The sequence below is a fragment of the Rhodococcus sp. P4_B6 genome, from assembly GCF_056402215.1.
The window spans coordinates 1-46851 of sequence record NZ_JBFUHV010000062.1 but is presented as its reverse complement, the minus strand read 5'-3'; the positions used below and the strand labels follow the sequence as shown (position 1 = coordinate 46851).

Sequence of the window (46851 nt, the reverse complement as noted above, 5' to 3'; positions counted from 1 at the left end):
GGTGTCGACCGTCTGACCGCCTTGAAGCAGCTCGGTGAGCTGCACGAGCAGGGGGTTCTCACCGACGACGAGTTCAACACCGAGAAGGCCAAGATCCTGGCCTCCTGACCGGAGAATCACCGAGTGGACGGAACACCCACCATGGACAGTTTCTTGGAGTTCTTCTGGTTCATCTTCGTCTTCTACTTGTTCGTGGCCTACCTGAGAGTGTTGCTCGCGATCATCACCGACCTGTTCCGGGACCACCAGATGTCCGGGTGGCTCAAGGCGCTGTGGCTGCTGTTCTTGTTCCTGATCCCCTTCCTGTCGGCGCTGATCTACCTGATCGTGCGCAACCAGGGCATGACCGAACGGTCCGCGGCGGCCTTCGGGCAGGTCAAACAGGCCCAGGACACCCACATCCGGGAGGTCGCGGGCAAGTCCCCGGCCCAGCAGATCGCCGACGCCAAGGCGCTGCTCGATTCGGGAGCGATCACACCGCAGGAGTTCGAGACGCTCAAGAGCACAGCACTGACCTAGCCGCCGCGACGCGGGGCGCGGGCGTACCCCAGTGCCTGGCGTCCGCCGCCTCGTGGCGGCCGGGTCAGACGCCCGCCGCAACGCCACGGAAAGCGGACGAAGCAGGGCCCTCTCCGGCCTGCACCGATCGGGTCCTCTGATCACGATGCGGCACACACCCTCCCGGAACGGCACTCCGGACCGTCTGCGGGACAGAGACTTCCGGAACCGACAACGGTGATCCTCGCTGGGCCGATCGCACCCCGGTGGGTGATGAGGGGTGCGATGATGAGATATGCGCCGCCATCGTTGGCCGGCCATCGCGCCGCCTGCAGACCGGGGCCTTCGCGTGCACGCACCGATGCCGATCGCGGCCGAGAAAGACCTCACCCTGGAACTGTCCACGGTCACCGCGTTCGCGTCCGGGCTGCTGCTGCAACTGGCAATGAAGGTCACCGGGATCCGCGGCGACTTCGCCCGCTACGAAACCCGCACCCTGACCGACCCGCACGACTGGTCGGCGCGGTGGTCCTATCTGACGGTGCTGGTCCGCGTCGACGACCTCGACGGCCCCGCCGACCCGCTCTTCCGGAGCGAACCCCCCACCAGGGAATCCGGTCCGTATCGGACGACGCCGCTGTACTGGATCGGCGCCTACCCGCGGACCGGGTCGCTGACAGTCACCACCAGCTGGAGCCAGATCGGACTCCATCCCACCTCGATCATCGTCGCTCTCGGCCCCAGCCCGTTCCCCACCGCCTCCGAATCCGGTGCAGGAAGGTAGCGGTCCGCCACTGCCTCAGACCCGGCCGCATCACCGAGCCGCCACCGGGAACCACCAACTCGTTCAGCGGCGCAAGTGCATTGAATGCCTCGGTCCGAGCATCCATAGTCGATCCCTATCACCCGGCCATGTACCGAGAGTGCGGTCCCCGCCGTGGAACCCCAGGTAATGGGACCCGAAACGTGTTCCTACCAGCCCGGCCGGGCGGACAATAGATGGCATGGACGACCGCGAAGAACATGAGATAGATGGCGTCCGAACTCGACTGATCGAGCGCTATCCCGACCTCGACCCGGTGGTGGTCGAGGACCTGATCGAGGCCGCGCTCGGACGGCTCGACGGATGCCGCGTCCGGGACTTCGTCCCGCTTCTGGTCGAACGGGCGGCCACGCGCACACTCGATGCCACGCCCAGCCGTCCACTAACGCCTGCGGCACCGGTGCTCACCCCCGAAGTTCCCGCCCCTCAGGTCACGATCAGCATCCGGGGAGCGCGGCGGCGGATTTTCGCCCGTCGCTCACCACGCCTGTCGTAACCGGTGACACGAGATGGCGAGGCCCGGGAGGAAGCCCGGGGACGGCGGCCCGTCCACCACGCCCGAATGACGGTGTTTCTCATCGTGGGAGAAGACCGGAGGGCCTGACTACGGCGGTGGGGGACATGTCGTCGCCCGGACCGGTTGTCCGCGGTCGGCGTCGAGGAGTTCGTGTCCGAGCCGGCACGCCGGACCACCATTCGTTCTGCAGCGGCGATGATTCTGTCCGCTGATTCCTGGTGCTTGCTCAGGGCCACGGTGCGGGAATCCGGGTTCTCCCGCGAATACAGCACGCTGCGGCGGACAATCGTCGTACCGATACATCGAAGCTTCGGGGAGGACCGGCCATGTCCGATCGCAGCGTTGGGGAGGGCCCCGTGAGGTCCGAGTATCCATCGGGCAAACAGAGGTTTGCGGCCGGCACGTCCATGTTCGCGGCCATCATCATGGTCACCGTCGGCATCATCCAGTTCTGCCAGGGCATCGCCGCGGTCGCCAAAGACGAAGTGTTCGTGCTCGGCATCGAATACGTCTACAAGTTCGACCTCACCACCTGGGGCTGGATCCACCTCGTCCTCGGTGCCCTCGTCGCGATCGTCGGCCTCGCCCTGTTCACCGGCGCCGGATGGGCCCGGGTCTCGGCGATCATTGTCGCTGCGATCTCGATCCTGGCGAACTTCCTGTGGCTGCCCTACTACCCGGCGTGGTCACTGCTGATCATCGCCCTCGACGTCGTCGTCATCTGGGCTGTCTCGACATGGAATCCGGAAAGGATCTGAGAGACGGGAACTTCCGCAGCACCGGCACTCCCACACGGTAACCCCGGCCTGGATCACCTGCAGGGTCCCGCGCCCGGGACGGCACGGCGGTCGGCGATCTCTCGCATGATCGGCATAACGGTCGGACCGGACCGTCACGAAGAGCGACTTCCGGGCGGATCGCCCAGCGGTTCGGAAGTCAGTTGTCGAGACACCAGGATGACGTCTATGCGGATCAAGTTTCACGAACAGCTCGACAACCTGACCAATCAACTGGCGCTGATGTGCCACCTGGCTGGTGAAGCCATCGAGTCGGCCACCGACGCCCTCGTCCGGGCCGATCTTCCGCGGGCCGAGTGGGTCTTCGACCTCACCGAGCAGATCGAGCGGTTACACGCTCCGTGCGAGGAGCAGGCGATGGCGTTGCTGGCGTTGCAGGCCCCGGTCGCCCGGGACCTGCGCCAGGTCGTCACCGGGGTGCATCTGGTGTCGGATCTGAGCCGGATGGGCGGGCTGGCGCAGCATGTGGCCGAGAGTGTGCGCCGCCGGCACCCGAACCACGTCACCTCCGGGGAGACGGAAGAAATCCTGAACCGGATGGGGCGAGCGGCGACCGCGTTGGCCGGCCTCGCCGAACAAGTCCTGCGCACCCATGATCCCGAGCTGGCCGCCGAACTCGGCAGACACGACGACGAACTCGACGACCTGCACCGGCAACTGCTCACCCTGATCGAGGACCCGGCCTGGCCCGGCACCATCCCGGCCGCGGTCGATGTCACCTTGTTGGGCCGTTTCTACGAACGCTTCGGCGACCACACCGTCGTGGTCGGGCGCCGGGTGATCTTCCTCGTCACCGGCGAACAGCTGAACCAGTAGGAACCAGTAGGCGGGCACACTCGGGAGACTCGGCCTCGAGGGACACCCGAGATGTCCGACCCGCGCTTTCGCCACACCCTCGTCGACAGCACTTGTGACCAGCCGATACGCGGTATTGCGGTGCGCCGCGGGCGCGCGTAGATCAAGATTCGCGGATCGAGAGAGTAATCGGTAACGGTGAAACTCGAGAAGCAGAGATCCGGCCGAGAATGTGAAAGCGTTCCCGGCCGAACCCCGGTCTGGGGTCTCCCCTCAGTTTCCGGTCAGTGCCCGCGGATTTGCGCCACCCTTCCGCACAATGACCCGCCGCACATGCAACTTCGGTTGGCGCGTCTCCTTGTCAAGGTAATGAGAATGGACGCATTCGGGTCCGGCACTGCTCGTCAAGGCCGAAACCTATTCTTCCCCTGGCACTTCGGGGAGGGGTGCGTTCCAGGTCAGTCGGGTCCCGCCGGTGTCGTGGGTGGTGAGGGTGCAGGTGCCGCCGGCCTGTTGGGCGCGGGTGGTGAGGTTGTGCAGGCCGCTGCGCGTCACGACCGGGGGCATGCCGATGCCGTCGTCGGTGACGCAGATGGTGAGGTCGTCGTCGACGGAGACGGTGACATCCACGTGGTGGGCGTGGGCGTGGTGTACGACGTTGCTGAGCGCTTCCCGTAGCACCGCTTCGGCGTGGTCGGCGAGGGGGCCGGTGACCACGTTCAGCGGGCCGGTCATGCGCACGGTGGTGCGCAGTCCGCTCTCGCCGGTTTGTTCGGTGATGATCGCGGTCAGCGCCGGGCGCAGCGCGAACCCGTCGTCCTCTCCGCCGTGCAGGTCGAAGATCGCGGTGCGAACATCGGTGATGATGTCCTGGACGTCGTCGATCATCTCCGACAAACGGCGCTGGGCCTCGGGGACGCGGCTGCGGCCGTGGGCGCTTTGCAGGTGCAGGCCGTGTGCGAACAGTCGTTGGATGACGTGGTCGTGCAGATCCCGGGCGATCCGGTCCCGCTCGGCGATCAGCGACAACGCCGTCAGTTGGCGTTGATCGTCGGCCAGCTTCAACGCGAGGGCGGCCTGGTCGGCGAAGGCGGCGGCCAGGGGCAGTTGGTGGTCGTCGAACGGTGCCCGCCCGCGGATGCGGATCACGGCGAGGACCCCGGTCACCGAGTCCGCGGACACCCGCAGCGGCAGCAGCACCGCCGAACCGCCGGGTGGGCCGGCGTCGCGTATCTCCGGGACCCGGATCAGTGTCCCGGTGCGGTAGACCCGGCCGATGGCGGTGTCGTCGACGCCGATCCGCATACCGGGCATGCTCGGGTCGGTTCCGGCGTACGCGGTGATGATGAGGGTGGTGACGTCGGCGGAGGCTTGGTCGAGGTCGTCGGGTCGGGCGATCAGGACGTGGTCGGCGCCGGCCAGGTGGCGGGCCCGGCGGGCGATCAGGTCGAGCACCTCGCTGGGGTCGATGGCGGCGAGCAGTTCACCGCGGATGTCGCTGGCCGCTTGCTGCCACTGCTGGCGTTGTCGTGCTTGTTCGAAGAGGTGGGCGTTGTCGATGGCAATCCCGGCGGCGGCGGCGAGGGCCTGGATGAGGATTTCGTCGTCCTCGGTGAAGGACTGGCCTGCGGCTTTGTCGGTGAGGTAGAGGTTGCCGTAGACCTGCCCGCGGATGCGGATCGGCACGCCGAGGAAGGTGCGCATCGGCGGGTGATGTGCGGGGAACCCCACCGAAGCGGCGTGCCCGGCGATGTTGCCTAGGCGGATCGATGCGGGGTGGTCGATGAGCTCACCGAGCAGCCCGTGCCCGGTGGGCAACTCTCCGATCAGGAGCCGGGTGTGTTCGTCGATGCCCGAGTAGACGAAATCCTGCAACCCGTCTCCGCTGTCGTTGAGCACCCCGAGGGCCCCATAGTGGCAGTCGACCAGCCTGATGGCCGCGTCCACGATCCGCCGCAGTGTCGCTGCCAGGTCGAGGCCGGAGGAGACGGTGAGCATCGCCTCGAGCAGTCCGTCGAAGTGTTCCCGGGAGGCGGTCATCTGCTCGATGCGGTCCTGCATCTCGGTCAGCATCTGCCGCAGCCGCAGCTGCGAGAGCGTGTCGAGCAGGAGTGATTCGTCGTCTCCTGGCATCGTCACCAGCTTTCTGCGCCGCTTCCTCATGGGCCCACCGTTGAGAACGCGGACGCTGCCGGGCGGTGGCGCGTGCACCCCGAGAATATCCCCTTGTCGTCGAGGTCAAACCCGGTCACGGGTGGCCGCTGCGGCACTGGTGACGCCGAGCGACCGGGGCAACGACTTAGGACTCTAACCCTGCTGGGACGACAGGCTCATGCTGAAGGAGGTAGGCGCACGCACCCGACCGCCGCGTCTGGAAAGAAGACCGCAGCGTGATGCGCACCTCCGACCGTGACGGCACCCTGACCCCGACCGAATGCGTCCACGCGTTGCGGTCGGTGCCCACGGGTCGCCTGCTCTACACCGAGGACGCCCTGCCCGCGGTCCGGCTGGTGACCTTCGCCGCCCCCCGCGCCGAGATCGTCATCGCGACCGACAACGAGTCCTGGTTCGCCCGCTTCGATCGGACGTTCGTGGCGTTCGAGGCCGGCCACGTCGAGGCGGGAACCCGGGACGGATGGAGTGTGGTCGTGCTCGGTCACGCCCGCACCGCCACCGGCACCGAGTATCTGTCCGGGTTCGACCACACCGGCCCCTCGCCGTGGACGATCCGCCCCTCCGACGGTTACCTCGTCCTCGACATCGAGTACGTCACCGGACACCGGCTGACCCTGCCCCGGCTGGCAGGCGACCAGCGATAGGGCTCCCACTGCTTGATGACCGTGGTCGGACATGGCCTCGGTAGCGGCGTGATCACCACCGACTTCTCCGGCACTGGCCGGAGACGGCGCGCGACGAGCAAGCGCATGACCAGATCCCGTCTCGGTGCACCGGATGCCACTCACACCGGCACACCTTCGCGGCGTGCAGCCTGACGGAGTAATCGACGCCCCGCACACCCGAATCCGTTCGCGGCGAGAATCTGTCGCCGTCACCGTTCAGACACTCGACTCTTCGGCTGCGCCGGCGAGTGCCGCCAACCGTCAGATCGGTTCGACCTTCGTGTCGGGCACACCGGGCCAGCCCGGAAACTCGGGGCACGCTCGGCTCATCGCATCGGACGGGGCGGACGGGCCGGCAGGTGCCACCGTCGTCGTGTGGGTGACGATGCTTCCGCTCGGCGCGGTCACAGCGAGCGCAGTTCCAGGGCCGAAGGGCACTCGTCCGGGGTCCTTGGCGGCCGGTGCCGCGTGCCGGGCCGCCGTCCACGCACGCCCCGTGAAACGCCGCTGGGAAGGTGCTCTCTCTGTCGCTTCTGCCGATGACCTTGTGCTCTACACCGCGCGATGACCTTGTGCTCTACGCCGCGCGCCCTGGGTGCGGAAGACTCGGATTGCGCAAGGATGGCCGAGGAGGCACGGGATGAATGTCCATCAGTCATCCGCATCACGCTGGTGGAGACTGACTCCGTGGAGCCGAAATCCCCTCATGCGGGCCAGGGACCGTCTCGATGCCGTCGTCGCGGCCGTTGTGATCACCTTCGTCCTGATCATGGTCCCGTTCGCGGCGGCGTTCGGAACGGTGACCAACACCCGCCTGAACGATCAGTCTCGCGCCGACCTGCAGAGCGGACATGCACAATCTGCGGTTCTCATCGACGATCCGCATCAAGTCCTCGTGGGGGGTGCGCCCAGTGACGCCCCGGACACCGAAGACCATGCGACGGCTCAGTGGACTGCACCCGATGGCAACCTCGAGTCCACCGACGTGGAAACCCGACCCGGCGCCCACCGCGGCGACACCGTCTCGGTGTGGATCGATCCTGACGGCCACGTGGTCGACGAGCCCCGATCGGGCCCGGAGAACGCGGCGATCGCCGTCGGCGCCGCTCTGTCGGTGTGGGCCACCGCCGCGGTTGGCTCCTTCCTGTTGCTCTGCGGGGTCCGGTGGGTGAATACGCGAAGCCGGATGCGCCAGTGGGATCGAGAATGGAACGATGTCGGCCGCACACCGGGATGGCCGGTCAGCTGACGATCTCCGCCGTCGAGGGACCACCGGGCACGCCCACCGCAGCAGGGTCGTCGTGCCCGCGATGCCGTGCGTCAGCCAGCCCCAGCAGCCCTTCCCGACTTCCTCCGATTCCGATGCGGGAAAGATGAAGGATCCCCGTGGCCTCGCGGACGCATCACGGGACATCAGAACCAGGCACGCGGCGCGCGGTATGTTCGGCGGCTTTCATCGGCCCATCAGCAGCGTCCTCGCCAGATTTGACCGGAGCGGCTCACGAGTGCGGGCGCGTGTTGTCGGTTTCAGCTGGCGGCCGGGATTCGTGTGGCCCGGCGGCGAGGATGCGGGAGATCGCCGGTCAGGTGCGGCCGCGGATGTTGCTCGCGCACGTGCGGGCTTCGACCGGGACACCGGGGCAGCGCAGCAACTGTCACCCCTTCCGGCATGGGCAGTGGTTGTGGGTGCACAACGGCGCACTGCGCGGGTTTCACGAGCTCACGGTTAACCGCCCGGCGGGACGGGCAGTCTGGATCCATGAGCACGGTGCAGCAGGAGCGGGAAGACAAGTACGACGTCGGCGCCGACTTCGCGGTACCGGACCTGGACGACCTGGTCCCGCCGGGCGGTCGGCTCGACGAAGACACCGTCACCCTCGACAGCGACTACTTCGACACCACGGACCGGGACCTGCTCGGCCAGCACGTCACGTTGCGGCGCCGATCCGGCGACACCGACGGAGGCTGGCAGCTGAAGGTGCCCGACCGCAAGGCGCGCACCGAAATCCGGGTGCCGCTCACCGCGGACGACACGGTGCCGGGCGAGCTGGCCACCCTGATCTCGGGCGTGGCCCTGGGCAAACCGGTGCACCCGGTGGCGACGATCTCGACCGTCCGCCGCCGCCGCCGGATGCTCGACCCGGACGGGAACCTGCTCACCGAGGTCGCCGACGACACGGTCCGGGCCACCGCGGCCGCCGCCGCGGCCGGGGACGGTGCGGTCGCCAGCGACTGGCGCGAGGTGGAGGTCGAACTGGGCGAGAGCGGCGACGGGAAACTACTCCGGAAGATCGGCAAACGGCTGACCCGGGACGACGCCCGCCCGTCCCGGTATCCGTCGAAACTGTCCCGGGCACTGCACCCGAACGGTCCGGGCCCCGCCGACGACGACTCCGGCGCGGAGGTGGTCCGGGAGCTGTTGACCGGCTACCTCGACACCCAGGTCCAGGCGATCGTCGCCGGGGACGTGTGGCTGCGCCGCGGGTTGGACCCGGTCCATGCCACCCGGGTCGGCATCCGACGGTTCCGCAGCACCCTGCGGGTGTTCAAGAAAATGCTGGACCCCGCCGCCCAGGCGCGGCTCGACGAGGAACTGTCCTGGTACGCCGGGATGCTGGGTGAGGTGCGGGACCGGCAGGTCCAACGCGCCCGGTTCGCCGCCGCGGTCACCGACCTACCCGACGAGCTGGTGCTCGGTCCGATCGCCGCCCGGATCGAGAACGATCTGCTCGCCGAACAACTCCGGTACCGGGCCGAGGTCATGGAAACCGTCGACGGCGACCGGTACCGGAACCTGCTCGCCGCGCTGGCGCGGTGGCGCACCGCACCGCCGCTGACCGAGGACGCCACCGCCGGGGCCCGGGTGCTGAAGAAGGCCGCCCGCAAGGCCCGCCGCAAGGCCGACAAGAGGTTGGCGGCCGCCCTCGACGACGGCGACGACGAGGCCCTGCACCGCGCCCGGAAGGCCGCGAAGCGGGCCCGCTACGCCGCCGAGCTCACCCGCGGGCTGGTCGGGAAGAAGAAAGGCAAGAAGCGGGTCGCCGCATACAAGAAGATCCAGAAGGTTCTCGGGGACCACCAGGACAGCGTGGTGGCCCTGGGCACCCTCCGCACCCTCGGGGCCCGCGCCGGGTCCACCGACGGCGAGAACGGGTTCACCTTCGGGCTGCTCTACGGGCTTGAGCTGCAGGCCGCCCAACGTGCCCGCGACGATGCTGCCCGGCTCGCCACCTGACCCTTCGAGGACAGCGGGTTGGGCATGTCGGACAACAGTGGCGAGCGGACGGACAACGAGTGGAACTACCGGCTTCGACACCCGCCAGCCCGACAACCATGCGGCCCGCGCGATCGTCACCCGCTACGGGGCCGCCCTCCGACCCACCTGACGACCGTCCACCGCGCCTGTTCACCCCCTGTTCGTTTGCACCCTGATTCGACCTCTGTCAATATCGACGTATGTCGAAACAAGAGGTGTCGGAGAGCGGTGCCTGCTGCTCACCCCTGGCACGCGAACCCCTGACCGAGGACTGGGCCGGGGATCTGGCCCGGATGTTCAAGGCACTCGGTGACCCGGTCCGCCTGCGCCTGCTGTCGCTGATCGCCTCCCACGCCGGTGGCGAGGCCTGCGTGTGCGACATCTCCGCCACGATCGACCTGTCCCAGCCGACGATCTCCCATCACCTGAAGGTGCTGCGTCAGGCCGGGCTGCTGGACTGCGAGCGCCGCGGCACCTGGGTCTACTACTGGGTGATCCCCTCCGCGCTGCAGCAGCTGTCCGCTGTCCTCCTCGTCGAAGGCACCCCGCCGCTGACCGCGGGCGCGGCCTGCACCTCCACGGAGGTTCCGGCATGAGCGAGGCCACCACGACCGATCACCCCGCCGTTGTCGGGAAACTCTCGACCCTCGACCGGTTCCTGCCGGTGTGGATCGGCGTCGCCATGGTCGCCGGTCTGCTCCTCGGCCGGATGATCCCCGGGCTCGGCGACGCGCTGTCCGCCGTCGAGATCGACGGCATCTCGCTGCCGATCGCCCTCGGCCTGCTGATCATGATGTACCCGGTGCTGGCGAAGGTCCGCTACGACCGGCTCGACACCGTCACCGGGGACCGCACACTGCTCATCGGCTCACTGATGCTGAACTGGGTCCTCGGTCCGGCGCTGATGTTCGCCCTGGCCTGGCTGCTGCTGCCGGATCTGCCCGAGTACCGCACCGGCCTGATCATCGTCGGCCTGGCCCGCTGCATCGCCATGGTGATCATCTGGAACGACCTCGCCTGCGGTGATCGCGAGGCCGCGGCCGTGCTGGTCGCGATCAACTCGGTGTTCCAGGTGATCATGTTCGCCGTGCTCGGCTGGTTCTACCTCTCGGTTCTGCCCGGCTGGTTGGGCCTGGAGCAGACCACCATCGACACCTCGCCGTGGCAGATCGCGAAGTCGGTGCTGATCTTCCTGGGCATCCCGCTGCTCGCCGGCTACCTGACCCGCCGCTTCGGCGAAAAGGCCAGGGGCCGCACCTGGTACGAGACGAAGTTCATCCCCCGGATCGGGCCGTGGGCGCTGTACGGGTTGCTGTTCACGATCGTGATCCTCTTCGCCCTGCAGGGTGAGCAGATCACCTCCCAGCCGTGGGACGTCGTCCGCATCGCGATCCCGTTGCTGGCGTACTTCGCGGTCATGTGGGGCGGTGGCTACGCTCTCGGCGCGGCGATGGGACTGGGTTACGAGCGGACCACCACGTTGGCGTTCACCGCCGCGGGCAACAACTTCGAACTCGCCATCGCCGTGGCCATCGCCACCTACGGCGCCACCTCCGGGCAGGCGTTGGCCGGTGTCGTCGGTCCGCTGATCGAGGTCCCCGTCCTCGTCGGCCTGGTCTATGTCTCGCTTGCGCTGCGTAAACGGTTCGCCGACCAGGCACCGCACGCCGCGCCCGCCGCGGAGCCGGACCGCGTCTGATCCTGACCCCCACTCTTTCTCTGCTTTCTCTGCCAAAACTTGTGAAAGGTTGACTCTCATGGCTTCTCGCCCCAGCGTGCTGTTCGTCTGTGTCCACAACGCCGGCCGCTCCCAGATGGCCGCCGGATTCCTCGCCCACCTCGCCGGCGATCGGATCGAGGTTCGCTCCGCCGGATCCGCCCCGGCCGATCAGGTGAACCCGGCCGCCGTCGAAGCGATGGCCGAACTGGGCATCGACATCAGCGCCGAGTCCCCGAAGATCCTCACCGTCGACGCGGTGCAGGCCTCCGACGTGGTGATCACCATGGGCTGCGGCGACACCTGCCCGGTCTTCCCCGGCAAGAGCTACCGGGACTGGGTCCTCGAGGACCCGGCGGGCCAGGGCATCGAGTCGGTGCGCCCGATCCGCGACGAGATCAAGGCCAAGGTCGAGGCCCTCATCGCCGAGCTCACCGCCCAGCCCGCCACCAGCTGACCGCAACGTCTGCCACTGGCAGAAAGGATCTGATCCTCGTGACTTCCCCGACCACGGCGCGTGACCTGATCATCGTCGGCTCCGGACCCGCCGGATACACCGCCGCCGTCTACGCCGCCCGCGCCGAACTCGAGCCCCTGCTGTTCGAGGGAACCCAGTTCGGTGGCGCTCTCATGACCACCACCGAGGTCGAGAACTTCCCCGGATTCCGCGACGGCATCATGGGCCCCGAGCTCATGGACGAGATGCGCGAGCAGGCCAAGCGGTTCGGTGCCGACATCCGCACCGAGGACGTCGAGGCGATCGACCTCACCGGCCCGATCAAGAAGGTCGTCGTGAACGGCGAGACCTACCAGGCGCACGCCGTGATCCTGGCGATGGGCGCGGCCGCCCGCTACCTCGGCATCCCGGGCGAGGAGCGCCTCCTCGGCCGCGGTGTCAGCGCCTGCGCCACCTGTGACGGCTTCTTCTTCAAGGACCAGGACATCGTCGTGGTCGGCGGCGGCGACTCCGCGATGGAGGAGGCCACCTTCCTCACCCGCTTCGCTAACAGCGTCACCCTCGTGCACCGCCGCGAGGAGTTCCGCGCATCCCGCATCATGCTCGAGCGCGCCAAGGCGAACGCGAAGATCCGGTTCGTCACCAACGCCGAACCCGTCGAGGTTCTGGGCGAGAGCAGCGTCACCGGCCTCGTGATCCGCGACACCGTCACCGGTGAGACGTCCACGCTGGACGTCACCGGCATGTTCGTCGCCATCGGTCACGATCCGCGCAGCGAACTGGTCAAGGGTCAGGTCGACCTCGACGAGGCCGGCTACGTGCGGGTGGCCTCGCCCTCGACGGCCACCTCGCTGGACGGTGTCTTCGCCGCCGGCGACCTGGTGGATCACATCTACCAGCAGGCGATCACCGCCGCCGGCACCGGATGTTCCGCCGCGATGGATGCCGAGCGCTGGCTGGCCGAGCGCGGCGACATCACCGCCAACACCGTCGATGCCGCCACAGCCACCGCTGCGGCCGGGAACTGAGGAGGATCGCATGACGAGTAAACCCTCCGTGTTGTTCGTGTGTGTGAAGAACGGCGGCAAGTCCCAGATGGCTGCGGGGTTGATGCGCCGCGCCGCCGGGGATGCGGTCGAGGTGTTTTCGGCGGGAACGAAACCCGGTTCCGCCGTCAACGCCCTCTCCGCCGAATCCCTGCTGGAGGTGGGGGTGGACATCACCGGGCAGACCCCGACGCTGATCGACCCGCAGCTGGTCCGGGACGTCGACCTGGTGGTCACCCTGGGCCGGGAGGCCCGCGTCGACCCGGTGGACGGGACCCGGTTCGAGAACTGGGACACCGATGAGCCGTCCGAGCGCGGCATCGAGGGCATCGAGCGGATGCGCCTGGTCCGCGACGACATCGCCGCCCGCGTCACCCAGCTCGCCGATCAGCTGACCACAACCGAATCCTGAACCGCCCGAGGAGCAACCGTGTCCACCATTGAAGTTTTCGAACCCGCCCTGTGCTGCAACACCGGCGTCTGCGGTGACGACGTCGACCAGGCGTTGGTCACCTTCTCCGCCGACCTGGACTGGGTCCGCTCCCAGGGCGGAGACATCGCCCGATTCAACCTGGCCAGCGAACCGCTCGCGTTCGCCGAGCGCGAACCGGTCACGGCGTTCCTGCAGGTCGCCGGCTCCGAAGGCCTCCCGCTGGTGTTGGTGGATGGGGTGACCGTGCAGACCGGCCGCTACCCGGACCGCACCCAGCTCGCCAAGTGGGCCGGACTTACCGAGGCCCCGGCCACAGTCGCACCGGCCGGGATCCAGATGCTCGGGCTCACCGACACCACCGACGCCGGGTCCTGCTGCGCCCCCACCGACACCAGCGGCACCAGCTGCTGCTGAAAAGGCTCTGAACCGCTCATGAAGTTCCTCGACACTCCGCCCCGCTTCCTGTTCTTCACCGGTAAGGGCGGGGTCGGGAAGACCTCCATCGCCTGCGCCACCGCCATCTCCCTGGCGCGCGCGGGTAAGCGGGTGCTGCTGGTGAGCACCGACCCCGCCTCCAACGTCGGGCAGGTGTTCGGGCTGACCATCGGCAACACCGTCACCCCGGTCGCGGCCGTCCCGGGCCTGTCGGCCTTGGAGATCGACCCCGAGCAGGCCGCCGACGCCTACCGGGAACGGATCATCGGACCGGTGCGGGGGCTGTTGCCGGAGAAGGAACTGGCGTCGATCACCGAGCAGCTGTCCGGGTCGTGCACGACCGAGATCGCCTCGTTCAACGAGTTCACCGCCCTGCTCACCGACCACGATTCGGTGGCCGGGTTCGATCACGTGCTCTTCGACACCGCCCCCACCGGGCACACCATCCGGCTGCTGCAGTTGCCAGGGTCGTGGACCGACTTCCTCAATGACGGCAAGGGCGACGCCTCCTGCCTGGGCCCGCTGTCCGGGCTCGAGAAGCAGCGCAGCATCTACGCCGACGCGGTCACCGCCCTCGCCGACCCCCAGCGCACCCGGCTGGTGCTGGTCGCCCGCGCGCAGCGGTCCCCGCTCGCCGAGATCGCCCGCACCCACACCGAACTCGTCGACATCGGGCTCACCCGCCAACACGTGGTGATCAACGGTGTCCTGCCCACCCCCACCGGCGGGGACGAGCTGGCCGGCGCCATCTACCAGCGGGAGCAGGCCGCGCTCGCCGACCTGCCCACGCAGCTCGCCGGGCTGCCGCTCGACCTGGTCGAGCTCAAGGCCACCAACATGGTCGGCATCGCCGCACTCGACACCCTGCTCACCCCGAACACCGCAGCCGCACCGACGGTTCCGGCTCCCGAGGTGACCGTACCGGCGGCGCCGCTGTCCGCGCTGGTCGACGAACTCGCCGAGAGCGGGCACGGGTTGATCATGTGCATGGGCAAAGGTGGGGTCGGCAAGACCACCCTCGCCGCCGCGATCGCCGTCGCCCTCGCCCAGCGCGGGCACCAGGTGCACCTGACCACCACCGACCCGGCTCCGCCCACCTGACCGACACCCTCGACGGAAACCTCGCGGGCCTGCAGGTCTCGCGCATCGACCCCGCCGAGGCCACCGATGCGTACCGGCAGCGGGTCCTCACGACCAAGGGCGCCGCCCTCGACGAGCAGGGCCGCGCCACCCTGGCCGAGGACCTGGCTTCCCCGTGCACCGAGGAGGTCGCCGTCTTCCAGGCGTTCTCCCGGATCATCCACGAATCGCGGCGCCGGTTCGTCGTCGTCGACACCGCCCCCACCGGGCACACCCTGCTCCTCCTCGATGCCACCGGGTCGTATCACCGGGAGATCGCCCGCCAGATGGGTGACAACAGCAATTTCACCACCCCGTTGATGCGGTTGCAGAATCCGGAGGAGACGAAGGTTCTGCTGGTCACCCTCGCCGAAACCACCCCCCGCCTCGAGGCCGAAGGCCTGCAAGCGGACCTGCAGCGCGCCGGAATCGAGCCGTGGGCGTGGCTGGTGAACAATTCCCTCGCCGCGGCGGCACCGACGTCGCCGTTGCTGCGGCAGCGGGCCGCGACCGAACTTCCGGAGATCGGTGCCGTCACCGCCGCGCATCACCGGTTCGCGGTGGTGCCGAAACTGGCCACCGACCCGGTCGGGGTCGAGGCGCTCACGGCGATGGTCGGGGCGGCGGAGACGATGCCGGTGAACTGAGCACCCGCGTACCCGCCGCATGGGCCGGGGTGGTTCATCAACTCTTCACTTGCCAGGGTGAATAGACGCCCGCCAATGTAGAGAGGTGGCACACCGGTTACGCCCCGCGGCGGGGGCCGACGCATGCTCTTCGCCCCTGGTCCGCGAACCCCTCGACGTGGACTCGGCGCTGGATCTGGCCCGCAAATTCAAGGCCCTCGGCGATCCGGTGCGGCTGCGGATGCTGAGCCTGGTGGCCGGCCACGAGGGCGGACAGGCCTGCGTCTGTGACATCGCCGGATCTTTCGACCTGACCCAACCCACCATCTCCCACCACCTCAAGGTGCTGCGCGAGGCCGGACTGCTGGACTGCCAGCGCCGCGGCACCTGGGTGTACTACTGGGTGGTCCCGGCGGCGCTGCACCAACTCTCGGCCGTACTCGGCGCCGGCGCCGAGGTCGGGGTGATGGCGGGGTCCGGGTGACCGGCAGGCCGCGAACACCGCCGCTGGTGCGGCGGCTGCTCGCCGAATTCTTGGGCACCGCGCTGCTGGTGATGGTGGTGGTCGGGTCCGGGATCGCCGCACAGCAGCTGTCCCCGGACGATATCGGGCTGCAGTTGCTGGAGAACTCGACCGCGACCGTGTTCGGTCTCGGGGTGCTGATCCTGATGCTCGGCCCGGTCTCCGGCGCCCACTTCAACCCGGTGGTCTCCGCCGCCGACTGGCTGCTCGGTCGCCGCGCCGGCACCGGCATGGCCGGATCGACGGTGGGGCTGTATGCGTTCGCCCAGATCGCCGGCGGGATCGCCGGTGCGGTGCTGGCGAACGTGATGTTCGACCTTGCCGCCTTCCAGGTCTCCACCAAGGAGCGGATCACCTCCGGGCACGTGCTCGGTGAGGTCGTCGCCACCGGCGGGCTGGTACTGCTGATCTTCGCCCTCGCGCGCACCGGCCGGGCGGCGCTGTCGGCCGCCGCGGTCGGCGCCTACATCGGGGCGGCGTACTGGTTCACCAGCTCCACCTCGTTCGCCAACCCGGCGGTGACCATCGGCCGGGTCTTCTCCGATACCTTCGCCGGCATCGCCCCCGCCTCGATGCCGCCGTTCGTGGCCGCGCAACTGGTCGGCGGCCTGGTCGGGCTCGCCCTGGTGGTGGTGCTGTATCCCGATGCCACGGCCACCGCCGACAACGCCGTCGTCCCCCATGGCGGTGCCCCCGCCGATGAGATCCGCCGCCCCACTGACGGGCCCGCCGGCCCACCCTGACTCTGCGCGATCGCCGCCGTCGCTCGTCCGCTTCAGGTGGTGCAGGTGCATCGGGCTGCCCACCGACACCCATCGGGTGTCAGTTGTTGACCTTCTTGTTCAGCTCGTCGAGTCCGGTCAGCGCCGCTTTCAGCTGGTCGTCGGTGAGCGGAATGAAGCCCGCCGCGTCCACGATCTTCGCGTTGGACCGGAGGTAGAAGTCCGCGAAGGAAACGACCTGTGGTTTCGCGAGAGCGGCGTCCGAGACGTAGATGAACAGCTCACGCGTGAGCGGCGTATAACGTCCGTCCCGGGCACTTTCGGCCGACGGCGCCACGCACCCGTTGCCGCTGTCGATCGCGACCGCCTGTCCGGGTACGGTGCGCTGCCGACACTGCGGGGCATGCCGGCAAAGACTGGTCATCATCGGAGGTTCCTTCGGGTGCCTCCTCTGACATCGACTCCCCAGACGAACGACCCAGGATTGAGACGCATAGCCCATCGACTAATCCAACCGTTCGGTGTTCACTCGAATCATCGACGGCACGCGAAGGCGGGGCCCGAGCGGTGGACACCCATCGCGGCGCATGTCATCGAGGTTGGGGAGGACGGCCCGAATGAAACCGGAAACAGCGGAAGCTCGGATGTTGCTGTCGGTGATCGAGCATGCCCAGAACCTGGTCGCAATCGCGGACTACGACACCGGACGCCTGCGCTATCTCAACCCCGCCGGGATGCAGCTGATGGGATTGACCGACGAGGCCGCCGTCGCGGCCCGCTGGGCGCCGGAGTTCTTCACCGATGTCGGGTTTGTGCAGGCCCCCGACATGGAATCGGCCCTGCTCGATCAGGGCCGGTGGGAGGGGCGGTCGGAGTTTCGGCATTTCCTGACCGGTGAACCGATCCCGGTGACCTTGTCCGCCTTCGTGGTCGAACGCAGTCCGGAGGACCGCCCTACGGTGATCGCCTGCATCGCCCAGGACCTGCGCACGGCGCAGGAGCACGAACAACGCCTGCACACCGCGTTGGAGGCGGCCGCGTACCGGGCCCGCGAACAACACGCCCTCGCCGACTTGAGCCAACTCGCCGTCGACGGCGACCTCGACCACCTTCTCGCGGCCGCGGCGGACGCCGCTGCCGCATTGATGGGCGTCAACTGCACCTCGGTGGCCCGGGCCGAGGAACCGGGCGGCACGTTGCGGGTGCTCGCCTACCGTGGTCAACCACCCATCCCGGACACCTTCGCCCCCGGCGCCGATTCCCAACCCGGCTACGCGGCAGCCACCGACGAGATCATCATCTGCCCCGACCGGTACGGCGAGCACCGGTTCGCCACCGAAGCCATGAACGCCCGGGGGCTACGGAGCGGGGTCTGCGTTCCCATCGGCGCCACATCGGTGTGGGGTGTGTTGACCGCGCACAGTGCCCGCCCCCGCGACTACTCCGACCGGGAGGTGCTGTTCCTGCGGTCGGTGACCGCGGTGCTGACGGCGGCGATCCGGCGCATCGAGGCAGAGGAGGCGCTGCGGCATCTGAGCCTGCACGACCCGCTGACCGGGCTACCGAACCGTGCTGTGGCGCATCAGGAGATCGACGCCGCCCTGGACGGGGCTCGCGAAAGCGGGCGCACGGTTGCGGTGTTGCTGATCGATCTCGACGAGTTCAAGACCCTCAACGACCGGCTCGGCCACGCCGTGGGAGATGACGCCCTCATCCGGTTGGCCGAACAACTGCAGTCGGTCGTGCACCCCACCGACACCGTGGCCCGGATCGGTGGCGACGAATTCCTCATCGTGTGCCCCGACGTCATCTCGGTCGAGGAGGCCATCACCCTCGCCATCGCGATCACCGAACTGCACATCGGGCCCGACTCACACGAACTTCGCTACACCTCCAGCGTCGGCATCGCACTCGCCGGACCGGAGGAAACCCGCGACACACTCATCCGACGCGCCGACGCTGCCATGTACCACGCCAAGGCCACCGGAAGCGGATACGCCCTCGCCCCCCTGACGTGAACCCCGCGCACCACCCGAACAGATCACCACCGACATCCGGTGACAAACCCGGTCAGACCGGAAACCGTCCTGGGACGAGCTCAGCGACACAGACAAGCGGGCTCCGTGAGGGCGAGAGCCGAGCGGCGACGGGACACCCACCACTCCTCCGACTTGTCGAGAATCGTTCGTCGGCGAGGTCTCCGACGAGGATCGGCCCGTTGTTGCACAGTGCACAGTCGGCAGGTGAAATATTCTGGTTTGGTTGACATTTCGTGCAGTGGCGGACGTCAATGATCTCGCCGGGCCGGGTCGGGTCCGCTTCGAGCCAACTGATGGTTAGGTCCTGGCGTTGTGACCACAGGCTGCTGGCATCGGCGGGTTCGTTGCCGCAGGTCGGGGTTCCGGTAGTAATCGCCGAGAAACCAACGGATATGGCGTAGTCGCTGGTTATCGATCGGTCCCGGTTGGGTCGGAAACGATCGTCTATGACCCAATTCCGGGCACCCGGGCGTCCTCCGTGAATCCCTAGGTTCGGTCGGGAGATGGTTTGGGACAGAACCCGTGTGTGTTATCTACGGGACAGAACAGGACGTGTCAGCCCTTTGTGGGACAGTTCGGGCATGGCTTGGTTCGGATACGCCAGCTGAGGTACTGCGCCACCAGCCGCAGATGCTCGGTACGTGTCTGCGCCCGCCTGCCGTACGAACGGATCTGGTCCGCATCAACTTTCAATTGCTCAGCCAGCCGCGCCACCGCCACCGGCGGCGCGGAGGCCACCCTGTCTGGCACGAACCCCAGCCACGGCAACGTGCACAACGTCACCGCCACTCCCAGCCGGTCCGCAGGACCGCGGCCCCGGCCAGGATCGACGAACGCGACATCAGCCGGGGTCAGGGTGAAGTACCGGAACAACTCCTCGCGACTGATCTCCGGGAACTCCCGCAGACGCGCCAACTCCCCGTCCGCGAACACCCGCGTCGCCACGAACCCCAACCTCCGCCATGTCGACCAACATCATCGGCAGCCAAGCCAAGCACCAACCACCCCACCCCGCCCCGCACCCCGAACCCGAATCATCCCCGACAGGGTGTGGTCCATATCCGTTGCTTTTTCGGCGATTGCTACCGGGACCCGGATTTGGCCGGGTGTAGGGGGCGCTCGGCAGGCTTTCGGGAACGGCCGCAGCCTCGACCGCTTCCAGTCGGGACGGCGCCGGTCAACGAGCGCCGTCCCGGGTAGGTTCAGCTGGTGACCGGGGTGCTCGGGCTGGAAGCGTTCGGGGCGAGCTTGGGGAAGAACATTGCCATGGAGTTCTGCAGAACCTCGATGACATGTTCCGCTGGGATCTCGGCGTCCGGATCGTCGGGGACGCCTTCGATCGTGAGCCCGTGCTCGTGTGCGTAACCGCGCAACCCGTCGAGGAAGTTCTTGCCGAGCACCGAGACGACCGTTCCGAGGGCGAGGGCATCCATCGTGAACTTGGGGACCGGGCGCGGTGTGGGATCCGGCCACGTGTTCGGGTCGCGCGGCGTGTCGAGGGTGAACGCATGGGAGAAGGTGCGGGCCGCCGCATCTCGTTGCGTGAATGGGTYACCGAGTTTCCATTGCTCGCGCAGCGTGGCGATGAGTGAGGTGTGGCGGTGCTCCTCGTTGAACACCTCGCCTTCCGCCACCCACGGCGACACGATGATGGCGGGGACCCGATAGCCGGAACGGTCGAACGTGAATCCGTGCTGGCCGGCCGGCGCCGAGGGATCGGGCGGCGGTACGGCGGGGGGCGGGACGTGGTCGTAGGTACCACCTGGTTCGTCCCAGCCGATGAGCAAGGTCGTGTTCCAGACGTTCGCGCCCGTCGGGGACTGCATGTTCTTGTAGACGTCGTAGATCCGCGACAGGAACGCTTCGCCGCCCAGGATCGACGATGGCGGATCGAAGCTGGGGATCGCGATGCCGTGTCCCATGGCTCGCCCGCAGGCCGGGTGGTAGTCGGCGTGGCCCAGGGTGAGGCAGGGCTCGATGAAGGCGAAGTCCGGCAGGGTCCCGTTGGCGGCGTCGCTCTCGAATTCGCTGAACGGCACGATGTTCGTGGCGGCGCGGTCCTTCAGGCGTTGGAAATGGGCCAAGGCGGTCCCCGAGAGCCGTTGTGGTTCGGCGACGTAGATCTTCCAGGTCTTGCGGTGATCGTCGAGCCGGTTGAAGATCGTCTCGGCGGTGTTGTCGAGGGCGAAGTTCTTCACCGGCGCGTTCACACTGAACCCCGACGAGGTCGCCGCCGTCCAGAACGAACGGTTCGGCAGCGTCTGGGACGGCACCTCGCAGAACCAGTGATCGAACACACCGAAGGCCCGTGCCAGTCCGTTCAACACGGGGATCTGCTCAGGCGTGTAGCCCGTCATGATCTGCGCGTACTCCTCGTACGTCGGCTGCCGGCCCTCCTCGGCGGTGAAGCAGCTGATGTAGGACGTGACGTAGCCGTCCATCGTCGGGGTCTGCCCGGGCTCGGGTGCGTTGAACGGCGCGGTGATGTCGTCGCCGAGCTTGAAGCGGTTGTGCTCGTTCTGGATGTTGAACAGCTGGGTGTTGGTGTGCGGGTATTCCTCCCCGGAGTCGGGGTTGGGCAGGTCCATGTCCGTGGCGACGGTGTACGGCACGACCTTGCGCTCGGCGCCGTGCTCGGCCCAGTCGGGGATCGGGTTGGACAGGTCCTTGCCGATCACACCGTCGAAGATCTTGCCGTCCTCGGGGCTATAAAGGTGGCCGAGCACGTTGTCCAACGATCGGTTCTCGAACAAGACCACGATCATGTGATCCATTGCATTCGCACGAGTCTCAGACATGAGGATTCCTCTGCGTCTGTCGAGAATTCTGGAGACGGTCTCTTGCGGACCGTACGCCAGGATCCGGCCCGTCGGTACCGTTCGCCCCGAACAGACATGACGAATGGATCGAGGCGCGCAACCTCGGAGTCGACGTATCGGCCCGTGACGACCACCGGTTGGGCGCGTTAAACGGTGCAGAAAGCTGTGGGTTGGTTGCCTCCCGGCCGACGAGAATCGGAATTCGCTAGCAACTCGCGGATTGCACACGTAACTCATGGAATCCAACAGTTACGAGTGAAATCATGCGCGAGCCCCAATGTCCGGAGCCCAACGTCATGACCAGCTGAAATCGGCAGATACCTCGCACAGCAACCTGAACGAACCTGCACACACTCCGGTATGTGGTCATTCCTCCAGTGCTTACGACGCCGAAAAGTGYAGGTCATCGGCGTACCTCGGCGGGTTCCCTCCGAGTCGAGGCATCAGCAACGTTACACCTTATTCGAAAGTATGTTCGACTACACTGGTGGGTGGATCGGATCGGGTTAGGGATGTGTGAAGGCGGCGAGTATGAGCGAACTGCCCATTGCGCCTGCCTCGAACGGGCTCACTCTTCCCGACTGCCGGGTGCGGCGTCCGAAACGCCGACGATCGTGCTTCGGAGCGGTCCGGAGCCGCTTTCCTCGCAAGGGAAAGCCCTCCACTCGCGCTCAACTCCCTTTCCGTATCGGACACTCCGTCGGTGCCGGAGATCAGCCCACCGCGGTTTCCGGCCCGGTCGACGTCGCCGAGTCTTCGATCGTCTCGATCGAGACCGGTGAGAGCTGCTTGTCGACGTAGCGCGTGACGTTCTTGTCTCGACGGATGGCCTTCCACGACCCGGCCCGGTAGATCGCCAAGACCTCGGTGTTCTTGAAGATTGTCAGCACGCCGTCCACCGTCGAGGCGTCGTTGCCCTCGGGGATCAGGTCGACGCCGTCGTCATTCTCCAGGTGAACGATGTACCCCGTCGGCAATCTATTGTCCATGTTCCGAGCCTTTCGCCCAGCGGGCTGTCGTACCGGATCGACATGAAAAGGCCGCCCGTCACATCGAATCCGAGCGAGCCGTTCACGATGGCACCGGTCGCCGGCTCGCCCGCCTTGATCTGGCCGTCGACAGCGCCGAGTGCAGCCTTGCATGTTGTGCCGTCGCCCGCGCGAGCCGAGAACCACAAGGGGTTGACGTTTGCGCTGCTCTTGACGCCAGGCATCGTGGCGGTCACCTGGTAGAGCTTACTCGGGAGGGGGTATCCCGTACTGCGAGCGCGACGAGGCCGCCTGAGCACCGGGACCCGGAGTCCGGCGGCCGTCCACCGTGCCCGGGCGGCCCCTGAATTCCTCACGCGTGCTCAGGGCCACGATGCCAGGTGACCAGAAGAGAGCGTGCCCCGCTCGCGAACGACAGCAGGGATGAACGCACCGACCCCGCCTGCCCGATCCCGCTCCTACCGGCGGCGGATGAGCGATCTGAGCGCAGCGGCAACGCGTGCGACGCGGATCGATGCACTTCGAAGTCGAGATCGGCCGGCCATGGCCTCCGACAGGCCGGACATCAGGGGTATCTCGCCGTCCACCCCGGGACGATAATGGGGTCCACCACCGGATGAGGCGCTCTAGGCGCCCGCTCGGCGAGGACAGTCACGACTCCCACACGGGTGTCGGCTGGAATGGAATCGAGAGTGACCACCCATGACAACAATCACCAGGCGTGCGGTCATCGCAGCGGCCGCCATCGCCTTGTTCACGGCTCCGGGCGTCGCCACGGCCGCCCCGAACATGCACGGCGATCCGAACACACCAGGGACGCAGGTTCAGTTCCACAACGACCAGGGCGATTCCAACAGCTACACGTGCGGCGCAGTCGGAGTCGGCGGGGCAGGAGTCGGATCGAACCCCGGCGGTGGAACCGGCCAGGTCAACGGCACCTTCGGGCCGGGACCCGTCCAGGGAGGATGTGTAGGCAGCGACGGAACGGTCTACTTCCCCACCGGCAACGCCGAGTGACCCCGACGGGCCGGGGCACGTGCTCGAGCCCTCACGACATCAGTCCGTACGCGGAGGGTAGCTAGGCGCCTACTCGTCTCGTCTCCGCTTATCCGCATTTCCTGTTCGAGGCGCGACTGGTCGGGGAAGCGCGCGGCCGAACCAGCGGTGCCGGACCCTGGTGGTGGCGTCGAGCCGCGCCATTGCCTCGTCCGTGTTGGTGGGGTGTCCCCTCGTCTGCCCGCGACAATGCGAGGAAGTGCCGCGCGCGTACCCGGCCGCCCTCGATTCCGAGGGCTACAGCTAGGCGCCGTTGTGCCCTACACACTCATCGGTACCGGATCCAGTGGGGCCGCCCGGCCCACTGCGCACCCGACCCACCTGATGGAGGAGGTGGGTCGAGATCGCCTTCGTGAAACCCGGTGACCATGACGGCTGTCAACGGACACGAGGAAGTCCGGGCCCTGCGATGTGATCGCACCGGATACTGCCCATGTCGCTTTCACCGGACGATCGTCAGGTCCGAGGGCCGAGAAAGGCGGACCAGGACACGACCTCGGGATTCTGTTTGAGCAGTGCCCGACGCTGACGTTCCGTCATGCCGCCCCACACCCCGAACTCGACACGCTTGTCGAGCGCATACGCACCGCACTCCATCAGCACCGGGCAGTGCCGACACAGGAGCGCGGCCTTGTGTTGGGCTGCACCCCGTACGAAAAGTTGGTCGAAGTTACCATTCCGACACAACGCCCGTGTTCTCCAGTTCAATCCGTCGACGTCGTATTCGATGCGGGTATGCCTGGTGGCGTCGCTCATGCGAGTCGTTCCCCCCTCGAAGACCGAACGGAATCGGGCCTGGCGAACAGTGGAAACACCGCCAGGCCACGCAGCCGCGCCGCCCAGCCCAGCCCAGGAGCCGAACCGGGACCGGCGCCGCCGTTACACCAGCGACTTGGACTTGATCGCTTGAAACTCCGGCTCGGTGATCGCGCCGGAGTCGAGCAGCGCCTTCGCATCCGCGATCTGCTGAGCCGGAGACTGCCCGGCCACCTCCCGGATGTAGCTGTCCTGAGCCCGCTTGACCTGGTGGAAGGCCGCCGCGGACCGCTCGGTCATGCCCTCGTTCCGCACGATCAGGTAGATCAGCGCCGACAGGAACGGGATCAGGAACAAGAACACGAGCCATAGGGCCTTGAGCCACCCGGACATCTGGTGGTCCCGGAACAGGTCGGTGATGATCTGAAACAGCACCATCAGGTATGCCACGAACAGGAAAGTGACGGTGACGAACCAGAAGAAATCCCAGAAGCCGTCCATTAGCGTTGCTCCATCCACTCGATAGTGCGGTTAGGAGGCCAGGATTCCGGCCTTCTCGGTGTTGAACTCCTCGTCGGTCAGCACCCCGTGATCGCGGAGTTCGCCGAGTTGTTTCAGAGCGGAGATCCGGTCGACCCCCGCCGCCGGTGGGGCCGCCGGCTGCGGCGGGAACTGCTGCGCCGGTGCTGATTGATACTGTGCCGCAGGCTGTTCGGCAGCCCACCGTTGACCCTGGCGGCGCGAGACCCGATTGGACACGGCGGTCGCGGTACCGGCCACCACGGCGGTGCGGGCAACTCCGCGGAGAAGTCCTGGCATTCTCACTCCTGTGATAGTCAACTGACGGAGTCGGCGGCGTCGAGTGCGGCGAGAATTCCCTGGACCGGGATCCGACCCGAGGCGACGAGCTGGGCACCCTCCCTCCGCAGCGCCGAGGCGAAGGGTGCGGCCCAGCAGTTCTCGTAGACGAGGATGGCTCCGGAACAACCGGGTTCGAGAACCTCCGCGGCCTGCTCGAGATCGGTCGGGTGGAGCAGGTTCGACGCCGCCTCCGCGAACAGCGCCACGTCGAATTCACCTGCGAAGCCGACCGCATCGATCGCGATTCCCTCCACCGTCGCGTCGRTTCCCTTGCGGACGAAGACGAGGTCGAGGACCCGAATGACGTTGTTCTCGACGAGGTCCCGCAGCAGCGGCAGCGCCGATCCATCCGGTTGTCGGTCGGCGGGGAACTCCACGACCAGGTAGTCGATGGGTCCGGTGTGGTCGAAGTCGGTCGTATTCACTGCAGGACCTCGCTTCTGAAGACAGCAGTGGGAAGAGCAGATCGGGCGACTCTCAAATACAGCCCCTGAGGACCTCCCCAGCGGCTCCTCGCTTGTCCAGCCTTGAGCTCGTTCTCGACAACCTGATGTGGACCAGACCCCGCATCTGCCGGGACGGACCGGTGAGAGGCCCCACGCGACAAACCGTGATCGAGGGACCGATCGCCGGCCACCCGACCCTTTTCGAGCCTAGGGCTTGGTGCCGGCGCGGTGTCTCACCCGTTGCGGGTGAGATACGCCTCGTCCGAGGCGTCGGACAATAGCTGCTGCGCGCGACGACCTGCCCGGCACGCCGCCTTCGCCGCGCATCATCAGGGGCTCGGCTCTGACCCTGTTCGAGTGCATCGGGCAACCGGCCTCGGCAACCCGCGACCCTCCTCATCACCATTGTTCTGCCCCAGCTACTCCCGGGGACGGCGCTCGCAGAGGACGGGGTGTTCGTCGACGATGTCGTCCCCCGCACGACCGCGACGTCGCCGTTCCGGTCTACTCACCAGAGGGTCAGGGGCAGCCCGGCCGCTTCGGCACACCTGATCCGTTCCTCGATCCTGTCGGTGGCTTCGCCGCAGGCGAGTCCGGTGCGGATGGCGGCGGCGATCCGCGGATCCGTCCGGCCGGGCCGCGGACATCGGCAAGCGGGCTGGCGAGGTTGCGGCGGGCGTAGGTGGTATTCGGTGCGGTTGACGGCGTTGGTCCCCAACCACATGTGTGTGGGGTTGGTGCAGCCGGCGAAGTCACACTGGTGACACACCACCGCGTCGTCGGCGCCGGACCACCCGAGTCGCCGGATAATTCCGTGTGGTCAAGTCCCAGGACGTGGTGTACGAGGTGTCGCGTGACTCCTCGTGGGGTTATGCGGTGAGCTCCGGGTGTCACCTCCAGCTTGGGTTCGGTAGTGGCGGCATTGTCGCCGCGGGAACGGGCGAGGACGTCGAGACCGAGACAGCGGCGCCCGTCGATCCACTCGTCGTGTTGCTCGGCCGTCATGACTGGTCTCCCTGCGTCGGCAACGGCGGGGTCTGACGGTGCCATGCCAGTTCGCGGAGCCGGACCCAGTCGACGGTGGGTTCGGCGGGGCGGACGCCGGGGCGGTCGCGGGGGACCCGGATCCGGAGGGCGCCGGGCTCGATGGTGCACCGCACCGGGGTGGGCAGGAGCAGGGATTCGCCGTCGACGCCGACCGGGGTCTGCCGTGTGTGGGCGTCGACGATCACCTCGGTGGTGGTGTGCTGGGTCAGGCCCCGGACGTTCGCGCGGCGCAGCAGCCCGATCGCCTGGTGGGCGTTGGCGACGGAGACGGTGACGGCGCCGAGGACGCCGCGGTCGAGCCGGTCGCGTCGGTTCAGGCCGGCGAGGTCGCTGGTGCCGTAGGGGTTGTTGCTCACCAGCACCGCCTGTGGGTTCCGCACGGTGAGGTTCCCGATTCGGGTGACGAGTGGGGTGCCGGCTTGTCCGGCGAGCAGGTCCGGGAGCATCTGGAGCACGGTGCCGGTCTTGTCGTCGCGGTAGGCGGGGCTGCGGACCACCTCGGCGTAGACCCCGAAGGAGGCGTTGTTGACGAACGGGCGGCCGTTGATCCGGCCGAGGTCGACGGCGAGCTCGACGCCGTCGCGGAGGGCGTCGAGACACCGGCTCGGGTCGGTGCGGTCGAGTCCGAGGTCCATCGCGAAGTGGTTGCGGGTGCCGGCGCTGATCACCAGGAACGGCAGGTTGTTCTCTGCCGCGACCCCCGCGACGAGGGCTTGGGTCCCGTCGCCGCCGGCCACGCCGAGCAGGTCGGCGCCGCGGTCGACGGCCTGCCGGGCCAGGTCGGTGACGTCGACGGTGCCGGGTCCTTCGAGCAGGACCACCTCGGCGCCGAGTTCCTCGGCCTTGCGTTGCAGGTCGAATTTCGCGACCTTGCCGCCACCGGAGTGCGGGTTCATGATCAGCACCGGATGCCGTACCGGTGGGGCGGGCGCCTCGCGGACGGCGGTGTCCGAGGTTCGTCCGCGCAGGGCGGCGCGGGCGCAGGGCACCGTGAGGAGCGCGAGAACCATGGAGGTGACGACCTCGGCGAGCAGGTGGGCGCGGATGAAGAGGACGAGGACGACGATCGGTGACAGTATCGCGATCGTCAGCGAGATCCAGCGCAGCACACCGCGACTGGCGAGGAACCAGTACAGGGCGGCGACCATGACGGCGACGCCGCCGATTCCGACGAGGAGGCTCCCGACGGTGCTGAGTAGACCGGCGGAGATCAGCGGCACCGCCACCGCGAGGATCGCCAGTGCGAACGCCGCCCGCGCCCACCAGCGGCGGGCTCCGGTCGTGGTGTCGGGGGCGGCGGATCGGGTCTCGCTCATCGTCATGTCCCCGTCGTCATCCTGGCGTGCCGGGTGCGGGGGTGCCGGGTGCGGGCTGGTCCTCGCGGCGGGGGTGACGCCGGAACCAGGCGGCGTAGCGGTCGGCCAAGGGTGCGGCGCTGAGTCCGTGGGCCAGGACGGAGAGCGCGATGGTGATGACGGCGGTGGTGACGAGCAGCCCTTCGTGGGGTAGTTCGCCCGGTTCTTCGAGGATGAGGATGACGAAGACGATGGTGGCTAGTCCGCGCGGGCCGAACCAGCCGACGAAGGCGACGGTCGGTCCGCGCGGGTGCGTCCCGATCAGCGACAGCGCGACGGGGACCATCCGGACGACGGTCAGGCTCAGCACCGCGTAGCCGAGCACCGCCCAGGACAGATGCCCGAGCGCGGGACCGAGCAGCACGGCACCGAAGACGATGAACGTCACGGCGCTGAACACGTCGCCGGCCTCGTCGAGCATGTCGGCCTCCTCGTCCTCGCACTCGGCCTCGCCACCGGTACCACCGCCCTCGTGGTGGTCGGTGGCGCGGTGGCGGACCGCGCCGAAGGTCAGCCCGCCGACGAACGCGGCGATGAACCCGGACCCGCCCAGGGGCACGGCGGCGGTGTAGGCCAGCGCGGCCGCCGTCACCGGGATGATCTGCGCCCACAACGGGTCGAGGGAGCGGCGGCGGGCGCCGGTGATCAGGAGCGCGGCGGCGATCGCCCCGGCCACGACGCCGGCGAGGATGCCGTACCCGATCTGCTCGGTGAGCAGGCGGGCGGCGGCGCCGCCGCCGAGCGCGCCGGCCTCGGCCTGTGCGACCGCCAGCACGACCAGGAACAGGGGCACGCAGATCCCGTCGTTGAGCCCGCTCTCGACGTTCAAACCCTGCCGCACCCGCGACGGCAGGATCGGCAGCGTCACCACCGCCTGCCCGAGGGCGGCGTCGGTCGGGGCGAGGATCACCGCGAGCAGCAGCGCTTCCGGCCAGGCGAGGTCACCGAGTGTCGCCAGTGCGGCGCCGAAACCCGCCGCGATGGTCAGCGGCAGGCCGATGCCGAGCAGTCGGGCGGGAAGTGAGATCTCGGCGCGCAGGGTGGGCAGGTTCACCCGGGAGGCGTCCGAGAACAGCACCAGCCCGAGCGTCACCTCGGCGAGCAGTTTCACCACCTCGGCGCCGGCGTGCACATCGATCAACCCGAACGCGTTCGCGCCGAGGATCAGGCCGCCGACGGTGAAGATGATCGGAGCGGTGATCGGGGTGCCCGCGATCCGGCCGGAGACCGCCGAGTAGGCGAGCAACATCGCGGCGATCGCCGGTAGCGCCCACGTCATGCCGGCACCGCCTCATCGCCGTGCTGCCGGGCCCGCGCGACGACGGGCCGGACGAGGATCTCGAGCAGCAGCAGCGCGAGAGGACCAGCAGCACGGTCCAGCCGACCACGGCCCCGGCCGGGTGGTTCCAGAACACGATCCCTGGCGGCGAAGGTGATCAGGCCGAGACAAGGCCGACCGGGAATCGGGAGAACCTCGAGACGCACACCCGTTCGCTCCACCATGGTCACTCACATCCCGTTCCTCGACTCGGAACGCTCACGGGCCCTCGCCTGGGCCCGGAGTGCAGTGCTGCACACAACGCTATCGCCGCCCGCGGGGCGCGCGGACGGGAACGAGTATGCCCGCCCGCACGAACCCGCACGCAACGCCGAATCTGCGGTCAACGCCGGTCCCTGCGGTCCTCCCGACGGTCCGGAACCGCCGTTGGCCGAGGCAATCACAGGAGCCCGGGTCGGATCGTTGTCGATCGTTGGGTGCCCCCTGACAGCGTCGAGCATGAGGTTTCGTCGGCGAGGTGCTTATGATCCGGGTCGGTGCGAGCGGAAGGTGCAGACCGATGCCCGAGAAGAAACACAAACCGCAACCCGAACCCGGTCCGCTCTGCGTGGGCGCGCGGGTGCTGGTGCGCCGGCCGTCCGAAGCGGACCAGACCGGTCGGATCATCGAGGACTACGCCGAGCTGACCGACACCGACGAACGCGGGCACGCCTGGGCGCCGGTGCACCGGTGGGCGGTCGCCCTCGACGACGGGCGCCTGGTCTTCGCCGACACCGACGACCTGACCGCCGACCCGAGCACGCACGGCTCCACCGGGTAGACCGACCCTGGCCGGTGGAACAACGACCCTGGCCGGTGGAACAACCAGCCAGGGGCCGTGCCCCCGGGGACCGACCAACTGGGTTTCTTCACCGCCACGCTGCCGGTGACGAAGAACGGCGCCGTGCCGCCGAAGCAGAAGACGGTCGCGTTTCCCTTCGCGAAACCGCTGAGCTTTCCCGCAGGCCCCGGCCCGAACGCACCGGTCTTGACGTTGAAGCCCGAGTCGAATCCGAAGCAGGTGTAGTCATTCCGCCGCCCGGTCGGATGCGGACGCACGTGGACGGTCCGCCAGCACCGGGAACCTGACCAGCAGCCGGTCGACCAGCACCTGCGTCTGGTGAAGTTGGGTGCGTAACGCGTGTTCCTCGGCCCGCCAATACCGCTCGAGGTCGCGATCGGTGGGCCAGAGCTGTTCGACCTGGGTCTGGGCGTGCGCGATGTGATCGAGGAGGCCGTCGGTCTCGGCCAGTAGCAGGGACAGAAAGATGTCGGCCTGGGCCGTGTCGGGATCGTGGGAGATCGGGGTCATCGGCTCGTTTCTCCTGCTCGGCGCGGCAGAAGGCGCGTGCCGCACGGGTCTCGGACAAAGACTGCGCCGCTGCGGTCCAGCCGATATCGTGCGCATCGGCGGCCGCCCCGTCAACCCCGACGCGAGCCTTCCGGGCAGCTCGTCCGGGATCCCACTCCGGTGTCCCCCTGGTGAAAGGGTCGCTTTCCGGTGGGTGGAGGACGAGAATTTTCGGTGTGGAAGTCAGCGAAGCCCAGCACATCGACGCCGTCCGGGCCCGCCTGTACCCGCGGTACCCGGATGTCGACCGCTACCTCGTCGACGAGGTGATCGACACCGTGTTCCACCGGTTCGACGGATGCCCGATCCGGGACTTCGTCCCGCTCCTGGTCGAACGAGCCGCCACCCGCGCACTCGACGTCTCCCCGATCCCGTCCCCACGAACGGAGCACCTGCCGGCCACCCCGGTGTAACCGACACGGAGACCTTGGACGTCGAACGCGCCGAGCACCATCTTCGCGGAGGCCTCGACCGGCAGAAACGTCAGCTATGCGTGATGCGCGATGTTGCAGCTACTGCAACAAATCCCATCTAACCGATTGAGGATCGATGTCGAATCGCCGGCCTTTCAGGCTGGGGTGGCGGAGCACCCCTGCCGTGTGCGCCCTGTACGCAACGTCCACGACCAGGCGAGCATCCAGCCACTGAACCCCAGGAAAGGTCTCCACGGCCGCTGACGGGTCCGTGAGAGGGCTGCTAGGCCGTTCGAGCGGCCGGAACTCCTCCCGGAGCTGTCGGCGCATGGACACAGTGAGTCCGGAACTGACTGAACCCACCTGGATCAGACGCCCTTCGGCGTCGTACGCTCCGAGGATCAGCGCGGCAACCGAACGGCTCGAGCCGACGAAACCAATGACCAAAACCGAACTGCGCGTGCGGATTGCCGTCTTGACCCAGGCCCGGCTCCGCTGGCCCGGAAGATAGATCGATGTCGACCTTTTGGCCAAGATCCCTTCCATCCCAGCACTTTTAGCGGCATTCAGCATGATCTTGCCGGTCTGATTCTCCCAATGAGGGGGGACGGTGATGGGCAGGCCGCCGACGTCCTGGAGGATCGAATCCAGCTCGGCCAGTTCCGCCCGCCGATCCAGGTACGACGCGCTCATCAGGTCCAGGTCGTCAAGCGCCAGGACATCAAAGGGTAAGAACGTCACAGGTATTCGTCGTTGCAGCGGCTTCGTCGCATGGGCTACCCCCATTCTTCTTTGGAGTAGTCCGAACGACGGTTTGCCATGATCCAGTACGACGACCTCCCCGTCGAGAACGATGCGTCCGCGGCCGGCGAACGCTGCCGTCAATGCCTCGGCGAGCTCGGGATACGAGCCCGTCACAACGTTCATGGCGCGGGTCCACAGCACCGGCTCGCGGCCGTCGCCGACCGAGGCCAGAATCCGGCACCCGTCGTACTTCATCTCGAAACTCCACGGTCGTTCCGACGTGGTGTCCGGGAGTTCGCCGGCCGTGGCCAGCATGGGCGCGATCAGCCGCATAGGCCCGATTGTGCCCGTGACCTGGGAGCTACACAGGAAGAAGGACTCAGAACGGCCCGATCGCATCGATCAACGATCTTGGTCTCCATCCTCACCCGGCACCTGATGCCGCGATGCGTTAGCGTGTCGGCGCAGATAGGGGGAGTTCATGTTCGCTTGGTTTCGTCGGCCTGGCCGACCCACAAAATCGCAGTCCTCCGCAGAGCGCAACGAGCGGTTGATCGACGAGGCGCTGGTTGCGGCGCTGACCGGTGACCAGCGCGAGAAGTACATCGACGCCTTGCTCGAGCGGGCCGAGGTCATGAAGGAATTCAACGTCGAGGGCGTTCGATCATGTTCACGCAGCGTCAAGCCGCTCGGTGAGCTGGTCCGATCGCCGGAGGAGATTCGAGAAGAGACCGCGTCTCTGCGCAGGCAGTTGAGTTTGCGATAGTTCGCCGGGACGGCGAACGTAAAAGAGAACAGGCCGCCACACCTGCCAATCCGCGGTACACCGCAGATCAGGACCGTGATCGGATCACCGGTCTGGGCAGTGAGTGGCGACCTGTTGCTCGTCGCGGTTGTCAGAGTAGATCGTCCCTCTGATAGAGACGATCAGGACTTCGCCGGGACGAGAAACTTCACCGCGACGCTGACGCGTATTTTCCTGGGCTGTCCAGTAGGGACTCGATGAGTGCATGACCATCCTCATCGATGCTGAGGATTTTGAACTTCGAGACCCCTAGTGGGTGCAGCATCACCGTGTCACCAGTCGTCAAACCCGCGCGGGTTCCCGGATTCTCGGTCATAAGACATGACTAACCCGTCCGGTTTCGGTGTGCAAGCCGCCGATACCCGCCGGGTTCGGTCAAGGTCCGACGGCCGTCATGGCGCCGAGGTTGGTCGATTACCGGGGCTTGTCGAGCCGAGGACGTGTTTTGCTGCTCGGCCCATGGTTGTGGACGGCCGGAGGATTTGGCTGGGTGTAGGGGGCGCTCGGCAGGCTTTCGGGAACGGCCGCGGCCGAGGACGCGGTCGCGTTCCTTTTCGCCCGAAACCTGCTGGTCAGTGGGCTCAGAAAGGGGAAGGAACCGCTGTTACCGGCGGCGGACGAAGGAGCGGAGCGCGGTGGCAACGACTACGGCGGCGACCGTACGTCACCGGTCGATGCCCTCGAAGTCGAGATCGGCCGCGGGGGCCTCTGGCCGGCCCGGACATCAGGGGTATCTCGCCGTCCAGCCCGGGACGATAATGGGTCCATCACCAGGTGACGGCGCTCCACGCGCCGGCCGGCGAGGAAATCACGACTCCCGCACTGGTGTCGGCTGAAACCGAATCGAGAGTGACCACCATGACAACGATCACCATGACAACGATCACCATGACAACGATCACCAGGCGTGCGGTCATCGCAGCGGCCGCCATCGCCCTGTTCACGGCTCCGGGCGTCGCAGCGGCCGCCCCGCACATGCACGGCGATGCGAACACACCAGGGACGCAGGTTCAGTTCGACAACGACCCGGGCGATTCCAACAGCTACACGTGCGGCGCATTCGGAGCCGGCGGGGCAGGAGTCGGATCGAACTCCGGCGGTGGAACCGGCCAGGTCAACGGCACCTTCGGGCCGGGACCCGTCCAGGGCGGATGCGTCGGCAGCGACGGATCGGTCTTCTTCCCCACCGGCAACGCCGAGTGACCCCGACGGGCGGGCACGCGCCGAGCCGTCACGATGCGACGAGTTCCTGCCAGGAGGGCAGCGAGGGCGCCCGCCCCTCGTTCGTCTCCGCTTTTCTGCTTATCCGCATCTCCGTATTTCCGTGTGGTCCGAGGGTTGATGCCGGAGTGCGTCGTGAATCCGGTCGAGCAGGCGGAATGTTCACCGTCACCGACAAGTCCGGTGAGGCGCCGGGCATGTCCACACACTCACGGAGCGAGGAACTTGTTCGTGTGCCCCCAACCATTTCGTACACCGTCCGTCCTGCGCCCTGGACGGGCGGTGCGTCGCTGACCCGATTTGCTGAGGTCCCCGGGTCTTTTCGCGACGCGCGTACTGGCATAACACCTATGAAGAGGGAGTAATCAGCATGTCGAGCCAACCCGGACAACATGAGCTCGAGGTCTTCGATTCCAATTCGATGGACTGGCTGGAGCTGCCGATCGAACAGCTCGGCAGGAGTCTGACGCTCAAGCCGTTCACGGCAGATCCCGACACCGGAATGTCCTGCATGCTTCTGCGCTACGACGCCGGATTCATCAACCCATGGCATACCCACAACTGTGCGCACGGCATGTATGTGCTCAGCGGGACCCTGCGGACCAACAAGGGGGACTTCGGCCCGGGGTCCTTCGTCTGGTTCCCCGAGGGGATGACGATGTACCACGGTGCGACCGAGGAAAGTGACTGCGTCATCCTCTTCATCACGAACAAACCGTTCACCATTCGCTACACATTCGAAAATGAAGAGAGCGGAAGCGACGCCGAGCGGCGGGGCCGGGAACGGGCATGCCTGTGCTCGATGGCTTCGGTGACCTGACGCCTCGCGGGAGGTGAGTGGATGCCGACAATCAAGCAGTACTCCACTCGAGACGGTGCGTGGTCATCCTCGGATGGCAGAGAATTCGACCCGCGTTCCGCAGCTATCACTACACGCACGACCACCGCACGGTGGCGGCCCGGGCAAGCAACCCCCCTGCGGTTGCCTGCTCCGTTCCGCGGTGGGTGCGGTTCTCTAGGTCCGCCGGCACCCGCCGGGCGAAAACCCGTATCGCCCGGTGGGTGGCTCCGCCTCGTCGGGCGCGGGTGGCTCGCTCGGCTCGACGCGGGTTGCGGTTATTCGCGCGAGAGCATGGCGGCGGCTTCGCGTTCGAGGTCGACGTAGGGTTCGCCGCTGACGTCGACGGCCACCCGGTGCAGGGTGCCGCCGGTGAACGCCCACGGCGCGGTCCCGGGGTAGTCGTCGGTGACGGGTTCGCCGGTGTCGCGGCCGGCGGTAAGGCCCTCGCCGGCGATGCTGAACTTGCCGGGCTGGGTCTTGATCCGGCCCTCGCCGACCTTCCGGTCCCCGTAGAACAGGGTCAGGGTTCCGTGGGCGGTTCCGGGCGGGTCCTCACCGTCCTTGTCGAACGACGCGGCCAGGATCAGGTTCTCCCCGGTCGGCAGGTCCTCGGTGGCGACGATCCGCTGTTCGCTGCCGAGGAAGTTGTACTCGTAACGCAGCCGGTTGTCCTTGACGTAGAGGGCGTGCCCACCGAAGCGGCTGCCGTGCGCGAACAGCACCCCGGACGCCCCGGGTTCGGGGAGATCGACCAGCGCGCCGATCGAGTAGGAGCGGTTGCGGATGTTGACCGCGACCGACTCGGGGACCTCGGCGCCACCGGGGCGGTAGACGTAGCGGTTGCGCGGCGGCGCGAGCTGGGGGCGCGCGGTGGTGAGGATCTCGACCCCAGACCGGTCGTCGAGCGGGAACGCCTGGTTGGCGCCGGCCTCGTGGAACCACAGCCCGATCAGTTCGGCGAGCCGCCCGGGCTCCTCGGCGGCGAGGTCGTGGAGCTCGGTGCGGTCGATCTGGGTGTGGTAGAGCTCCCAGGTGTCGTCGGGGAACCGGGCCCAGCCGCTGATCGCCGGGTGGGTGGTGACCGCCTTCCAGCCGTCGTGCCAGATGCCTCGGGTGCCGAGCATCGAGTAGAACTGGGTGTGCTTGGCCGTCGGGATGGTGGCCGCGTCGAAGCTGTAGCGCATGCTCACCCCCTGCAGCGGGTGCTGGGTGTAGCCCTTGACGGTGTCGGGGAGTTCGAGGCCGAGGCAGTCCAGCAGGGTCGGGACCACGTCGATGGCGTGGTGGTACTGGTCGCGGTTTTCGCCGCGGGCGGCGATCCCGGCCGGCCAGGAGATGATGCAGGGGTCGCTGGTGCCGCCGTTGAACGAGTACCGCTTCCACATCTTGAACGGGGCGTTGAAGCCCATCGCCCACCCGTTCGGGTAGTGGTTGTAGGTCTTGGGGCTGCCGAGTTCGTCGATCATCTTCAGGTTCTCGGCCAGATCGTCCGGCACGCCGTTGGCGGCCTTGTTCTCGTTGACCGAACCGTCGGGGCCGCCCTCACCGCTGGCGCCGTTGTCGGAGACCAGCACGATGAGGGTGTTCTCGAGTTGTTCGGTGTCCTCGAGGTAGGCGATCAGGCGGCCGATCTGGTGGTCGCAGTGCGAGAGGAATCCCGCGTACACCTCGGCCATTCGGGCGAAGAGGCGTTTCGCGTCGGCGGCGAGGGTGTCCCAGGGGCGGGTGAAGTCCATCGCCGGGAATGGTTGCCCGTCGGGTCCGCTGCGGGTGTCGGGGGTGCCGATCGGATTGATCGGGGGCAGCTCGGTGTCCTGCGGGATCAGGCCGAGTTCCTTCTGCCGGGCCAGGATCTGCTCGCGCATCGCCTCGTAGCCGTCGTCGAACTTGCCGCGGTAGCGGTCGGCCCATTCCTGGGGCACCTGGTGGGGTGCGTGCCCGCAGCCGGGCGCGTAGTACAGGAACACCGGCCGGTCGGGGGCGATCGCCTTGACGTCGTCGAGGTACTCGATGGCCTTGTCGGTGATGTCGACGCTGAAGTGGTAGCCCTGCTCCGGGGTGGCCGGTTGTTGCACGGGGTGGTTGTCGTGGACCAGGTCCGGGTACCACTGGTTGGTTTCCCCGCCGAGGAAGCCGTAGAAGCGGTCGAAGCCGCGGCCGACCGGCCAGTTCTGTTTGGTGGAGGCCAAATTCATCTCGTCCTCGGCGCACAGATGCCACTTGCCGACCATCGCCGTGCTGAAGCCCTGCTCGACCAGGACCTCGGCGAGGGTCGCGCACTCCGGTGGGATGTGCCCGTTCGCACTCGGGAATCCGCTCGCGGCCTCACTGATGCAGGCCATCCCGTTGGTGGTGTGATTGCGGCCGGTCAGCAGGCAGGACCGGGTCGGGGAGCACAGGGCGGTGGTGTGCCACTGGGTGTACCGCAGACCATTGGCGGCGATCTTGTCGATGTTCGGTGTGTCGATCGGCCCGCCGTAACAGCCCAGCGCGCCGAACCCGACGTCGTCGAGGACGATGTACAGCACGTTCGGTGAGCCGGGCGGCGCCTTCGGCTGCTCGTACGGTCCCCAGTCCGGGACCGAGTCACGAATATCGAGGTTGACGACACCTCTGAACGGCTTGGCCATGGCGAACTCCTCATGCCGGGTTTCCCCCTGCCCCTCCACTACAGCACCATCGCCTCCACGTGACCAGGGCTGTTAGTCACATGCGGACCACCCACGGCGATGAGCCTGTCCTTCACGTTCGACGCACGGCAAACCCTGAGATCACGGGCCAGCGGGCGGTGTCGGCCGGCGGGGCCCGGCGGCCGCAGAGGGTGGGCATCTCGGGATGAGCGACACCAGGTTCCGCTGTCATCGCCGCGCACGCCGCCCATGGAACACCCCGCGCCAAGGGGTGGATGGACGCCGTTCCCTTCGGTCAGAGGAGGACCACCACCGCGACGAGGGCGAGCAGGGTGACGATGGTCGAGGTGACGACGGCGGTGAAGGTGGCCGGTGCGAATTCGCCGGACTCGATTTGCCTGCTGATGACCCGATAGCGGACGGTGCCGTAGGCCGATACCAGCAGTCCCGCGGCGAGCAGGATGAACCCGGCGGCCACGGCGTGCCCGCCCCGGTTCGGTGCGAGCTTGGCGACCGCGACACCGAGTGCGGCGACGCTGATCCCGGTGCGGTGCCAAGCGAGATAGGTTCGTTCGTTCGCGAGGTGGTCGCGGGCGGTGCTTCCGGTGTTCGGCTGGGTGGGGCCGAAGATGTTGCGGCTCATGCGCTCTCCCGACTGTTCGGGGTGCGGCGTCGGTGTGCGTCGCCGATCGTGATCGAGGGCATTCGGCGCGGGCAGGTCGACTACCATCGGCGAGCCGATATGAGCACGACTCCCACAGGTCGGCCTGCGGGCCTCCTGCCTCCTCATCGTCCGGCAAGCGCGGCGCGGTGTCATCACCCACCACGCACCAGCGGCGTCCGCTCCGTTCCTCCACACGAAGCTCGGGGAGGAACCGTTGCGTCGTCGACGCTGCCGGGGCGCACGATCACTGGGGTGCCTCGAGCCCTGCTCGAATTCTCTTCATTTCAATCGGAGGCCCGCAACATGTCCACCAAGATCGCCGGAAGAGCAGCACCCAGGTCACCGCGACAGCGAGGACCGCGCGCAGAATTGCCCGCCGTCGGCGAATTAGTCCGGGTGGCCGGGTCGAGCTCGATCCCCGGCGAGGATGTACACACTGACCACCACCACCCACGCCGGGAACACCAACATCACCCACAAGCTGAAGCTGACGACCACCAGCAGTGCGAGTGCGAGCAGGTAGGTGGTGATGGCCGGCCACCGCGGCATCAGGCCGGTGCGCAGCCAGATGGTGCCCAACGAAATCATGAACACCGCGGCCATCCGCACCCCGTAGACGTTGTCGACGTGCAGCATCACCTCACGGCCGAAGTACAGCAGCTCGGCCTGGGGCGTGTTTGCGTTGTGGGAGACCGCGAGCAGCCCGCCCGCCAGTGCCATCGACACGAACATCATTGCGAGGAACAACAGCCCACTGCCCAGGAAGACGGTCCCGAGGAAACGGTCTTCGAGTTCCCCGAACCTGTCCCGGACCACACCGATGAACCACAGGAAGGCGATGCCCGCGAAGGGAGCCAGCACCAGGGCGATCGTGATCTGGGATTGGTGGTGCAGCCACGGCGACGAGGCGGCAGTCGGCAGCGCGGTGTGCAGCAAGACGATGCTGGAGGCGAACAGGACACCGAAGACAACGCCGGCGACCGCCGCCGCTCGCGGCGTCCGCAGCCGGCGGAACTCTGCCTCGCCCGGGGTCTCGGCCATATGACCAATCGTCGCCGAAGTCCGCCCGCGGCACTACCCGACCTCGCCAAGTCCGCACTCCCCCCGCCGTCGCCGCGAAGGGCCGCTGAATCGCCAGAGGGGACATCGGCATTGACGAACGGCACGTTTTCCGACACCCTCCCCGACCCGCCGATTCGCTGCGCACATCGTGTGGAAACCCATGTCGATCAACTTCGAGGTTGTCTGATGGCCGGCCGCAGCTCTCACGAGCGATCATCAGCCCTGGCGACCCGCACCACGGCCAGCTCCCACATCGGATCGTCCGGGTTGGTCGAGTCGATCCGAATCGGGTCGGCCAGATCCCGCAGACCCACGCCCTGAGGACCGGCCGGGACCTCACCGGTCCGGGCCTCCCGATTGGCGGGCCGCCTGCGCGATGACCTGCGGTCCGGTGACGAACGCCTTCTTCCACGGGGCGACGCCGTCGATCTCGATTTCGATGGACACGCTCAGCACGGTCCGGATGAGCACGATCAACCCCAGGATCGCAGCGTCCGTGAGCGACGGGGTGGAGGTGACGGTCTTGACGATGTCCGCCGCGACCAGTAGCTCCAGGCCGAACAGGATTGCCCCGCCCAGCGCGTTACGCAGCATTTTGAACGCCCGACCACCATCGGCAGTTCGCTTCCACGTTCGGGCCGCGAGGATGAAGGCGAGGAGAAACCCCAGCACCATCGACAGGACACCGAGGACTTCGAAGGACTCCGTCGCCAGTTCGAAGAATCGGGCAGTGTCCATGACGGGGTCCTGTTCGGAAGACGGTTCCTCAGGTTGGGCGTGCACCTACCAGAGCAGGTTCTCGCAGCGCAGTCGTCGAGGTCAAGCCCGATCACACGCACCCACACGGTGCAGAAGGAGCCGGTCGCCATTGGTTCGGTATCGGGGGCGTGCCTCGCCGACCTGGTGTGTCGACCCTGGTCATCACCGGCCGGTAGTGCTTGGCTGGAAGGGCAGGGGGACTCATCTCCGAGCGCCGGGCGAGCCTCGGCCGGATCCGTGATTGGAGAGATCCACATGGCTGCAACGACAGATGCAACCCCGTCGGCTCAGCCCGACCGCCCGGGCAAGAGGGACGGGGTGTGCAGCGAGTTCACCGTCTTCACCACGATCAAGGCGGGCCATGCGGATGCGTTGCGTGAGGAACTCGCCGCACAAGCCGCGAACCTGCGAAACCCCGACGGGGGGAGCCGTGCCGCACTGCACCAGGTCGGCACCCTGCACGACGCACGCCACGCGATGTTCGACAACGACACCCGATACATGTTCGCCAGCGTCTTCGACGGCTCCTGGGACGCCTATATCGACGACTTCGCCAAGACCGTCGTCGGGACCAACTTCGAGAGGGTCTTCACACACAGCGAAGGGTTCCCCGGTATCACCGATCCGGGGGTGAAGGATTGGTTCGTCGCCCACCAGGGGCCCGCGTCGATCTTCGTCAGTGCCTACCCCGATCTGACCGTTCAGCAGATCTGGAAGGACCAACGGGTGAACGAGGCGTTCCAGGCGGTGCTCGACACCCCCGAGTTCCGGGCGGCGCTGGAGAACCCGGCCAACGCCGAGTTGCTGGCCACGCCTGCCTTTCAGAAGCTGATGGACGAAGCCGCTGACTAGAGAACCCGACAGCACCGACCCCCCGAGGGCGGGCCCGACGTCGCCTCGGGGACGAGGCCGGCAGGCGCGACGGCCGCCCGGTGGGCCGTCCAGGCACCGATGTGGAGGCACCAGCGATCATGAACGCCGCGGACAGCACGAGCGGACCCAGCGTGAGCATCGAGATCGACGACATCCAAAGCGGGGCACTGCGGCCACGGCCCGCACCCTACGAGGGAAGATTGGTCTTCCTGCGCCTAGATGACCGCCATGCCGGGCGTGCCCTGCTGCAGCGGCTGCTCCCGGCGATCGCGGGTGGTATCCCCGCCGCGAACGCCAGCCAGGACGCCTGGGTGGCGGTGGCGTTCACCTACCAGGGACTGCAGGTCCTGGGAGTGCCGCAGGAGTCGCTGGACAGCTTTCCGGAGGCGTTCCGGCAGGGCATGGCCGCGCGCGCGGACCTGATCGGCGACGTCGGGGAGAATGCCCCCGCCCACTGGGAGCCACCCTTCGGCACGGCCGATGTGCACGTGGCGTTGAGTGCCCTCTCACCCGATACGGCGCGGCTGGACAAGGCGCTGGAGCGGGCCCGCGCCGCCTACCAGGACACCCCCGGTGTCACGGTGATCTGGCAGCAGGAGGTCCACCAACTCCCGACCGGGCGCACCACCCTCGGCTTCCGCGACGGCATCAGCCATCCGAACATCGAGGGCCTCGCGCTGTCCGGCTCCAACCCCCGGGAAGCCCCGATCAAGGCCGGCGAGTTCATCCTCGGCTACCCCGACGAAACCGGCAATCTGCCGCCCATGCCCAGCCCCGATGTGCTGGGACGCAACGGAACCTACGCTGCCGTGCGCAAGGTCCACACCAAGGTGGCCGCCTGGCGTCAGTACCTGCGCGCGAACTCCGCCAGCGCCGAGGAAGAGGCGCTGCTGGCGGCGAAGATGGTCGGGCGCTGGCCGTCCGGGGCACCGTTGGCGCTGACCCCGGAGCACGACGACGCGGCGCTGGGCGCCGATCCGCAGCGCAACAACGACTTCCTGTACCGGGAGAACGACGACCGCGGCTTCCGGTGCCCCGCCGGAGCGCACATCCGGCGCATCAACCCCCGCGACGCGAACATCATCGGCGACGTGCGGATGCACCGCCTCATCCGCCGCGGCACCACCTACGGGCCGCCGCTGCCCGACGGCGTGCTGGACGACGACGGCGCCGACCGGGGCATGGTCGGCCTCTTCTTCGGGGCCCACCTCGACCGACAGTTCGAGTTCATCAAGGCCCAGTGGGTCAATGACGGCAACTTCATCGGCCACCCCGGCGAGAAGGACCCGGTGGCCGGGCACCACGGCGGAACGGGCAGCGCCACCATCCCGGAGAAACCGATCCGGCGCCGCCTGCAGAACATGCCGAGCTTCGTGGTCACCCGCGGCGGTGAGTACTGCTTCATGCCGGGCCTGCGCGCGCTGCGCTGGCTGGCCGAACTCGACGACGACGGGCCTGCCCAACCCCCCGAGGGCGCTACCACGGACTCCGAGAAGAGGTCGACGTCATGACGACAGCACGGTTCGTCCCCTACACGCGGGATGTCGAACACGAGGAACCGCAGTTCGACCACAATCTGCAGACGGTGGTCGACAAGACCACGAGTTTCGTCGCCGAGTCGGTCACCGCCGGTGGTACCGGACGGGCCGTCCGCGACGCCCACGCCACGGGGTACGGGCTGGTCCGAGGGCAGGTGGAGATCCTGACCGGGCTTCCCCCCGAGTACGCCCAGGGCATCTACGCGACGCCGGGAACCCACGACGGCCTCATCCGCTTCTCCAACGGCGCCCCGCACACCGGGGCCGACGCGCAACTGGGCACAGCGAAGGGGCTGGCGCTGAAGATCTTCGACATCGACGGCCCGACCCTGCTCGAGGACGAACCGGACACCGGCACGTTCGACTACAACACCATCAACGCACCGACCTTCTTCTGCAACACCATCGAGCACTACCTGTTCATCCAGGACTTGTTCTTCGACGCCTCTGCCTACTTCTCCCAGGGACCGGCGGGCGCGCATCGTTTCTATGCCGAGTTCGTGACCGGAAAGGGAACACTGGACCAGGACGACTGGGCGTGGGATGAGTTCCTGGCCTACCTGCGCATGTCGCAGATCCCCCAGGTCAACCTGCTGCTGTCGCGCTACTGGACGATGGGCGCCGTCCGGCACGGGGACTACATCGCCAAGGTGCGCATCGCCCCCGACCTGCAGTTCGCGGAGAAGGTGGTCCGGCGCGTGATCGATCCGGCCTCGGCGCCGGAGGTCTTCCGGCCGGCCCTGCAGGCCGAGCTGCAGGAGCGGCCCTACGCCTTCGACATCCAGGTTCAGCTCTGCACCGACCTGGGGCGGATGCCGGTGGAGGATCTCACCGTGGAGTGGCCCGAGCAGCTGTCGCCGTTCGTCACGGTGGCCAGGCTGCGGTTGCCGCAACAGGACATTTCCGGGCCGGACAACCTGGAGAAGATGGACGCCCTGTCCTTCACACCCTGGCGGGTCACCGCCGAGCACGCACCCCTGGGCAACATCATGCGAACCCGCAAGGAGGTCTACCGACAATCCTCCATCACGCGCCACACGCTCAACCAGCAGCCCCGCACCGAACCCCGCAGCGCCGACGACGTGCTCGCCCCAACCCACCACGGCGACAATGCCAGCGGCGAGTAGGGAAACGGGGTCAGCTCACCGGCGACCTCCAGAACGCCGTCGAGGTCGCGCACCGGGCCGGCTCAGCCCGGGGGTCGTCAGTGTCGGCCTGGGGGTGACGGTGGTGTTCCCGGCGTGGGTGGCGGCGCTCAGTGCGCACACCGCGGATCGAGCTCGACCCGGCCACCCGGACTGATCCTCGTGGTGACAGCGCGGAGCCTGTTCGACATGGATCGCCGTCGCCGGCGGCGGGCAATCGTGCGCGCGATCCTCGCTGTCGCGGTGACCTGGGTGCTGCTCTTCGGTGTGTACTACCTGGTGCCGGCCAGGGATTACACCGAACGCAACGCCTTCATCCGGGTATCGATCGGCGGTCTGCTCCTCGCCTGCGTGCTGGCGTGGCAGATTCGTCGAATCGTCCGCGCCCCGGTCCCCGAACTGCGAGCGATCGAAGCGTTGGTCGCGGTCATCTCCCTGTTCCTCGTCCTCTTCGCCACGACCTACCTGTCCCTGTCACTGACCACACCTGCATCGTTCAACCAGCACCTCGACCACACCCGGGCCCTCTACTTCACGATCGAGGTGTCCACGACCGTCGGATTCGGCGACATCGTTCCCCGCACCGATCCGGCGCGCATCCTGGTCAGTACCCAGATGATTCTCAATCTGGTCATCATCGGGGCCGTGGTCAAACTCCTCGCCACCGCCGCCCGACTCGAACGAACCCGTCGGAACCGTTCGGGACCGGAATCGTAGTGGCGCTCCATCCTCGGGGCCACGGCCTCTCCGACATGGCGGGCGCTCTCAACTCTGTCCACTCTGAGGCGCGCGCCTGCCCGAGGGGTCGGCCGAGGATGACATCTGCCCCACCTTCGTCCTCTCACCCGACAATTTTCTGGGTGCGTGTGGCAGCGATTCTCGACGAACAATCGACCCGCGATCGTGTCCCTGCTTACCGGGTGAGCCAGCTCAGGTCATACTGCGTGAGCAAGGCCCACGCAGCACGCGCCGCCACACACCCTGTGTAGCGGAAGTGATAACACGGGCGGTCGGCGGTAACACGGGACGACGAACGGGGCTCTCGATGTCCGGAGCTTATGTTGATGAAATATTCTGCCACGCAACCCCGTTGGCCGCTGCTACCGAGATGCGTGGCTCTGCGCGTGCTCCGTGGAAGCCGATGACGTCACGATGAGATGGCATACCGAGCCCACGTCATCCTCGCGAAGACGTGGATGGTTGTCCGAGCGCCGTCGCATATCCGCCAGCCTCGCCGTAGCCGTGATCACGGCAGCGGTTCTTCTAGCCGGGAAGGCTTGGTGGGGCACAGTCTCCGTCGCCAACGGCTGCGTCGTCGCACTCCTCGCGTACACAGTCACTTACCTCATCGCGACCGTCACGGCGTTTTCGTCCGCAACGTCATCGGCTATCCACGGATGGGCGAGTCGGGAAGCTCGAGGCACAGTCCTGCAACGCTACGTTCTGGGTACTGCTCCAGGGCCCGGGGTCTCCCTCTTCTTCGCCGCTGGCGCACTGATTGTCGCGATGGTCTGGCTACCGGGCCGCGGGGGCGACACACTGCCTACCGGCCCCCGGGTGGGAGTCGCTATCGCGTTGATCGTGGTGGCCTGGCTGTCCGTCGCTGTGTCATACGCGGTCACCTTCTACGCGGACAACCTTGTCGAGGGCGGCAAAGCGCTCGAATTTCCAGGCACGGGTGACGCCGAGCCGTCCGACTACCTGTACTTCGCCATCTCCGTCATGACGACGTTCGGCACCACGGACGTCAATGTGACCTCACAGAAGATGCGCCGAACCGTCACTGCGAACGCCGTGATCGCATTTGTTTTCAACACGGTCACCGTCGCCGCGGCTGTCTCCGCACTCAGCTAGCAGCGCCACCACTTCGTCACCTCATCCCGAGTGACCCGTCTGATGAACCGGACGATGCGGTGATCTCCACCTTTGCCGAGTTCAGCTGTTTGGCCCGGCCCGATCACGCGACCAAAATCGCCGCCCGACAGAGTGCTCCGAGAACTTTCTCAACCTGCACTCGCTGGCGCTCGCAGAGAAACTTCCCGGCCCACGTGTTCGGTCGCTGGACCGGGTCGATTCGGTCCAGTGGGTGGCCGAGTGGTTCCGGTCGCGGCGGTCGTGCACTGCCTCGCCGGTCCGATCGGGCGGTGCCGGCGGTGGCGGCGTATCCACCGAGCAGGACCAGAGCGATGATCGCGAGGGCGAGCCAGACCGGGAGCTGGCCCTCGACACTTCTCTCGGCGGCCAGTACGGCGGCGGCTGTCGACGTCATCGAAGTCCGTCCTTTCCAAGTCGATTGCGGGTGCGCGGGTGGGAGACGGTCAGGTGACCGGGAGCCCGGAAAGGCCGGCGGCAAGCCCGAGCAGCGCGCACACCCCGAGGGTGCGCAGCACGGACCAGTGCAGCCGGTAGATCATCACTCCGGCGAGGACCGCGATGACCGCGGCGACCGGGCGGAGCGTGGACAGGTCCGGCACCAGGAGGTGGATCGGACCCCAATGCGTGAGGGAGGCGTCGGTGAAGAGGGTGTGGACGGCGAAGTAGAAGGCGAGGTTGGCGATCACACCGACGACGGCGGCGGTGATGCCGGACAGCGCAGACGTCAGATGTTGGTTGTTGCGGAGCCGTTCGACATAGGGGGCGCCGAGGAAGATGAACACGAAGCACGGCACGAACGTCACCCAGGTGGTCAGCAGCGCACCCAGGGTTGCGGCGACCCACGGATCGAGGTCACCCGGGTGGCGGTAGGCGCCGAGGAACGCGACGAACTGCACCACCATGATCAGCGGGCCCGGGGTGGTCTCGGCCAGGCCGAGACCTCGGACCATCTCCCCGGGGGTGAGCCAGCCATAGGTTTCCACCGCCTTCTGCGCGACGAACGCGAGGACCGCGTAGGCGCCGCCGAAGGTAACCAGCGCGGTCCCGGAGAAGAACAATCCCTGCTCGGTGAACACACTGTGCCGGCCCGTGAACACGATCACCGCGACCATCGGGATCGCCCAGGCGATCACGCCGACACCGAGGACGAGCACCGTGCGGCGCAGGCTGGGGGCATCGGCGTGCAGGGCGTCGTCGGCGATCAACGGCGGCGCCTCCTCTCCGTCTTCCGGGGTCTTCTTGCTGGTTTCGACGCCACCACGGCGGCCGATGAGCCAACCTGCGAACCCGGCCACGGCGATGACGATCGGGAACGGCACCGCGAACAGCGCCAGCGCAAAGAACGCGCAGACCGCGATCACCACGTGCGCAGGCCGGGTCAACGCGCGCTTGGAGACCCGGGTGACGGCCTGCACCACCACCGCCAGCACCGCCGGGGCGATCCCCGCGAAAAGCGCCAGCACGATGGTGGTGGCCCCGAAGGCAACGTAGATCGCCGCCAGCCCGAGCATCGCGAGCATGCCCGGCAGCACGAACAGCACCCCCGCGATCAGCCCGCCGAGGGTGCCGTTGAGCAGCCACCCGGTGTAGATCGCGAGTTGCTGCGCCTCCGGGCCGGGCAGCAGCATGCAGTAGTTCAG

The 46851-nt window shown here is 67.4% G+C and carries 50 protein-coding genes and 3 pseudogenes; 32 read left to right on the top strand and 21 right to left on the bottom strand.

Features of this window, described 5'->3' with window-relative positions:
* Positions 1-21 precede the first annotated feature (21 nt).
* The 6 genes from AC1DWT_RS26280 (at position 22) to phoU (ending at position 3451) form a co-directional block, all read left to right on the top strand.
* Positions 22-108: an SHOCT domain-containing protein gene (locus AC1DWT_RS26280; RefSeq protein WP_477922885.1), complete on the top strand. Its 87-nt coding sequence runs from the start codon at positions 22-24 to the stop codon at positions 106-108.
* Between the two features lie 33 nt (positions 109-141).
* Complete coding sequence (locus tag AC1DWT_RS26275) at positions 142-519, top strand: SHOCT domain-containing protein (RefSeq protein WP_477922880.1); 378 nt, start codon at positions 142-144, stop codon at positions 517-519.
* A 274-nt stretch (positions 520-793) separates the two neighbouring features.
* Positions 794-1282: a hypothetical protein gene (locus AC1DWT_RS26270; protein ID WP_477922878.1), complete on the top strand. Its 489-nt coding sequence runs from the start codon at positions 794-796 to the stop codon at positions 1280-1282.
* 220 nt (positions 1283-1502) lie between these two features.
* Positions 1503-1817, top strand: coding sequence for a three-helix bundle dimerization domain-containing protein (locus tag AC1DWT_RS26265; RefSeq protein ID WP_477922877.1), 315 nt, complete (start codon positions 1503-1505; stop codon positions 1815-1817).
* A gap of 347 nt (positions 1818-2164) precedes the next feature.
* A complete protein-coding gene (locus tag AC1DWT_RS26260) occupies positions 2165-2596 on the top strand; it encodes a DUF7144 family membrane protein (protein ID WP_477922876.1) in 432 nt (143 codons plus the stop codon).
* Between the two features lie 207 nt (positions 2597-2803).
* Positions 2804-3451 carry a phosphate signaling complex protein PhoU gene (phoU, locus tag AC1DWT_RS26255; protein ID WP_477922874.1) on the top strand — a complete coding sequence of 216 codons (648 nt, stop codon included), beginning with the start codon at positions 2804-2806 and terminating at the stop codon, positions 3449-3451.
* A gap of 396 nt (positions 3452-3847) precedes the next feature.
* Here the strand turns inward: phoU and AC1DWT_RS26250 are convergent, their stop codons facing one another.
* A complete protein-coding gene (locus AC1DWT_RS26250; RefSeq protein ID WP_477922884.1) occupies positions 3848-5563 on the bottom strand; it encodes a GAF domain-containing sensor histidine kinase in 1716 nt (571 codons plus the stop codon).
* A gap of 260 nt (positions 5564-5823) precedes the next feature.
* Here AC1DWT_RS26250 and AC1DWT_RS26245 point away from each other — a divergent pair, with 260 nt between their 5' ends.
* From AC1DWT_RS26245 to AC1DWT_RS26185, 13 genes and pseudogenes are all read left to right on the top strand, one after another.
* Positions 5824-6249 (top strand): pyridoxamine 5'-phosphate oxidase family protein, encoded by a 426-nt coding sequence (locus AC1DWT_RS26245; RefSeq protein ID WP_477922873.1) that lies wholly within the window; start codon positions 5824-5826, stop codon positions 6247-6249.
* A gap of 661 nt (positions 6250-6910) precedes the next feature.
* Positions 6911-7519 carry an Rv1733c family protein gene (locus AC1DWT_RS26240; RefSeq protein ID WP_477922872.1) on the top strand — a complete coding sequence of 203 codons (609 nt, stop codon included), beginning with the start codon at positions 6911-6913 and terminating at the stop codon, positions 7517-7519.
* Positions 7520-7830: 311 nt separating this feature from the next.
* Positions 7831-7992: pseudogene (locus AC1DWT_RS26235) on the top strand (class II glutamine amidotransferase); the annotation flags it as partial.
* 37 nt (positions 7993-8029) lie between these two features.
* Positions 8030-9505, top strand: a complete 1476-nt coding sequence (locus tag AC1DWT_RS26230) for a CYTH and CHAD domain-containing protein (RefSeq protein ID WP_477922870.1) — start codon at positions 8030-8032, stop codon at positions 9503-9505.
* 221 nt (positions 9506-9726) lie between these two features.
* Entirely contained in the window at positions 9727-10122 is a 396-nt protein-coding gene (locus tag AC1DWT_RS26225; RefSeq protein WP_477922869.1) for an ArsR/SmtB family transcription factor, read from the top strand.
* Positions 10119-11225, top strand: coding sequence for an ACR3 family arsenite efflux transporter (gene arsB, locus AC1DWT_RS26220; RefSeq protein WP_477922868.1), 1107 nt, complete (start codon positions 10119-10121; stop codon positions 11223-11225). Before AC1DWT_RS26225 ends, arsB begins: the two co-directional genes overlap by 4 nt.
* Positions 11226-11283: 58 nt before the next feature.
* Positions 11284-11700: an arsenate reductase ArsC gene (locus tag AC1DWT_RS26215; protein ID WP_477922866.1), complete on the top strand. Its 417-nt coding sequence runs from the start codon at positions 11284-11286 to the stop codon at positions 11698-11700.
* 38 nt (positions 11701-11738) lie between these two features.
* Entirely contained in the window at positions 11739-12728 is a 990-nt protein-coding gene (gene trxB, locus AC1DWT_RS26210; RefSeq protein ID WP_477922864.1) for a thioredoxin-disulfide reductase, read from the top strand.
* A gap of 10 nt (positions 12729-12738) precedes the next feature.
* Positions 12739-13158, top strand: coding sequence for an arsenate-mycothiol transferase ArsC (locus AC1DWT_RS26205; protein ID WP_477922862.1), 420 nt, complete (start codon positions 12739-12741; stop codon positions 13156-13158).
* Between the two features lie 18 nt (positions 13159-13176).
* Positions 13177-13593 carry an arsenite efflux transporter metallochaperone ArsD gene (gene arsD / locus AC1DWT_RS26200; RefSeq protein ID WP_477922860.1) on the top strand — a complete coding sequence of 139 codons (417 nt, stop codon included), beginning with the start codon at positions 13177-13179 and terminating at the stop codon, positions 13591-13593.
* An 18-nt stretch (positions 13594-13611) separates the two neighbouring features.
* Positions 13612-15380 (top strand): annotated as a pseudogene (gene arsA, locus AC1DWT_RS26195) (arsenical pump-driving ATPase).
* A gap of 85 nt (positions 15381-15465) precedes the next feature.
* Positions 15466-15843, top strand: a complete 378-nt coding sequence (locus AC1DWT_RS26190) for an ArsR/SmtB family transcription factor (protein ID WP_477922858.1) — start codon at positions 15466-15468, stop codon at positions 15841-15843.
* Positions 15840-16625: an aquaporin gene (locus AC1DWT_RS26185; protein ID WP_477922856.1), complete on the top strand. Its 786-nt coding sequence runs from the start codon at positions 15840-15842 to the stop codon at positions 16623-16625. Before AC1DWT_RS26190 ends, AC1DWT_RS26185 begins: the two co-directional genes overlap by 4 nt.
* A 79-nt stretch (positions 16626-16704) precedes the next feature.
* On the opposite strand, the gene AC1DWT_RS26180 is transcribed toward AC1DWT_RS26185, so the two are convergent.
* On the bottom strand, positions 16705-17031 hold the full coding sequence (locus tag AC1DWT_RS26180) for a hypothetical protein (protein ID WP_477922854.1): 327 nt from the start codon (positions 17029-17031) through the stop codon (positions 16705-16707).
* 190 nt (positions 17032-17221) lie between these two features.
* Between AC1DWT_RS26180 and AC1DWT_RS26175 the strand changes: the two genes are divergently transcribed.
* Complete coding sequence (locus tag AC1DWT_RS26175; RefSeq protein ID WP_477922853.1) at positions 17222-18622, top strand: diguanylate cyclase domain-containing protein; 1401 nt, start codon at positions 17222-17224, stop codon at positions 18620-18622.
* 618 nt (positions 18623-19240) lie between these two features.
* On the opposite strand, the pseudogene AC1DWT_RS26170 reads toward AC1DWT_RS26175, so the two are convergent.
* From AC1DWT_RS26170 to AC1DWT_RS26155, 4 genes and pseudogenes are all read right to left on the bottom strand, one after another.
* Positions 19241-19588, bottom strand: a pseudogene (locus AC1DWT_RS26170) (DUF4158 domain-containing protein); the annotation flags it as partial.
* 257 nt (positions 19589-19845) lie between these two features.
* Positions 19846-21441: an alkaline phosphatase family protein gene (locus AC1DWT_RS26165; protein ID WP_477922851.1), complete on the bottom strand. Its 1596-nt coding sequence runs from the start codon at positions 21439-21441 to the stop codon at positions 19846-19848.
* A 734-nt stretch (positions 21442-22175) separates the two neighbouring features.
* The gene (locus AC1DWT_RS26160) at positions 22176-22451 is read right to left on the bottom strand and encodes a hypothetical protein (protein ID WP_206017496.1); all 276 of its coding nucleotides are present in this window, start codon (positions 22449-22451) and stop codon (positions 22176-22178) included.
* Positions 22388-22750 (bottom strand): DUF1942 domain-containing protein, encoded by a 363-nt coding sequence (locus AC1DWT_RS26155; RefSeq protein WP_477922883.1) that lies wholly within the window; start codon positions 22748-22750, stop codon positions 22388-22390. The genes AC1DWT_RS26160 and AC1DWT_RS26155 overlap by 64 nt, the downstream gene beginning before the upstream one ends.
* Positions 22751-23153: 403 nt before the next feature.
* Between AC1DWT_RS26155 and AC1DWT_RS26150 the strand changes: the two genes are divergently transcribed.
* On the top strand, positions 23154-23468 hold the full coding sequence (locus AC1DWT_RS26150; RefSeq protein WP_095864908.1) for a hypothetical protein: 315 nt from the start codon (positions 23154-23156) through the stop codon (positions 23466-23468).
* A gap of 495 nt (positions 23469-23963) precedes the next feature.
* Here the strand turns inward: AC1DWT_RS26150 and AC1DWT_RS26145 are convergent, their stop codons facing one another.
* From AC1DWT_RS26145 to AC1DWT_RS26115, 7 genes are all read right to left on the bottom strand, one after another.
* Positions 23964-24263: a WhiB family transcriptional regulator gene (locus AC1DWT_RS26145; protein ID WP_206017495.1), complete on the bottom strand. Its 300-nt coding sequence runs from the start codon at positions 24261-24263 to the stop codon at positions 23964-23966.
* A gap of 123 nt (positions 24264-24386) precedes the next feature.
* Entirely contained in the window at positions 24387-24764 is a 378-nt protein-coding gene (locus tag AC1DWT_RS26140; RefSeq protein ID WP_477922846.1) for an SHOCT domain-containing protein, read from the bottom strand.
* Positions 24765-24794: 30 nt separating this feature from the next.
* Positions 24795-25082 carry an SHOCT domain-containing protein gene (locus AC1DWT_RS26135; RefSeq protein WP_477922845.1) on the bottom strand — a complete coding sequence of 96 codons (288 nt, stop codon included), beginning with the start codon at positions 25080-25082 and terminating at the stop codon, positions 24795-24797.
* A gap of 17 nt (positions 25083-25099) precedes the next feature.
* Entirely contained in the window at positions 25100-25549 is a 450-nt protein-coding gene (locus AC1DWT_RS26130; protein ID WP_477922843.1) for a DUF6325 family protein, read from the bottom strand.
* 1022 nt (positions 25550-26571) lie between these two features.
* Entirely contained in the window at positions 26572-27933 is a 1362-nt protein-coding gene (locus AC1DWT_RS26125; RefSeq protein WP_477922841.1) for a diacylglycerol/lipid kinase family protein, read from the bottom strand.
* 16 nt (positions 27934-27949) lie between these two features.
* A complete protein-coding gene (locus AC1DWT_RS26120) occupies positions 27950-29251 on the bottom strand; it encodes a cation:proton antiporter (protein ID WP_477922839.1) in 1302 nt (433 codons plus the stop codon).
* A complete protein-coding gene (locus AC1DWT_RS26115) occupies positions 29248-29475 on the bottom strand; it encodes a hypothetical protein (RefSeq protein WP_477922837.1) in 228 nt (75 codons plus the stop codon). Before AC1DWT_RS26115 ends, AC1DWT_RS26120 begins: the two co-directional genes overlap by 4 nt.
* A 335-nt stretch (positions 29476-29810) precedes the next feature.
* On the opposite strand from AC1DWT_RS26115, the gene AC1DWT_RS26110 reads away from it, so the two are divergent.
* Complete coding sequence (locus AC1DWT_RS26110; protein WP_095864864.1) at positions 29811-30071, top strand: hypothetical protein; 261 nt, start codon at positions 29811-29813, stop codon at positions 30069-30071.
* Between the two features lie 57 nt (positions 30072-30128).
* Positions 30129-30317 (top strand): hypothetical protein, encoded by a 189-nt coding sequence (locus AC1DWT_RS26105; protein WP_477922835.1) that lies wholly within the window; start codon positions 30129-30131, stop codon positions 30315-30317.
* On the opposite strand, the gene AC1DWT_RS26100 is transcribed toward AC1DWT_RS26105, so the two are convergent.
* A complete protein-coding gene (locus tag AC1DWT_RS26100) occupies positions 30318-30602 on the bottom strand; it encodes a hypothetical protein (RefSeq protein WP_206017481.1) in 285 nt (94 codons plus the stop codon).
* 215 nt (positions 30603-30817) lie between these two features.
* Here AC1DWT_RS26100 and AC1DWT_RS26095 point away from each other — a divergent pair, with 215 nt between their 5' ends.
* The gene (locus AC1DWT_RS26095; RefSeq protein ID WP_206017479.1) at positions 30818-31054 is read left to right on the top strand and encodes a three-helix bundle dimerization domain-containing protein; all 237 of its coding nucleotides are present in this window, start codon (positions 30818-30820) and stop codon (positions 31052-31054) included.
* Positions 31055-31153: 99 nt separating this feature from the next.
* Here the strand turns inward: AC1DWT_RS26095 and AC1DWT_RS26090 are convergent, their stop codons facing one another.
* Positions 31154-32131: an ATP-dependent DNA ligase gene (locus tag AC1DWT_RS26090; protein ID WP_477922832.1), complete on the bottom strand. Its 978-nt coding sequence runs from the start codon at positions 32129-32131 to the stop codon at positions 31154-31156.
* A 148-nt stretch (positions 32132-32279) separates the two neighbouring features.
* On the opposite strand from AC1DWT_RS26090, the gene AC1DWT_RS26085 reads away from it, so the two are divergent.
* From AC1DWT_RS26085 to AC1DWT_RS26075, 3 genes are all read left to right on the top strand, one after another.
* Positions 32280-32564, top strand: coding sequence for a hypothetical protein (locus tag AC1DWT_RS26085; RefSeq protein WP_477922830.1), 285 nt, complete (start codon positions 32280-32282; stop codon positions 32562-32564).
* A gap of 927 nt (positions 32565-33491) precedes the next feature.
* Positions 33492-33806: a hypothetical protein gene (locus tag AC1DWT_RS26080; protein WP_477922882.1), complete on the top strand. Its 315-nt coding sequence runs from the start codon at positions 33492-33494 to the stop codon at positions 33804-33806.
* Between the two features lie 388 nt (positions 33807-34194).
* Complete coding sequence (locus tag AC1DWT_RS26075) at positions 34195-34644, top strand: cupin domain-containing protein (RefSeq protein WP_477922828.1); 450 nt, start codon at positions 34195-34197, stop codon at positions 34642-34644.
* Between the two features lie 296 nt (positions 34645-34940).
* Here AC1DWT_RS26075 and AC1DWT_RS26070 read toward each other — a convergent pair whose 3' ends face one another.
* The 4 genes from AC1DWT_RS26070 to AC1DWT_RS26055 all read right to left on the bottom strand — a co-directional run bounded on the left by AC1DWT_RS26070 (position 34941) and on the right by AC1DWT_RS26055 (position 39759).
* Positions 34941-37295, bottom strand: coding sequence for an arylsulfatase (locus AC1DWT_RS26070; protein WP_477922826.1), 2355 nt, complete (start codon positions 37293-37295; stop codon positions 34941-34943).
* A 295-nt stretch (positions 37296-37590) separates the two neighbouring features.
* On the bottom strand, positions 37591-37938 hold the full coding sequence (locus AC1DWT_RS26065) for a YidH family protein (RefSeq protein ID WP_206017539.1): 348 nt from the start codon (positions 37936-37938) through the stop codon (positions 37591-37593).
* Between the two features lie 408 nt (positions 37939-38346).
* Entirely contained in the window at positions 38347-39000 is a 654-nt protein-coding gene (locus tag AC1DWT_RS26060; RefSeq protein ID WP_206017468.1) for a hypothetical protein, read from the bottom strand.
* A 357-nt stretch (positions 39001-39357) separates the two neighbouring features.
* Positions 39358-39759 carry a DUF1622 domain-containing protein gene (locus AC1DWT_RS26055; protein ID WP_206017466.1) on the bottom strand — a complete coding sequence of 134 codons (402 nt, stop codon included), beginning with the start codon at positions 39757-39759 and terminating at the stop codon, positions 39358-39360.
* Between the two features lie 276 nt (positions 39760-40035).
* Here AC1DWT_RS26055 and AC1DWT_RS26050 point away from each other — a divergent pair, with 276 nt between their 5' ends.
* The 5 genes from AC1DWT_RS26050 to AC1DWT_RS26030 all read left to right on the top strand — a co-directional run bounded on the left by AC1DWT_RS26050 (position 40036) and on the right by AC1DWT_RS26030 (position 45190).
* Complete coding sequence (locus tag AC1DWT_RS26050; RefSeq protein WP_477922823.1) at positions 40036-40632, top strand: hypothetical protein; 597 nt, start codon at positions 40036-40038, stop codon at positions 40630-40632.
* Between the two features lie 152 nt (positions 40633-40784).
* Positions 40785-42164, top strand: coding sequence for a Dyp-type peroxidase (locus AC1DWT_RS26045; protein ID WP_477922821.1), 1380 nt, complete (start codon positions 40785-40787; stop codon positions 42162-42164).
* The gene (locus AC1DWT_RS26040; RefSeq protein ID WP_477922819.1) at positions 42161-43318 is read left to right on the top strand and encodes a catalase family protein; all 1158 of its coding nucleotides are present in this window, start codon (positions 42161-42163) and stop codon (positions 43316-43318) included. Before AC1DWT_RS26045 ends, AC1DWT_RS26040 begins: the two co-directional genes overlap by 4 nt.
* 207 nt (positions 43319-43525) lie before the next feature.
* Positions 43526-44053: an ion channel gene (locus AC1DWT_RS26035; protein WP_477922817.1), complete on the top strand. Its 528-nt coding sequence runs from the start codon at positions 43526-43528 to the stop codon at positions 44051-44053.
* 435 nt (positions 44054-44488) lie between these two features.
* Positions 44489-45190, top strand: coding sequence for a DUF1345 domain-containing protein (locus AC1DWT_RS26030; RefSeq protein WP_477922881.1), 702 nt, complete (start codon positions 44489-44491; stop codon positions 45188-45190).
* A 103-nt stretch (positions 45191-45293) separates the two neighbouring features.
* On the opposite strand, the gene AC1DWT_RS26025 is transcribed toward AC1DWT_RS26030, so the two are convergent.
* Both AC1DWT_RS26025 and AC1DWT_RS26020 read right to left on the bottom strand, forming a co-directional pair.
* Positions 45294-45605, bottom strand: coding sequence for a hypothetical protein (locus AC1DWT_RS26025; RefSeq protein WP_477922815.1), 312 nt, complete (start codon positions 45603-45605; stop codon positions 45294-45296).
* 49 nt (positions 45606-45654) lie between these two features.
* Positions 45655-46851, bottom strand: a 1197-nt coding sequence (locus AC1DWT_RS26020; protein ID WP_477922813.1) for a chromate transporter, incomplete at its 5' end; no start/stop codon positions are given.

Bases quoted from the DNA above. Each gene is read 5' to 3' on its own strand.
- AC1DWT_RS26275 (WP_477922880.1), top strand. From the start codon at position 142: ATGGACAGTTTCTTGGAGTTCTTCTGGTTCATCTTCGTCTTCTACTTG.
- AC1DWT_RS26270 (WP_477922878.1), top strand. From the start codon at position 794: ATGCGCCGCCATCGTTGGCCGGCCATCGCGCCGCCTGCAGACCGGGGC.
- AC1DWT_RS26265 (WP_477922877.1), top strand. From the start codon at position 1,503: ATGGACGACCGCGAAGAACATGAGATAGATGGCGTCCGAACTCGACTG.
- AC1DWT_RS26260 (WP_477922876.1), top strand. From the start codon at position 2,165: ATGTCCGATCGCAGCGTTGGGGAGGGCCCCGTGAGGTCCGAGTATCCA.
- phoU (WP_477922874.1), top strand. From the start codon at position 2,804: ATGCGGATCAAGTTTCACGAACAGCTCGACAACCTGACCAATCAACTG.
- AC1DWT_RS26250 (WP_477922884.1), bottom strand. From the start codon at position 5,563: ATGCCAGGAGACGACGAATCACTCCTGCTCGACACGCTCTCGCAGCTG.
- AC1DWT_RS26245 (WP_477922873.1), top strand. From the start codon at position 5,824: ATGCGCACCTCCGACCGTGACGGCACCCTGACCCCGACCGAATGCGTC.
- AC1DWT_RS26240 (WP_477922872.1), top strand. From the start codon at position 6,911: ATGAATGTCCATCAGTCATCCGCATCACGCTGGTGGAGACTGACTCCG.
- AC1DWT_RS26230 (WP_477922870.1), top strand. From the start codon at position 8,030: ATGAGCACGGTGCAGCAGGAGCGGGAAGACAAGTACGACGTCGGCGCC.
- AC1DWT_RS26225 (WP_477922869.1), top strand. From the start codon at position 9,727: ATGTCGAAACAAGAGGTGTCGGAGAGCGGTGCCTGCTGCTCACCCCTG.
- arsB (WP_477922868.1), top strand. From the start codon at position 10,119: ATGAGCGAGGCCACCACGACCGATCACCCCGCCGTTGTCGGGAAACTC.
- AC1DWT_RS26215 (WP_477922866.1), top strand. From the start codon at position 11,284: ATGGCTTCTCGCCCCAGCGTGCTGTTCGTCTGTGTCCACAACGCCGGC.
- AC1DWT_RS26205 (WP_477922862.1), top strand. From the start codon at position 12,739: ATGACGAGTAAACCCTCCGTGTTGTTCGTGTGTGTGAAGAACGGCGGC.
- AC1DWT_RS26180 (WP_477922854.1), bottom strand. From the start codon at position 17,031: ATGATGACCAGTCTTTGCCGGCATGCCCCGCAGTGTCGGCAGCGCACC.
- AC1DWT_RS26175 (WP_477922853.1), top strand. From the start codon at position 17,222: ATGAAACCGGAAACAGCGGAAGCTCGGATGTTGCTGTCGGTGATCGAG.
- AC1DWT_RS26160 (WP_206017496.1), bottom strand. From the start codon at position 22,451: ATGGACAATAGATTGCCGACGGGGTACATCGTTCACCTGGAGAATGAC.
- AC1DWT_RS26150 (WP_095864908.1), top strand. From the start codon at position 23,154: ATGACAACAATCACCAGGCGTGCGGTCATCGCAGCGGCCGCCATCGCC.
- AC1DWT_RS26145 (WP_206017495.1), bottom strand. From the start codon at position 24,263: ATGAGCGACGCCACCAGGCATACCCGCATCGAATACGACGTCGACGGA.
- AC1DWT_RS26140 (WP_477922846.1), bottom strand. From the start codon at position 24,764: ATGGACGGCTTCTGGGATTTCTTCTGGTTCGTCACCGTCACTTTCCTG.
- AC1DWT_RS26135 (WP_477922845.1), bottom strand. From the start codon at position 25,082: ATGCCAGGACTTCTCCGCGGAGTTGCCCGCACCGCCGTGGTGGCCGGT.
- AC1DWT_RS26125 (WP_477922841.1), bottom strand. From the start codon at position 27,933: ATGAGCGAGACCCGATCCGCCGCCCCCGACACCACGACCGGAGCCCGC.
- AC1DWT_RS26120 (WP_477922839.1), bottom strand. From the start codon at position 29,251: ATGACGTGGGCGCTACCGGCGATCGCCGCGATGTTGCTCGCCTACTCG.
- AC1DWT_RS26115 (WP_477922837.1), bottom strand. From the start codon at position 29,475: ATGGTGGAGCGAACGGGTGTGCGTCTCGAGGTTCTCCCGATTCCCGGT.
- AC1DWT_RS26110 (WP_095864864.1), top strand. From the start codon at position 29,811: ATGCCCGAGAAGAAACACAAACCGCAACCCGAACCCGGTCCGCTCTGC.
- AC1DWT_RS26100 (WP_206017481.1), bottom strand. From the start codon at position 30,602: ATGACCCCGATCTCCCACGATCCCGACACGGCCCAGGCCGACATCTTT.
- AC1DWT_RS26090 (WP_477922832.1), bottom strand. From the start codon at position 32,131: ATGCGGCTGATCGCGCCCATGCTGGCCACGGCCGGCGAACTCCCGGAC.
- AC1DWT_RS26085 (WP_477922830.1), top strand. From the start codon at position 32,280: ATGTTCGCTTGGTTTCGTCGGCCTGGCCGACCCACAAAATCGCAGTCC.
- AC1DWT_RS26080 (WP_477922882.1), top strand. From the start codon at position 33,492: ATGACAACGATCACCAGGCGTGCGGTCATCGCAGCGGCCGCCATCGCC.
- AC1DWT_RS26075 (WP_477922828.1), top strand. From the start codon at position 34,195: ATGTCGAGCCAACCCGGACAACATGAGCTCGAGGTCTTCGATTCCAAT.
- AC1DWT_RS26070 (WP_477922826.1), bottom strand. From the start codon at position 37,295: ATGGCCAAGCCGTTCAGAGGTGTCGTCAACCTCGATATTCGTGACTCG.
- AC1DWT_RS26065 (WP_206017539.1), bottom strand. From the start codon at position 37,938: ATGAGCCGCAACATCTTCGGCCCCACCCAGCCGAACACCGGAAGCACC.
- AC1DWT_RS26060 (WP_206017468.1), bottom strand. From the start codon at position 39,000: ATGGCCGAGACCCCGGGCGAGGCAGAGTTCCGCCGGCTGCGGACGCCG.
- AC1DWT_RS26055 (WP_206017466.1), bottom strand. From the start codon at position 39,759: ATGGACACTGCCCGATTCTTCGAACTGGCGACGGAGTCCTTCGAAGTC.
- AC1DWT_RS26050 (WP_477922823.1), top strand. From the start codon at position 40,036: ATGGCTGCAACGACAGATGCAACCCCGTCGGCTCAGCCCGACCGCCCG.
- AC1DWT_RS26040 (WP_477922819.1), top strand. From the start codon at position 42,161: ATGACGACAGCACGGTTCGTCCCCTACACGCGGGATGTCGAACACGAG.
- AC1DWT_RS26035 (WP_477922817.1), top strand. From the start codon at position 43,526: ATGGATCGCCGTCGCCGGCGGCGGGCAATCGTGCGCGCGATCCTCGCT.
- AC1DWT_RS26030 (WP_477922881.1), top strand. From the start codon at position 44,489: ATGAGATGGCATACCGAGCCCACGTCATCCTCGCGAAGACGTGGATGG.
- AC1DWT_RS26025 (WP_477922815.1), bottom strand. From the start codon at position 45,605: ATGACGTCGACAGCCGCCGCCGTACTGGCCGCCGAGAGAAGTGTCGAG.